Source organism: Peribacillus sp. AS_2 (assembly GCF_026891895.1).
Classification (GTDB): domain Bacteria; phylum Bacillota; class Bacilli; order Bacillales; family DSM-1321; genus Peribacillus; species Peribacillus frigoritolerans.
The window spans coordinates 1-57,671 of sequence record NZ_JAPTGA010000013.1; the positions used below are offsets into that span (position 1 = coordinate 1).

At 41.1% G+C, this 57,671-nt stretch carries 37 protein-coding genes, 1 pseudogene and 2 riboswitches (1 of these 40 running past the window's edge); of the genes and pseudogenes, 4 read left to right on the top strand and 34 right to left on the bottom strand.

What is annotated here, in order from left to right; translation table 11 throughout:
- Positions 1–273: 273 nt before the first annotated feature.
- The 14 genes from ptsG to OTG27_RS20470 all read right to left on the bottom strand — a co-directional run bounded on the left by ptsG (position 274) and on the right by OTG27_RS20470 (position 23,719).
- Positions 274–2,343, bottom strand: coding sequence for a glucose-specific PTS transporter subunit IIBC (gene ptsG, locus OTG27_RS20405; protein WP_268564952.1), 2,070 nt, complete (start codon positions 2,341–2,343; stop codon positions 274–276).
- A gap of 213 nt (positions 2,344–2,556) precedes the next feature.
- Positions 2,557–3,399 (bottom strand): glucose PTS transporter transcription antiterminator GlcT, encoded by an 843-nt coding sequence (gene glcT / locus OTG27_RS20410; RefSeq protein WP_034306152.1) that lies wholly within the window; start codon positions 3,397–3,399, stop codon positions 2,557–2,559.
- Positions 3,400–3,552: 153 nt separating this feature from the next.
- Positions 3,553–4,884 (bottom strand): NCS2 family permease, encoded by a 1,332-nt coding sequence (locus tag OTG27_RS20415; protein WP_268937925.1) that lies wholly within the window; start codon positions 4,882–4,884, stop codon positions 3,553–3,555.
- A gap of 104 nt (positions 4,885–4,988) precedes the next feature.
- Positions 4,989–5,090, bottom strand: a riboswitch (purine riboswitch).
- A gap of 225 nt (positions 5,091–5,315) precedes the next feature.
- A complete protein-coding gene (gene guaA, locus OTG27_RS20420; protein WP_034306157.1) occupies positions 5,316–6,872 on the bottom strand; it encodes a glutamine-hydrolyzing GMP synthase in 1,557 nt (518 codons plus the stop codon).
- Positions 6,873–7,013: 141 nt separating this feature from the next.
- A riboswitch (purine riboswitch) is annotated at positions 7,014–7,115 on the bottom strand.
- 36 nt (positions 7,116–7,151) lie between these two features.
- The gene (locus OTG27_RS20425) at positions 7,152–9,353 is read right to left on the bottom strand and encodes a DUF4129 domain-containing transglutaminase family protein (protein WP_268937926.1); all 2,202 of its coding nucleotides are present in this window, start codon (positions 9,351–9,353) and stop codon (positions 7,152–7,154) included.
- Positions 9,350–10,504 carry a DUF58 domain-containing protein gene (locus OTG27_RS20430; RefSeq protein WP_268937927.1) on the bottom strand — a complete coding sequence of 385 codons (1,155 nt, stop codon included), beginning with the start codon at positions 10,502–10,504 and terminating at the stop codon, positions 9,350–9,352. Before OTG27_RS20430 ends, OTG27_RS20425 begins: the two co-directional genes overlap by 4 nt.
- A 38-nt stretch (positions 10,505–10,542) precedes the next feature.
- Positions 10,543–11,499 (bottom strand): AAA family ATPase, encoded by a 957-nt coding sequence (locus tag OTG27_RS20435; RefSeq protein ID WP_268937928.1) that lies wholly within the window; start codon positions 11,497–11,499, stop codon positions 10,543–10,545.
- A gap of 818 nt (positions 11,500–12,317) precedes the next feature.
- Positions 12,318–12,800 carry a type VII secretion protein EssA gene (gene essA, locus OTG27_RS20440; protein WP_052137216.1) on the bottom strand — a complete coding sequence of 161 codons (483 nt, stop codon included), beginning with the start codon at positions 12,798–12,800 and terminating at the stop codon, positions 12,318–12,320.
- On the bottom strand, positions 12,787–15,714 hold the full coding sequence (esaA, locus tag OTG27_RS20445; RefSeq protein ID WP_268937929.1) for a type VII secretion protein EsaA: 2,928 nt from the start codon (positions 15,712–15,714) through the stop codon (positions 12,787–12,789). The genes essA and esaA overlap by 14 nt, the downstream gene beginning before the upstream one ends.
- Complete coding sequence (gene essC / locus OTG27_RS20450; protein ID WP_268937930.1) at positions 15,707–20,188, bottom strand: type VII secretion protein EssC; 4,482 nt, start codon at positions 20,186–20,188, stop codon at positions 15,707–15,709. Before essC ends, esaA begins: the two co-directional genes overlap by 8 nt.
- 30 nt (positions 20,189–20,218) lie before the next feature.
- Positions 20,219–21,562, bottom strand: coding sequence for a type VII secretion protein EssB (essB, locus tag OTG27_RS20455; RefSeq protein ID WP_268937931.1), 1,344 nt, complete (start codon positions 21,560–21,562; stop codon positions 20,219–20,221).
- Positions 21,563–21,632: 70 nt separating this feature from the next.
- The gene (yukD, locus tag OTG27_RS20460) at positions 21,633–21,872 is read right to left on the bottom strand and encodes an ESX secretion system protein YukD (RefSeq protein WP_053537134.1); all 240 of its coding nucleotides are present in this window, start codon (positions 21,870–21,872) and stop codon (positions 21,633–21,635) included.
- A 96-nt stretch (positions 21,873–21,968) separates the two neighbouring features.
- Positions 21,969–22,259, bottom strand: coding sequence for a WXG100 family type VII secretion target (locus OTG27_RS20465; RefSeq protein ID WP_034306171.1), 291 nt, complete (start codon positions 22,257–22,259; stop codon positions 21,969–21,971).
- A 545-nt stretch (positions 22,260–22,804) separates the two neighbouring features.
- Positions 22,805–23,719: a nucleoside hydrolase gene (locus OTG27_RS20470; RefSeq protein ID WP_268937987.1), complete on the bottom strand. Its 915-nt coding sequence runs from the start codon at positions 23,717–23,719 to the stop codon at positions 22,805–22,807.
- A gap of 311 nt (positions 23,720–24,030) precedes the next feature.
- Between OTG27_RS20470 and OTG27_RS20475 the strand changes: the two genes are divergently transcribed.
- Positions 24,031–24,213 carry a hypothetical protein gene (locus tag OTG27_RS20475; protein ID WP_268937932.1) on the top strand — a complete coding sequence of 61 codons (183 nt, stop codon included), beginning with the start codon at positions 24,031–24,033 and terminating at the stop codon, positions 24,211–24,213.
- 367 nt (positions 24,214–24,580) lie between these two features.
- Here OTG27_RS20475 and cuyA read toward each other — a convergent pair whose 3' ends face one another.
- The 15 genes and pseudogenes from cuyA to pbp4b form a co-directional block, all read right to left on the bottom strand.
- Positions 24,581–25,573, bottom strand: a complete 993-nt coding sequence (cuyA, locus tag OTG27_RS20480) for a D-cysteate sulfo-lyase (protein ID WP_268937933.1) — start codon at positions 25,571–25,573, stop codon at positions 24,581–24,583.
- Positions 25,574–25,669: 96 nt separating this feature from the next.
- Complete coding sequence (locus OTG27_RS20485) at positions 25,670–26,047, bottom strand: RidA family protein (protein ID WP_268937934.1); 378 nt, start codon at positions 26,045–26,047, stop codon at positions 25,670–25,672.
- Positions 26,048–26,142: 95 nt separating this feature from the next.
- Positions 26,143–27,621 (bottom strand): amino acid permease, encoded by a 1,479-nt coding sequence (locus tag OTG27_RS20490; RefSeq protein ID WP_268937935.1) that lies wholly within the window; start codon positions 27,619–27,621, stop codon positions 26,143–26,145.
- Between the two features lie 232 nt (positions 27,622–27,853).
- Positions 27,854–29,299, bottom strand: coding sequence for a sigma-54 interaction domain-containing protein (locus OTG27_RS20495; protein WP_057276069.1), 1,446 nt, complete (start codon positions 29,297–29,299; stop codon positions 27,854–27,856).
- A gap of 63 nt (positions 29,300–29,362) precedes the next feature.
- The gene (locus OTG27_RS20500; RefSeq protein ID WP_268937936.1) at positions 29,363–30,538 is read right to left on the bottom strand and encodes a MalY/PatB family protein; all 1,176 of its coding nucleotides are present in this window, start codon (positions 30,536–30,538) and stop codon (positions 29,363–29,365) included.
- A 240-nt stretch (positions 30,539–30,778) separates the two neighbouring features.
- Positions 30,779–32,191 carry an MBL fold metallo-hydrolase gene (locus OTG27_RS20505; RefSeq protein ID WP_268937937.1) on the bottom strand — a complete coding sequence of 471 codons (1,413 nt, stop codon included), beginning with the start codon at positions 32,189–32,191 and terminating at the stop codon, positions 30,779–30,781.
- Between the two features lie 59 nt (positions 32,192–32,250).
- Positions 32,251–33,450, bottom strand: coding sequence for an FAD/NAD(P)-binding oxidoreductase (locus OTG27_RS20510; RefSeq protein WP_268937988.1), 1,200 nt, complete (start codon positions 33,448–33,450; stop codon positions 32,251–32,253).
- Between the two features lie 437 nt (positions 33,451–33,887).
- The gene (locus OTG27_RS20515) at positions 33,888–34,232 is read right to left on the bottom strand and encodes a thioredoxin family protein (protein ID WP_057276072.1); all 345 of its coding nucleotides are present in this window, start codon (positions 34,230–34,232) and stop codon (positions 33,888–33,890) included.
- 50 nt (positions 34,233–34,282) lie between these two features.
- A pseudogene (locus OTG27_RS20520) lies at positions 34,283–34,411 on the bottom strand (thioredoxin-disulfide reductase); the annotation flags it as partial.
- 830 nt (positions 34,412–35,241) lie between these two features.
- Positions 35,242–36,969, bottom strand: a complete 1,728-nt coding sequence (locus tag OTG27_RS26550) for a glycine betaine ABC transporter substrate-binding protein (RefSeq protein ID WP_307730139.1) — start codon at positions 36,967–36,969, stop codon at positions 35,242–35,244.
- Positions 36,970–36,973: 4 nt separating this feature from the next.
- Positions 36,974–38,179 carry a quaternary amine ABC transporter ATP-binding protein gene (locus OTG27_RS20535; protein WP_098185611.1) on the bottom strand — a complete coding sequence of 402 codons (1,206 nt, stop codon included), beginning with the start codon at positions 38,177–38,179 and terminating at the stop codon, positions 36,974–36,976.
- A 991-nt stretch (positions 38,180–39,170) separates the two neighbouring features.
- Entirely contained in the window at positions 39,171–40,568 is a 1,398-nt protein-coding gene (locus OTG27_RS20540) for an amino acid permease (protein ID WP_239861355.1), read from the bottom strand.
- A gap of 325 nt (positions 40,569–40,893) precedes the next feature.
- A complete protein-coding gene (gene hutH / locus OTG27_RS20545) occupies positions 40,894–42,411 on the bottom strand; it encodes a histidine ammonia-lyase (RefSeq protein WP_034306584.1) in 1,518 nt (505 codons plus the stop codon).
- A 114-nt stretch (positions 42,412–42,525) separates the two neighbouring features.
- Positions 42,526–42,975, bottom strand: coding sequence for a histidine utilization transcription antiterminator HutP (gene hutP / locus OTG27_RS20550; protein ID WP_268937938.1), 450 nt, complete (start codon positions 42,973–42,975; stop codon positions 42,526–42,528).
- Positions 42,976–43,659: 684 nt separating this feature from the next.
- Complete coding sequence (gene pbp4b / locus OTG27_RS20555) at positions 43,660–45,033, bottom strand: penicillin binding protein PBP4B (RefSeq protein WP_268937990.1); 1,374 nt, start codon at positions 45,031–45,033, stop codon at positions 43,660–43,662.
- 682 nt (positions 45,034–45,715) lie between these two features.
- Here pbp4b and OTG27_RS20560 point away from each other — a divergent pair.
- The 3 genes from OTG27_RS20560 to OTG27_RS20570 are packed head-to-tail and all read left to right on the top strand — an operon-like array spanning position 45,716 to position 49,631.
- Complete coding sequence (locus OTG27_RS20560; RefSeq protein WP_268937939.1) at positions 45,716–47,290, top strand: spore germination protein; 1,575 nt, start codon at positions 45,716–45,718, stop codon at positions 47,288–47,290.
- Between the two features lie 27 nt (positions 47,291–47,317).
- Complete coding sequence (locus OTG27_RS20565) at positions 47,318–48,421, top strand: spore germination protein (RefSeq protein ID WP_268937940.1); 1,104 nt, start codon at positions 47,318–47,320, stop codon at positions 48,419–48,421.
- Positions 48,405–49,631, top strand: coding sequence for a Ger(x)C family spore germination protein (locus OTG27_RS20570; RefSeq protein ID WP_268937941.1), 1,227 nt, complete (start codon positions 48,405–48,407; stop codon positions 49,629–49,631). Before OTG27_RS20565 ends, OTG27_RS20570 begins: the two co-directional genes overlap by 17 nt.
- Positions 49,632–50,238: 607 nt before the next feature.
- On the opposite strand, the gene OTG27_RS20575 is transcribed toward OTG27_RS20570, so the two are convergent.
- From OTG27_RS20575 to OTG27_RS20595, 5 genes are all read right to left on the bottom strand, one after another.
- Complete coding sequence (locus OTG27_RS20575; protein ID WP_268937942.1) at positions 50,239–53,424, bottom strand: biotin/lipoyl-containing protein; 3,186 nt, start codon at positions 53,422–53,424, stop codon at positions 50,239–50,241.
- Between the two features lie 37 nt (positions 53,425–53,461).
- Entirely contained in the window at positions 53,462–54,154 is a 693-nt protein-coding gene (locus OTG27_RS20580; RefSeq protein ID WP_268937943.1) for a coiled-coil domain-containing protein, read from the bottom strand.
- A 1,498-nt stretch (positions 54,155–55,652) separates the two neighbouring features.
- Entirely contained in the window at positions 55,653–55,775 is a 123-nt protein-coding gene (locus tag OTG27_RS20585) for a hypothetical protein (protein WP_268937944.1), read from the bottom strand.
- A gap of 6 nt (positions 55,776–55,781) precedes the next feature.
- On the bottom strand, positions 55,782–57,185 hold the full coding sequence (gene gnd, locus OTG27_RS20590; RefSeq protein WP_268937945.1) for a decarboxylating NADP(+)-dependent phosphogluconate dehydrogenase: 1,404 nt from the start codon (positions 57,183–57,185) through the stop codon (positions 55,782–55,784).
- 77 nt (positions 57,186–57,262) lie between these two features.
- Positions 57,263–57,671, bottom strand: the 3' end of a protein-coding gene (locus OTG27_RS20595; protein ID WP_191930589.1) for a GntP family permease. 938 nt of this gene lie beyond the right edge of the window; the window shows 409 of its 1,347 coding nt (coding positions 939–1,347); the start codon falls outside the window, past its right edge — the gene reads right to left on this strand; the stop codon is at positions 57,263–57,265.

Sequence of the window (57,671 nt, forward strand, 5' to 3'; positions counted from 1 at the left end):
ATTTTCCATCGCTTCGTTTAGCGACTTTATTAGTATAACACCCTCCAAACACAAAGTCAACAACAAGTTATCATTCACTTGTTTGTCTTGTTTGTCTCAAGCGGTGTATTTAATATATTAGCACTTGCATATAGATAAGTCAATTTAATCTTTTAAAATTAACTTCTTTTTTTCACTGAACTACTTTCTTTCTAGAAGCCGGTCCATGCCAAAGTATCATCAAAAAACAGGAGGGCAGCTGATTATAGCCACCCTCCCGTTATTTATTAATGATTATTTATTGATGGAGATTACGTCCGCTTCTTCCCTATCTACATTTCCGGCCTTTTCAATCTTGACGCTTTCACCTTCGGAAAGGTTAGTAAAGACGATTGGCGTAATGATAGAGCTAGCATTGTTTTTGACATACTCTATATCAACTTTAAGCAATGGCTGCCCGCTTGTCACTTTATCTCCTTGAGCGACGAGCGCTTCGAAACCTTTGCCTTCCAACTTAACTGTATCGATCCCGACATGAATCAAGATTTCACGTCCAGCTTCGGAAACGATACCTATTGCATGTTTAGTCGGGAATAAATTAACGATCGTACCGTCCACAGGAGAAACAACCAACCCTTCCTCGGGTACAATTGCAAATCCATCGCCCATCATTTTTTCAGCAAAAACTGCATCAGGCACTTCCGTGATCGGTTTTAATTCCCCTTTAATAGGAGAAACAAAGCGCTCGGAAACTTCATCCGTCCGTAAAGGTTTCGGGACGACATCCTCGATTTGCTTTTCCACACCTACTTCAGGAGACGTTTCTACTTTACGAGGCCGTTTTCCATCAATGATATCTTTCATTTGCCCCTTGATCGTTTCTGAACGAGGTCCGAAGATAGCCTGGATGTTATTGCCCACTTCCAGAACTCCAGCGGCACCAAGTTTCTTCAGCCTATTTTTATCAACGTTACCGATGTCATTGACCGATACACGAAGACGGGTAATGCAAGCATCCAAGTGAGAAATATTTTCTTTTCCGCCCATGGCATCCAAAATATCCCCTGGAAGACTTCCAGCTGTACTTGCAGATCCTTCCGCTTCCTCATCCTCTTCCACTTCACGACCAGGAGTTTTAAGGTTAAACTTCCTTATCGCAAATCGGAATCCAAAGTAATAGATAACCGCAAGGACTAAACCAACCGGAATAACAATCCATGCATTGGTTTGCGGATTGATTAAACCAAACAGTACGTAATCGATCAAACCACCCGAGAACGTCATCCCGATTTTCACGTCCAGTAAATGCATGGTCATGAATGATAGACCGGCAAACAGACAGTGAATCCCGAATAGTATCGGTGCAACAAATAAGAATGCAAATTCAAGTGGCTCAGTAATCCCAGTCAAGAATGATGTAAGTGCTGCAGAAGCCATCAATCCCCCGACTATTTTCTTTCTTTCCGGTCTTGCTTCATGGTAAATGGCCAAAGCTGCAGCTGGTAACCCGAACATCATGAATGGATATTTACCAGTCATGAAGGTACCGGCCGTTAAATTCTGTACGCCATCTTTAATTTGTGCCATGAAGATGGCCTGGTCTCCTCTGACTGGCGTTCCCCCTCCTTGAGGGATATAGCTGCCAAATTCAAACCAGAATGGAGAATAGAAGATATGGTGCAATCCAAAAGGAATCAGCGCACGTTCTACAACCCCAAACACGAAAGCTCCAAGTGTCAGGTTAGCACCCAACATATTTTCTGAAAATGAATTTAACCCCGATTGAATAGTCGGCCAAATCAAAATCATCAGCAACCCAAGAATAACTGCGCTTGCAGCTGTTACAATGGGTACAAAACGTTTACCTGCAAAGAATCCTAAATAAGAAGGCAGTTCAATTTCATAAAACTTATTATACATAACAGCAGCCATGACACCGACGATAATACCGCCGAACACACCTGTTCCCAACGTCGGGATTCCCAGAACATTGGTATACACCGCACTATTGTTCTCAATGTCGGCAGCGTCAATGCCAAGAACAGTTCCCATCGTTACATTCATAATCAAGAAACCGATAATCGCCGCAAGGCCGGCAACACCATCTCCACCAGCTAACCCTATTGCGACCCCCACAGCAAACAACAAGGGAAGATTCCCAAAAATAATATTTCCGGCATTCTCCATTACCGATGCGACCATTTCCACTCCGCCACTCGCAAGAAACGGGGCGATATCCAATAAAGTTTCGTTTTGCAATGCATTACCAAACGCAAGCAAAATTCCGGCCGCTGGTAAAATGGCTACAGGAAGCATCAAAGCTTTACCGATTTTTTGCAAAACACCAAACAACTTCTTAAACATAGGTTTTCCTCCTCTTTACTGTTTTTCCATGCTAATAAAACGGTTACATTTACGATGGTATTCATCTTCCCACGCATCAGAATTCAAATACAAAAAAGGCATAAGCAAAGATAGGATTGAAATGAAAATTCAGGTATATAATACCCTCTTTCATAACAATCATTCTCCTCACTTATGCCTGATCGAATCAGTAACACGTAAGTTAATGTATGTTTATTTAATTTTCTTTTGTAATCGTTGGATATGCATCGTTAGATAGACAGCTTCCGCATCACAAACCGGTTTGCCTAATTTCTGCTGCATAATTTTTATTAGCTTCCAAGAGATATTGTAACACAAAGGATATTCTTCTTTCAATAGCATTGCTATTTTTTCAGGTTCTTCTACTTTTTCCCCAGCAAGCACCCTGTCTATCATGAATCTTAAATGACGGACCAAACGTGAATAGTCTATGCTATCCTTATTAATTTTCACATTGAGCTGTTCTTCAACAACTTGGATAAGGTGATAGATTAACTGCGAATGCTGATTGACTTCCGATAAGTCTTTATTTGATATTGCGCTATGAATATGAAGCGTAATAAAACCGATTTCCCCTTGGGGCAGACCTATGCCTGTCTTATCTTGAATTAATTCTACTACATCGACAGCAATATCATGTTCAAAAGGATAAAGGGTTATCGTTTCTTTCAAGAATGGGTTTTTGATAGTCATTCCTTGTGAAACACGCTGAAGGGCGAACAATAAATGATCTGTTAAACCGACATGTATATGTTCATTTAACTTTCCAGTAACCCGGTCATTAATGAGATGAATGGATTCTATAATGGCTGCTTGAAGATTTTGATCGATTTGCGGCAAGAGTTTTTTGTAACTTTCCTGTTCCTTAACATTTTTCAGGACAAACGTTTTCTCCGCTAGTTCCGGACTCAACTCTTCGCCTTTCTTTCGGTTGAAGCCTAAGCCCTTTCCAATAGTAACGACTTCTCCATACGACGGATGCGTGGCAATCACCACATTATTGTTCAAAACCTTTTCAACGATAAAACCATTCATTTTTCTCCCTCTTTTTTTCTCAAAGTCATCCCTATGCCCCATACAGGATAAAGTACTTAATACTTAGTACTTTTACTATACACGATATGAGCTTTCTCTTACAACATGAAAGAAGAGCCCCGAAATCAGGACTCTCCTTACTTACTTGCATTATTACTTCAAGAAAATGAAATATAGCAGGAAGACAACTCCAAGCCCCCACATGATCGGATGAACCTCTTTTGCTCTTCCTTTCATCGACATAGTGATTGGATAGAAGATGAATCCGCAAGCGATACCTGTCGCAATTGAATATGTCATAGGCATCATGATGACCGTAAAGAAGGCCGGAACCGCAATTTCGAACTTTTGCCAGTCAATATTTTTAAGTGATGATGCCATTAATACTCCGACTATAACCAATGCCGGGGCAGTCACAGCAGATGTCACCACTGATAGAAGCGGGAAGAAGAAAAGGGATAGGACAAACAGCAACCCTGTCACTACAGCCGCAAATCCGCTTCGGGCACCAGCAGCAACACCCGATGTGGACTCTACATAAGATGTCGTGGTGGATGTACCAAGAATTGCACCTGAAACGATGGATAATGAATCAGCAAGCAACCCTTTACCCACTCTAGGAAGAACATTATCCTTCATCAATCCAGCTTGTTGTGCGACAGCCACCAGCGTACCGGCTGTATCAAAGAATGCTACGAACAAGAAGGTCAGTATCACGATTAACATTTGACCAGTGAAGAGATCACCGGGATTTCCAAAGGCATCGAACGCAACCCCGAATGTAGGCGCTATGCTAGGAACGGCACCGATTATTTTGTCCGGCACCGGAACTTGTCCAAAGAGCATTCCTGCAATGGCTGTAATGACCATTCCTATGAACACACCGCTTTTGACGCCTCTCGTCATCAAAATGACGGTTACGACAATACCAAACACAGCCAATAAAGTATTTCCTGATGTCAAATCGCCCAGTCCGACAAGAACACTGTCATCATTCGTGATGATACCAGCATTCTGAAACCCTACAAAAGTAATGAATAAACCGATACCGGCTCCAACTGCGTATTTCAATTCGACTGGAATTGCATTAATGATTTTTTCACGTATTCCCGATAAGGAAAGTAAAACGAAGATAATACCTGAAATCAATACTCCTGTTAAAGCCGTCTGCCAAGGAATTCCAAAGCCAAGTACAACGGTAAAAGCGAAGAAAGCATTCAATCCCATACCCGGCGCGAGCGAGATTGGATATCTGGCTATGAGTCCCATTAATATCGAGCCGATTGCGGCTGACAATGCGGTTGCGGCAAAAACCGCTCCGTAGTCCATTCTTAATTCATCCGGATAGTCCTCGATGCTTTGTAAAGTCAGCATTACAGGGTTTACAACCAGGATATATGCCATTGAAAGGAAAGTAGTTAGTCCACCAAGTATTTCACGGCGATAATTAGTTCCCAGCTCGTTAAACCGAAAATAACTTTTCATTATGAGTCTCCCCCATCATAAAATCGTGCCAACAGAAAATGCCCCATTCGTTTATGAACGGGGCTTGACTGCGGTCATGTAAAGAAGTGGCGGTTTATTTAAACACGCCAATCCTTCCACATCGTAGTCAAGCCGTTCACGGCAGCTTGGTAGAAACTTTTGGGCCATATCCCCAATATTATACGACAATTATGTTTTTTTATTATTATAGGTATAGTGTATCAGTCACTAAAATAATCGTCAATATACCAAACGAATATTTTTTATGTAATTTTAGGCAATGTTCGCGTTTCGCTATTTATTCCTTAATTATCATGGCTATATCTTCGCCAACATACGTAAAATGTAAGTAATCTACATAATCAAATACTATTTCAACAAAAAAAATCAGTGAAGGTTAATTCCTTCACTGATTTGATGGTTTCAATCTACTATTCCCACTCGATCGTTGCAGGCGGCTTAGACGTAATGTCATAAACGACGCGGTTTACATGGTTTACTTCATTAACGATTCTCGTTGAGATGATTTCAAGTACATCCCATGGGATTCTTGCCCAATCGGATGTCATTCCGTCAATGGACGTAACCGCACGGATTCCAATTGTATAGTCATACGTACGTGCATCGCCCATTACCCCTACGCTACGAATGTTAGGAAGCACCGTAAAGTACTGCCAAATTTCGCGTTCCAAACCATTTTTTCTAATTTCTTCACGTAAAATATGGTCAGACTCACGAACGATTTCAAGTTTTTCATCTGAAATTTCACCTAATACACGAATACCTAAACCTGGACCAGGGAATGGTTGACGCCAAACGATTTCGTCCGGAATGCCCATTTCACTTCCAAGTGCACGCACTTCATCCTTGAATAGAGTGTTCAAAGGCTCAATCAATTTAAATTGCATATCTTCCGGCAGACCGCCAACATTGTGATGCGATTTAATTGTTTGTGCAGTGGCCGTACCACTTTCAATAATGTCTGTGTAAAGTGTACCCTGTGCAAGGAAATCAATTCCTTCGAGCTTCGTTGCTTCGTCATCGAATACGTAGATGAACTCGTTACCGATGATTTTCCGTTTTTGTTCCGGATCTGAGACGCCAGCAAGCTTCGATAGGAAACGTTCTTTTGCATCGACCTTGATTACGTTCATATTGAAACCTTCCCTGAATGTTTCCATTACACCTTCGGCTTCCCCTTTACGAAGTAATCCATGATCAACGAAAATACATGTCAGCTGATCGCCAATCGCTTTATGGATCAATACAGCAACAACGGATGAATCCACCCCGCCGCTCAATGCGCATAACACTTTTTTATCTCCGACCGTTTGGCGGATTTTCTCCATCTCGATTTCAATGAAGTTCTCCATTGACCAGTCACCTTTACAGCCACAAACGCCGAATACGAAATTTTTCAGAATGTCATTACCGTATACGGAATGACGGACTTCTGGATGGAATTGCACGGCATACAATTTACGTGACTCGTCACTCATAGCCGAAATTGGGCAAGACGGGTTCGTCCCGTCAATTTGGAAACCTTCAGGCGTTTCCACCACTAAATCACCATGGCTCATCCAGACGATTTGTTCTTTTGGCAGGTCGCTGAATAACTTTGACTCGTTTTGGATGGCAAGTGTTGCTTTTCCGTATTCACGGTTCTTCGCTGGTTCCACCTTACCGCCAAAATGTTTGGTCATAAGCTGCATGCCATAACAAATACCGAAAATCGGAAGACCCATTTCGAATATGCGTTCATCACAACCAAATGCATTTGCATCATAAACACTGTTCGGGCCCCCTGAGAAGATGATTCCCGTCGGGTTCATTTTCTCAATTTCTTCTACAGTAATTGTATGAGGATGAAGCTCACTGTACACACCAAATTCACGGATACGACGAGTGATCAATTGATTATATTGGCTTCCGAAATCAAGTACTACGATCATTTCCTGGTTTTTTTGCAATTCTGTTTTCCCCGGCACAAACGTCACCTCTATCAATGTAATTCACTCATAAAATCGAGTGATAATTCTTATAAAAAATATTATCATAAAAAAAGAAAAACTAAAAACCCACCCTCAAAAATACAGAAAAAGTACAGACGAAGGCAGATTTTCAGCTTTCCTGTTAAAATCCGCCTTCATAGTCAAATCATTTACGGTGATTCGGTAGAAACTTTCGATCCATATTATCGAGGATATATGAAGGATATATTAGTTTAAGTTAGTTTTTGTTATTGTATCAATATAATAAAAACCTGGTCAAGAGCTAGTTTTTCTCATTAAGCTTTCCCAACCCTTTTGAAAGTGTTTCCATTCCCCATCTTCCGCGTCTCCACGATATATCATTAACTCGTATCCAGCTGTCAATTCACTCATCTCATCTGTAGCGTACACTGCATCCACATAGGCGGCGTACTCCCTTAAGGTTTGCCCCTCTGGCCGAACTATACCAGCCCGTTTTAATTGTTTCAATAATATTAAATAAGCTGTAGAGAAATGAGCATCGGTTTTCTTTCTATAACGAAGAATCTGCAGAAGAGGAATCCACTTCCTTCTGAGGAAATAACCGATAGAAGCAAAAATCAATCCACCTGATAATGTGATTGCAGACCATTTTAAGAACTCTACCATGTTCCCAAAACCCGTTTTCACGGAGGATTGAGTTTCCCTATCTGGTGTATCCTGGCGTTCCCTGGCCTCTTTCTTTGTTTGCTCTTCATTAGTCGGGGTTTCTTCAGGGTTCTTGATTGCTTCCTGTTTCAATTCCGAATCGTAAAATTCAACTTCCCCATTGAAACCCTTTGTCGGCTCGAAGGGAATCCAGCCTATCCCTGAAAAATAAACCTCGACCCAGGAATGTGCATTATTATTGGTCACCTTATAAACGGATTCGCCATCAAGGATTGATTTTTCCCCTTCGGTATAGCCCTTTACCCATCTTGCAGGTATATTGGCGGCTCTTAGTAATACGACCATGGCAGTTGAAAAATTATCGCAATACCCTATCTGTGTCTCGAATAAAAATTGATCGACATAATCTTGATTGCTCTCTGGATACGGAATATCGTCCTTGGAATAAATGAATTCAGCTCCGTCAAAATAATCCTCAATGGCTTTTGCTTTATCGTACCAATTCGTTTCATTGCTTGTAAGCCGGGAGGCCAATTCAAATATCCGGTTTGGCAATCCCTCTGGAAGCTGAGTGTTTTTTTCCATTAATAAATCCATGGAATCGTCGGGTTCCGTCACCTTCCTTAACTCAGCTATATCAAAACTTGGCATATCATAAACCAGTTCATACTCTTTCATGGAAAGTCGTTCGCCATTACCCTGTTCGGAAATAAATTTGTCCATCTCCTGATGATATTTGAAATCCTGCCCGTTTTTGCCCTCGATCTTTTTTACATACCCGGACTGCGGATGAAGGATATGTGAATATGATTCCGTCATGGATACTTTAGCGGTCATTTCTTCAGTCCTCACCAATTCAGGAACGTCGTAAATATCTAACGTTGCCATATCCTGCCCGTTGGAAAAAGTGTGAAATTCCGTTTCCGGTATGGAAACCCACCCTTTACCGGTATAAATATTCTTGTTCTCGACTTTCCAGTAATGTCCTGCAGGAGCATTATTATAAAAAACGATGGAACTATCCGGCTCTATCGAACCGCCAAGATCCGAATCGTCTTCATCATATCCGACACTTTTACGCTTCGAATCACCGTCTTCTTTCACAGCTTTATCAGAATAGGAAGTAATATAAGGCACCGGGTCCGGCCACTGCGGGGAAAGCTTTGGGGCGGCGAAACCGACAAGGACACTTACCAATATCATGCCGGTCAGCATCAAGATCCACTTATTGATGGAAGCAATCGGAAAATTAATCCTCCCCTGTATCGTTAGCCGCAGCAGGGAAAGCAAGCCGAGCATCAAAAACCCGATGATGATGATTCTTATCATTGCACTATCCCCCGCATAAGGAGTGAATGTGTCGAGTACAGATATAAAAATCACCGTTAACATAAAAAAGAAAAAGATGCTTTGCCTCACCATCACCCAGTAATGGATCAAATATGTCACAAGCCAAAGAAGGATAAAAAATAGAAACGTTCGAAATGGATTTGTGATCAACTCCCAATTCCCATCATATATAAAACCAAGATTGCCCTTAAAATCCGCTAGAAACCCTTTCATCCATGACAATTGGTATAAAGCCTCTTTTGAATGGAGGAACTGTAATGAAATCATTATATATGCACTAATGAGAATAAATCGGATCGACCAATGTATGCGGAAATAATGCAGCAGCAGGGAGTAGAGCAAAAATAAGATAAAAATGATGAGATTACCTGTATCGGTGAGTCTATCGACAGGCCTCAACCATTCAGTAATCAACAACAGACCAAATACATACATGAGGACGTGCATGAACTTTTCCAATTTTTCGGTGGTGACATTCATTTCGCCATCACCACCGATCTGTCAAACTTTAGTTGGCCATGTTCAAAAAAGCTAACCTTTATCCCCCTCGAAACAGCAGCAGAGCTTGACAGCCTTTCCTCATCAGTAAGATCTGCCTGTTTCTTCACGCATAACATCAATCCCTGATTAGGTCGGAAAGCACTCAATATGTCCACCTTTTCATAGGTTAAGTCTGAAACGATGAATATCACAGCAGCGTTTGCCGGAAGAATTCCCTTCCGGAAATTTTCGTTCAATGCGTTTACAACACCCGGCTTTTCTTTAGCAAGCCGGTTAAAAATCTTTCGTTTCTGTTTGTTGCCTGCTGCTGCCGGTATGATTAACCTCGATCCCCTACTCACATACCCAATTTCCATGCCCTTCTTTAACATGGCATGGGCAAGGGAAGCCGCCATTTCAATGGATTCTTCGAATAAATCCGACGGCTTTTCATCAAGCATGATGAATACATCCCGGTTTTTCTGCACCTCGAATTCCTTCGTCATGATTTCACTCGTCCTGGCAGTCGCCTTCCAGTTAATCCAAGACAATTGATCGCCTGGCTGATATTCCCTTACACCGGAGACCACTGAATGTTCCCGTTGTGTTTTCTTTGTTGAGACCACTGCCCCCTGATTGAACACTCGATCAAGATCACTGTAGGCAAGCTCGTGATAACGAGGAAAAACGGTTATTTTCAAAGGGGAGCTATAAATCGCTTCTTTTTCGACCAGCCCGATAAAGTCCCCAATCCAAAAGCGGATCGATTGAAACGAATGCTCTCCCCGCTGCAAGTTTTCCAAGGTATATGACATGCTGAAGGTACACTTGAATCCCGGAAAGATTATTATTTTCCTTTGTAGTCCCCTATCTTCCATCTCCTGAGGCAATTCCTCCTCTACCACCATAAATAATAGGGGCAGCCAGTTTTTACGCGTAAACGTCAATGCTATCTCAACGGATTCACCAGCCTGGCATTCCCTTTTATTGACCTTTCTCTCAACGGTAAAATCATGCAGCGGATAAAACAGCAGGATCAAAGCGTACACAGAAAACGGCAAAAATGAATAAAAAGTGAACCAACTGACAAAACCGCCTTGAAACATCGCATAGCAAAAGGAAACGGTCATGAGTAATACAAGTCCGATCACACTCATATTTCCCCTTAGAATGTTGATGAATCTTCGCATTAGGTTACAGCCCGCTTCACAGGCACTTTTGTTGTCGCGACAATTTCATGTATCACCATTCCAGCATCGAAGCCCTCATAATTCGCTTCCGGCTTCAAAATAAGCCGATGGGAAAATACGAATGGCACTAAATATTGAACATCGTCAGGCAGGACATAGTCCCTGCCCTGGATCAGCGCGTAAGCCTGGGCTGCCTTCATCAATGCTATCGATCCACGAGGGCTCACCCCTAAATAGACCCCTTCATGTGAACGTGTTTGATTCGCCAATTCAACAATGTATCGTTTTATTGTGTCATCCACTATCACTGCTTTTACCGCAGCCTGTAATTCTATCAATTCATCCAAGGTGATGACGGATTCCAATTCCTCTAGCGGTGCCGTGTATTGAGCCCTATGAAGAACCTCTATCTCTTCTTCCATACCTGGATAGCCCATTTTCATTTTTAATAGGAATCTATCCAATTGAGCCTCCGGCAGCGGATATGTTCCCTCGTACTCGATTGGATTTTGTGTCGCCATTACGAAAAAGGGCTTCTCCAATCCTCTTGTGACACCATCAATCGTCACACTTGCCTCTTCCATCGCTTCAAGCAATGCAGACTGGGTTTTCGGCGAGGTCCGGTTTATTTCATCGGCTAAAATAATATGGCCCATTATCGGACCTGGCCTAAAGATGAATTCTTGTTCCTTAGGATTGAAGATCGAAACGCCAGTAACATCCGAAGGAAGTAAATCGGGCGTGAATTGAATTCGCTTGAAGCTTGCTCCTATTGATTTTGCCAATGCCCTTACCATGACTGTCTTTCCCACACCCGGAACATCCTCCAATAAGACATGTCCTCCGGAAAGGAGTGCTACCATGCTTAGTTCTGCTATATCCCGTTTTCCGATAATCACCTTTTCGATATTCCCTAGAACCATTTCCAGTTTTTGATTGACCTGCTTATAAATCATTCTCTACCTCCCGGGATTCACATTATCACTATTATTTCATGTCTTCTCTATATCACGCATTTTACATTAAGACCCAATTGAACCTTACATTGTAAGTTTACTAGATAACCGGAAAACCATAAACGAATTTGTTCTAAAAATATTATAGTGGCTTACTGAAAAAGGCAGGGTTAACTGTTTACTAAGTGAATATACCAATGATGACGTCCATCTGTTTAATGAAAATGTCCTGTCACGCCATGGACCAAGGATTGGGGAAGCTGTTGAATTCGCAGACTGTTCAACCTGACTTGTTCAAATAACTGATAGGAAGCGCCAATAAATCGGCACATCACAGTTTGTAGACAAAAGGGTTTCGGAATTAAAAAAATTCCGAAACCCTTTTGAAACTCCAATTTTGGCAGTTAAGAGAATTGGGCCGGGAAAAACGCGTTTAGGAAGACCCCGCAGGAGCAAGCCGAGGGCAGACCGCCCGCGAAAAGCGAGTGCCTGGAGCGGAGATCACCGTCCAAATTGTACAAGCCATAAATAAACGGCAGGCAAACTCCAATAGATCGTCCACCTTTTCATAATTTCCCGCTCCTGTCACCAGGGCAATGAAGCCACGCCCTTCCGATCTGTATATTCTTAGTAAACTTCTTTTCTATCTTGTTTATGCTAAAATTAATCCAATCCACTCCTAAGATATAAGAGGTACTGATCATGTATAAAAAATTCTTCATTTTGATCTTCGCAGCCGCCCTACTTTTAGGGCTTATTAAAACCGTTATGGATATGTAGTGAAAACAGCCCGATTCCTGAGGGGAATCGGGCTGTTTTCATTTTCGTTTAACCTCTCCATTCAGCTTCCCCATTTTCGGGATAAGGATAAAAAACAAACAAACGACCAAAAGTGCCAAAACGATGCCGAGCAATATCGTCAGGTCAAAATTAAGCGAAGGCTCTGTTTCTTCTTCGTTTCTCGTTGGAATGCGGACCTCCGAGAATAATCCAAGCTGTTCTGATTTTGAAGCGATGGTATTATTTTGATTCTCCATTACAGGAGACTGAAACAGTGAGTCCTTCACCGAGTCAATGGCATCATATTTCCCTCTTTCAAAAGTGAGGTCCTTTTGTTCTTCAGGCAGTTTCCGCTTTTGTTCCAACAATCCTTCTTCATGGAAATACTCCGTTTGAATATCAATATCGTTTTCTTGATATTCATTGGGCTCCACCATCGGTTCCTCTTCCGCCCCGCCATGAGGTGCATGGCTAAAAAACAGGATGAGCAAGACAGGCATTACGTATTTATTCCACTTCATGGGCCATTGCTCTTCTTTCTGCAAGACGCTTCACTATATATGGAATGACCGTTGCGATAAGCGTCAGTACAATCAAGATGATACTAGCCGGAATGAATGCCGACTGATTACCGAATTGAATGGACATGTATACGTCCGCAACAGGGTGGTCTACATTGAAATTAGGCATGATTAAATCCAATAATGGAATGGTAAAGAAACTGATCAAACCAATCACCAGGATAGCACCGACAAACGGCCCAATCGAGAAGGCAAGTCTGGTAAACGCTGAACAGAAGAATAAAAGCAGGACGGTGAAGACGGTCCATTTAATCTCCTGCATATCTCCCAGTGGATAGATCTTCAAGCCATACATGCTGATGATTAAACCTACGATCAGATTCAATAAGGTAAACAAGGCTGCATGGACCATCATTGGAATGGCTTCATAATGATGCAGGAAGAAACCGATCAATATCCCAGAAATGAGTATGATCACCAACATGACGATCGGTGGGATATTAACCTTTTCCTGATGAAGGACTTCCCCGCTGATTTGTACGGGATTCGCTAAATATTCGTACACATACCCGTTCTCCTGATCATCGACTAAAGTGTTGTTCAAGACGCTATATACGTCCGTCTTGATTTTTTCGGTTGAGTCTACATTTTGGGACCAATTATCATTAAGCTGATCGGCCCTTTCCTGTACGGACCCCACTTTCGCTTGCAGGTCTGCTGTATCCTTCGTGACCGTTTCCTGTCTTTCCGCTACAGAATTTACAAGCTCGGAAATGAAGCCGACAGTTGTTGCCGTATTGTCTTGAAGTGATACAAACATTTCTCCATCAAGGTTAACGGGCGGTTCTGCCTCCATCTCAGGAACTTCCATATCATCCGACAAATTGGCAGACACTTCTTGAGCCTTGCCGGTAATTGCCGCCAATTCAGCTAAAGTGGCTTTCTGCCCCGTTTCGACGTTAGCATCATATTCTTTCATATACCCCATAATGGATTCCGAGAACATCCCGAAGTTCTCATTGACTCCTGCTAAACTGGCTTTAACGAGTTTCGCTTCTTCATCTACATTTCCGGAAACCCCATTTTTCAAGTTTTCCAATTCTTTTATATTGGCTGCAAATATCTTATCTACATTTGCTTCGGTGACTCTTTCAGCCAATTCACCATAAGATGAGAGTGAACCGTAATAGGCAAGGAGGGTAGTTGAATCCCGATTGGTGATAGGATTCTCGAAGGCCTTCACAAGCACCGCTCGCCTTTCCCCCCCCACTTTTTCCAGAAGTGACTGTTCGAGAGTCTTGATTTCTGCGATGGCCTCTTCGATTGTCATACTCTGGATGTCCTGTAATTTTTGAATATCTTCCTGTGACTTTTTCCATTGGTCACCTAAATCCTTATAATTCGTGCCGAGTTCATTATAATCAGCTTGTAATTCCGTAAACTGCGCCAGCAGGTCATTATATGAATCTACCAGTGTATTAAACTCCGTTATCACTTGGTTATAATTCCCCGTTCTGCCGCTTACCGTTCCGCTGAGATTATTGATTTCCGTTTGGAGTTCCGCTGTAAGGATGTTGACTTGTTCAGCAGCTCCTTCACTTCCTTCTGCCGGCACCAAACTTTCAAGTGCCGTGTTGATCCCATTGATTTGATCCAGCAGTACCTGGAGGGACAGTTCATCAATCGGGTCCTTCTTGTCAGGTGCAGCAGCTGATTCACCTTTTCCCGTTTCCGTTTCAATATCCTCTATAGTCGTCGTTCCTTCACCTATATCCTCCCCATCACCAGAGCTGCTTGCAAGATTTCCTCTTTGCATAAGCAAGGTTGACTGAAGGTTATCAAGACCCGCCTCTTCCGATTGTTTCAATTGTTCAATCGAGCTTTGTTGATCTTGGGTGATTTTCGTAATTTGTTCTACTTGTTTATCTTTCATGCTTGTTGAAAATTGTTCCAATTCATTACTGCTGGAATCAAGTTTCTGCTGCATGATTCCAACATTTTCTCTAATGCCTTGATCATTTAAGCTGTATTTCGTATTCATCCCTTGCTGAATCTCTGGTATAGATTGATTCCCCTCATTCAGCACCTTGTCGTATGACTGCACACTCTTCATGACAAGCTGCTGATTTTGCGCAGAGGCCTTCTCAAAAAGGATACTTTGAGCTTTTTGATATTCCTCAAAAGAAACAACATCTTTCACAAATGAAGCCATTTGAGTCTTCGTGTTCCCTATTTCATCCATTGTTTCAGTACTTGTTTTGCCAGCATCTTTCGTCTCGGCAAAAACTCCTTCAAGCATGTCCTTATGCTGCTTGATTTCGCCTGCAAGACTTTCCGAGCTTGGAGTATAGAACTCATACATCGTGTTTTGAAAAGCGATTTCTTTAGCAAGGACATTATCGAACTTCTTACGGATGTCCTCGACCGATTGGGAAACATAGCTCCAATACTGTGTTGAAATATGCTTATTCATTTTGCTCTTTGTTTTCTCTAATTCCTTTTGTACCTTTTCCATGTTTTCTGCATTCAAACTGGGTTGTACCTTGTATTTTATCCCCGCCTTGACAGGCTGTTCATCATCGAACGTATAAATATTCTCTGAAAAATCGGATGGAAAATATATGACTGCATCGTACTTTTCATTTGCAAGTCCACTTTCCGCCGTACTTCTATTTACCACAAACCACTCATATTCAGAATCCTTGTCCAGTGTAGTAACAAGCTCTGAGCCCATGTAAATGGGGTTATTGTTAAATTCTGTCCCATTATCTTCATTTACAATGGCGATTTCACGAGAAGCCGTTTCTGTCTTTTTCATTGGATTTTGGCCAATATAAGAAAAAAACAAGATTGGCAGCGCTAAGATCACCAGTATTTTACCGATTAACAGCATCGGTTTTATTTTTTCAGACACTTTCTTGCACTCTCCTTCTTTCTTCACTTAGCGGAATTTGGATTTTGCTCTCCTGGCCATTCAGCACAAAGTATCCGTAACCCGGCTGTATTTCTTCTTCTTTTCTGGAATAGGAGAGGGTGTACAAGCTTTGGTCCGATTTTTTAAGAAGCAAAACAGCCTGTCTGACTTGTTTCAGTTCGGTTGTCAACGAATCATACCCCTTCGTGAAGTCGTTGGCATTTCCAGCGACAATCATACTAAACCCGAGATGGCTGTATTGTTTCATCAAACTGCTGATCCTATCCTGAATCCTGCCGTCTATCGTTTGCTGGATCCTTGAAATGCTATCTATGACAAATATGACCGGTGGGAATTCCAGTTGCTTCATCGGTTTCAATTCCAATGCCGCAAGATAACTTCGCTCACGTTCTTCAAATATTCCAGTGATATGATCAAGCCATTCGGTTATCCGCTCTTTTGTTTCCACATAGCTCACCTTCTCCTCAAAAGCATAAGAAGATAGGCCGCGATCCACTCCGTCAAATAATCCAATTTCGCCGACCGCCTGTGTAAGCAACGATTCCAGCAGCACTTTAAGGACATTCGTTTTCCCTTTACGTGACTGTCCTACGACAAGCAGGAATGGATTGGCATTCAACTCCACGAATACAGGTGTAACGCTTTCCTCTGAAAGCCCGATTGGAATGGAATCCTTCTTAATGGTTTGTGAGCAGTAACTCTTGAAGCTGCTGGAATCAAGACGTGCCGGTAGCATCCGAATCGCCGGCGGTTTGTCCATTTCCTTATATTTAACCTTATGTTCTGCCACAGCTTGTTTCATTTCTTCCAAAACGGCTATATCATCCGCTCCATCGGCTGGTAAGTAAATCTGGGTGAGGTAGGTTTGGTCCTTTTTCACCAACGCCCTGCCAGGAACAGGTTCATTTTCATAAGGGGTTCTCCCCAAAACTGAATATTTTTCCGAACTGTCCATTAAGTAATGGACGACCTTCGTCTTAAGGCTATTCATTAACGGCTGGCGAATCGCATTGATTCTCGTTGCCGTTAAAATCATGAAGATTCCAAGTGATTGTCCATCACGTGCAAACTGAACGAATTGGGCTTCCTGATCCTGCATCTCATCCTTCACTATGTCAAAATTGTCGACCACGATATAAATAATCGGCAATTTATCTTCCACCAATGCATTATAAAGCTTTATGTTACTAAGCTCCTTTTCTGAAAAAAGCTGCTTACGCCTTTCCATTTCCGCCTTCATGAATAACATGAATTTTTCGATTTTCCTTAACTCATCAAACCTAAAGTATTCCCCAGTATGAGGCAGCTGGCGCATTGGGAGTAAAGCGCTATTCCCGAAGTCGAAAATATAATAATGCAGTTCTTCAGGACTGAATTGATCTGCAAAACTAAAGAGAAGTGTCAAAACGGTGGTTGACTTGCCGTACCCGGAAGAACCAAAAACCCCTATATTCCCATCATCAATCCAGTTATAGACATAATTGGTCTGGCTTTGCAATTCGGGCTCATCCTTCATTCCCAGGTGGAATTGATTCATCGTCAGGCTTCTTTCAGGGTTTCTTGATAAACGATCTGAAAGAGGCGGCAGCCATGGGCTTGCCAACTTCTTAATCTCCATTTCTTCCTGTATCGCCACAATTCGATCCGCCACGGCTTCAATTTCACTAATCTTTTCTTTCCTCATATTAGTGACCTGTTCCGATACATTTGAGATTTGAACAAGACCGAGGTCTGTGACAAGTGCCACTTCATCCTCAGATCCAACCGTATCCTCTAAATATGGGGCACCGCTCCACGCAGACTGGAACAATTCATAAACCTCGTTATTTCCAACCTGCAAATATCCCCGTCCAGTGACAGTAATATTTGCTGCATCGCTATTTTTAAGAATTTCCTTACTATCACTGGCATCCTGCACTTTCAAGGAAATTTTAAAACGGGCATTGCTCCAAATCTGGTTATCAATTACACCGCCCGGCTTTTGTGTAGCAAGAATTAAATGAACTCCTAAGCTCCGTCCAATTCGCGCTGTACTCACTAATTCGCGGATGAAATCGGGTTCTTCATTTTTAAGTTCCGCAAACTCATCTGATATCAAAAATAGGTGCGGTAACGGTTCATCCACTTTGCCTTTTTTGTATAGGTCCGTGTAATCGTTGATATGATTGACTTCGTATCGATCAAACATGCGCTGGCGCTTCTTCAATTCACTATTGATGGATGCTAGTGCCCTGGCACTGAAGTTCTTGCTTCCCTCAATATTCGTAATGACCCCCAGCAGATGCGGAATCTGCCTGAATGGCTGTGCCATTCCCCCGCCTTTATAATCTATAAGCAAAAAGGCAACTTCATGCGGATGATAATGAACGGCTAATGATAGGATGTAGGTTTGCAGTAATTCACTTTTCCCCGATCCTGTCGTTCCGGCAACCAATCCATGGGGGCCATGCGCCTTTTCATGCAAGTTCAATTCAACCCTATCCGTTTTCCCTTTCAATCCAATCGGAACTGCCAAGGATTTGGAAGACTGATTGGTCCGCCAGTTTTGGCTGATAGGCAGCTCTTCCACTTCACGAGCTTGCAATAATTCAAGGAATGAAACCGTTTCTGGTATGGAGTTGTTCATGCCTTTTTGATGGTCTAATGAACGGAGCGTACGTGCATAACGCTCATTTCCTTCTTTTGAATGTGCATCAAGTTTAAATGGAGTATGAACGGCCTTCGTTTGCTGGATGAGAATCTCACCCTCAAAATCATTGATGTACTTCACAAGCGTATGGACATTTTCCGTCAAACTTTCTTTTGCATCCGCTGCAAAAATCGTCGAGATACCTAAATCGTCCGTTTTACCTTCTAAATATTCCAATATGACATTTTCAGCTATTAAATTACGATCCGTGACAATAAAGACAAAGTGGGGAGTGAATCGCACTTTCCCTTTGTTCTCATCCAAATCTCTTTCCCTCAATAGCTGATAAATCGAGGTAAGGAGCTGGTCACGTGATTGCTCATTATATATAAATCCTTTTGCATAGGCATGCGGCAATTGAAAATGAGGGAGCCATTTCATCCATTCCCATTCCTGATAATCCTTTTCCGGAAAGATGGCGACAAATCGAACATCATGATAACTATGAAAAAAGGCTAGTTGCCCAATCAATTGCTGCAGCTCTCGTTTAACAATCGATTCCTTTCCGACCAGGCCCATCGATCCGCTTGATAAATCGATCGATAACGGAAGATCTTCCAGATTTTTGTATACATCCACAAGTTCCTGCGACTGCTCAAGTAAATCATCTATATCCCGATTGGACATATCGCTGCTATTTACCGACACTTGATAACTTGAGGGTATGGTTGCCGTTCCGATTTTAAAGTGCAGGGCATCTTCACTTTCAAGAGTTCGTTCCCATATACGATCGCTAATACTATCAGTTAGAAGCTTCATCCTTTCAAAGGAGGGGTAATGATAGAACAGCACATTCTTTTGTTTTTCAGACAGCTCTTGCAGTTCTTCCCTTTTCTGCTCTAGATACCTGGTATATACACGTTGGCGTTTTTCTTCTCTGAATTTTTGCTTCTTTTTGTCTTTAAAGTATTGTACCGTCGAGGTAACTAAAGTCGTCGTGAACATCACAATCGATATGATGATGAAAATGCCCCGCGGCTGAATGACCGTGATGACCCCCATGACGATCAGCATCATTAAAGGCGGCATAAGGATTAACCATAACCCTCTATTATTATCTTCCGCTTCTTGGCTCGGAAAAGAAATCGTCACTTTCTCATCCGGCAATTCGTAGATCATCCTTGGTGTCCGGCGATACTGTGGATAATTTTTTTTCATTTCAGAGATTGGCTTCTTCATTTTAGCTAATGATGTTTCATGACTTTCGGCGCTATGAATCATCAATAAGTCGCCTTCAATCAACCTCAGCACCATATGCGGCCAGCAAACCAGATCACCATTTTGAATGGGAACAGGCTTCGTTACCCTTTCACCGTTCAGGAATATCCTGCCATTTCCCGCTAGCATGAGGTGCCACTGCCCTTTATGCAGCACAAGGGAAAAGTCATTGCCGGAAACGGGTCCATCTTTACGGACGGTCGCTCCCGCCTTGGCCGATAAAGTGATTTCTTTCAAGTTGCCTATATAATAGAGGCTTTCTTCCAATTCCCCTGACGTATAAAAAATCTCGACCGTTTCTTCTCCTTCTTGAAAGGTGAAGCTATGGAATGGCTTTACATCGCCAAGCTTCTTGTCCTCTCTAAACACCTCATATTCATCAAGTCCCTCATTTTTTTTCAGCTTGATAGGACCTTGTTCAAAAGGAATGGAATAAACGGTGATCGTATCCTGTTTTGATGGCCCAATCGAAATTGGACCGTTATGATTATCCTTGATCGTAAAGGATTGGTAGGTCCCACTAGAATAAATCCATAATAAACTCATTAAATCTCACCTCCGCAAAAGGCCCATTGCTCACTCTTTGCTTTTCTCTTTTTCTTCAGTTGATTTTTTGGAGGAATCCTTACTTTCTTCTTTTCCCCCAGATGCAGGTTCGTTTTCCGCTTCTTCTTTTACAGCAGGTTTTGCTTCCTCTGCGCCTTTATCCTCTATATTCGAGTCTGTTGCAGCAGGGTTCTGATCTTGCTGTTCCTCCATTTGCTTATCCAATTCCTTTTTTTCCTTTTCATATTGGGATAGCTCGGTATCAACTTCTTTAATTTGCGTTTCCTTTTCTTCCCCAGATAGGCTATCGTCCAACTTAATCTGTTCTTTCTGGTTTACCAGCCCGTACATAATCAATTCGCGATCCTCCATGATTCTCGCCAAATCGATCGCTTCCTCGCTCATGCCCCTGCCTATATAAATCCAATATAGGAGATACTGACTATCCGTTTGCAACGAGATTGCATTTTCCACATTTTTCCTAGCCACCCCCTCCAACGGTTCATAAGTGACGTAGGACTTCGCCAGTTCATATTGGACGACATATGGCATCTTTTTCGGATCGTAGTTTTCCAAACGGTCAATGACTTCACTGTATTTTTGTTTTAAGAAGCTTTCACCGCTTTCTACATATGCATCCTGCTTAGGTTGGGAGAAGAATAGTGTGTAAATCGCAAACAATAGCAGTGGCACTAGAACGATCACCGTACCCCAAAGTGTATAACGGCCCGTTTTCCATTTCTTTTCAGGAATATGTACAAATGCTTTTTCTTCCTTCTCTAAAGCTTCTATCCGGTTTTGAATGACCGTGGAAAGTTCATCCCAAGTCCCCGATGACAATATACTTTGTGATTCGTTCGATAGTTTCAGTGTTTTATGGTAAAGCAGATACTCTTCGAATGTATGCTGCCCATCCACAAGCGCCGAAATCGTTGCCTTCGTTTCTTTAAATAACTCATCTTGATTATGCTCATTAGGAGGCAAACTGTCTTTTACCCCATAATGCAGGAAATATGGGGTCAAGCTTGAATCAAAAACGATATTTTCCGGACAAACGACTAGTTGCAGGCGATTCAATTCATGATTCCTTATTTTCTTTTGGATTTGATAAGACGATAACCATTTACTCAATGGATTTTTATCTTTAGCTTTGGAAAAAACAAAAAAAGAGGCTGGTGGATTTACTCTGATCTTCACCTCGTCCTCTGTCACTTCTATATGTTTCTGGAGAGCATCATCCGCTTCATGAATAAGCTGTAATTCCAGTGGGTCCTGCATCGGTAGTTTTGCCCGTTGGAAAACGAACGAATGCCCCTTATCATCCTTCATCATTGCAGCTTCTGTTTTTTTCTCCAGATATGGTTTCTCATCCATTTTATGTAACTCCTTTACCCCTGCTAAAGGGCTTTAGACTTTTTTCCTATAAAGAGTCCACACCTATCCATTAGAGGATCTCAAGGCGGTCCCCCGTCGTAATTCCGCTATCAAGCAGGGTTTCATAACCTGAACATACGAACTCTTTATTCTGGACCCGCACCCAATAGCCTTCTTTAGGCGCACTGGCAATATCTTTTACCTGCCATATTATCTCCACAACCTTCTTGATGGAGCGGTAATTTGACACTTGCAAATCAAATACTTCCCCTGTATACCTGTTTAAATCGATCGTTAGTTGAATATATATGGAATCCACCTCTTTTAAAGCAAAAAAGCACCACGATTCTTCAAAAAGAGTCGCGGCGCTTTTTCCTAGAAATTCTTTTTCTCATTTACCTAATGATTATCCGCGAATTTGACTAGCAATCTGATTATCTGTGTCTTCAAGGATTTGAGCTGATTTATTCAATTGTTGGGAAACTTCATTCAACAAGCGAGCCATATCCATGAATGAAGGCTTTAATTCTTCGTACTGACCTACGAAAGCCTCACTGGAAGAACCTTCCCAAATACCAGTTAAATGATCTCTCATTCTATCTAAACGACCAATCATATCCGTTACTTGTTGGCTCTCATTATCATATTGTCTAGCTACATCTTTCAGTTCCGAAGGTGTTACGCGAATTTGTGACATAGAAAAAATCCTCCTTTTATCTTATATAGTACATTTTAATAGAACCATACATTTTCTGCCATATAAATAAGCGCAAAGTCGAAAAATGGTAAATTATAATTATGCAAAAAAACCTAAATATGGCATTATAAAAGTCTATGTACCTGTTTTCCCAAACCTTTAATCCCATTTTTTAATTATTTTTTAATATTTTACTTTTTTGTGGTAAAAAAAGTACCTTATACCCAGTATTTCTGAACCATTATCCATTAATATGGTTTTCACCATGATATTAGTGACTTTCGACTTTCTTTTCTACGAAATTAATCAAACGTTTGATTAAAGTCTGAAAAACAATTTTTATGATTGATTGAATATAAACCATTTACAAAACATAATGAATGGAGGACCTTTTTTACCATGCTACTTTCAACTTTATTTTGACAGGTATCCTTGTCATATATATAGCGAGAATCGATATATCCAACAGAAACTGGCCAGCTCTTGCCAATGATTTTTTTGGAATATCCTTCATGCTACATTCATGATTCAATTACGTTGCTTAATCATATAACCCGTTCCAAAAAGTGTTTCAAAAACCGCTCACTTTCCACATTCGTACAGACACGGATTCTAGGTCCGCCATCCTTTTGACCGATTGTCCTGCCTGCTTCTTCACCCTCGGTCACCACCTTGACGTTCATCCATTCTGTCCTGACAAAACTTGAATCAATCGCAACCCCGACTGCAAGTGGATCATGAAGGGCGCAACCACCCAAACCTGGATGGGAGTTTTCATATGCTTTCATATAATAATCGGTCATTTCCGCTAAAAATTCGGCGCTTTCCTTACCAGTGGCACGCCAATCATCAAGCTCCGATTTCAGTAGGTATGTTTGCAGCGTCACATCAAGCCCCACTAGGGTGATCGGCATTCCTGAAGTCAATACCTGATGTGCCGCTTCAGGATCTGATATTATGTTCGCTTCAGCATAAGGGGTTACATTTCCTGGTACATTTACGGCACCGCCCATAATTACGACCTCTTTTACAAGCGACATGATCATCGGCGCTTTATTGATCGCCAATGCGATGTTAGTCAGTGGTCCAACTGCAATGATCGTAATTTCATGCGGTCGGCTTTGCACTTGATCGATAATGAAATCTGCTGCATTTCCTTGTGATACTTTGATGGTTGGTTTAAACCGAAGGGTATTTCCTAACCCGTCTTCCCCATGAACATGCTTGGGATACCGCTTCTTCCTTCCGCGTACCAAAGTTTGGTCAGCACCTTCATATACCGGTATGCGCCTATTTAATTTCTCCAAGACGGCAAGTGTATTACGGGTCGAATCAACAACGGGCACGTTACCAAAGCAAGTGGTGAAGCCGAGCACTTCCAATTCAGGGGAATTTAAAGCATATGCCATCGCCATGGCATCATCTATCCCCGTATCTACATCAAATATGATTGGTTTCAATATTTCCACACCTTCCAAAATCACTTTTTGCTTTATCAACTCATTGCTTCTCTTATCTCTTCCTTATGTATAAAGAAACACTGTTATCCAACTGAATTTTAACATTCAACGATAGCCCAGTTCCACAGAAATTTAGGAATACTCATAATTCACAAACAAATGACAAGTACAGTCGGTACTTGTATCTACCAGTAAAAAAAGTTGACCGCCCATAAATATCAATGATATAAAAAGTGAAAAGAAGAAGTTGTGCCACGAACTAGTTATGAATACATGCGTTACGAATTTATGATATCCAAGGCGGAAAAAGGATGAAAATGTTTAAGTTGATTGAAGATGTTCCATCTGCGTATAAAAAAGGGACAAAATTCTTTTTAATATCGTATTCTGAATTCATTGGCGTGAAAAGTTATGTATTACTGGCAGAAGATTTAAAAGGAAAGATCGAAGTAACGGAAGAGGAATTGAGGAGTAAATTCGTTACCATCCATTGATTTAAAAAGCTCCATTTAGTTAAGCTGGAAGCTGCTTAGCCAAATGGAGCTTTTCCTTTCCAAGCTGCTGGGATTGAACCAGCGACTGAAAAAAATGAATATGCGGAAGGAAAGGACATGTACATTATGGTGAATGTTTTCTTAAAAACTATGATTCTAATGAGCCGGAAATTTTCATCATATTCTATCCCACAGCAGGAGAAAGCATTGTTAAAGTCCATGAAGTTCATTCATATCCTATTTGGTATGGCTTCATGGGGCTGATTCATATATCTCTTTCAAATAAATGCATCTTAGAATCAGAAGCTCCTTTGCTTCTATTTTATTGTTTTTTTGATTCACACTATCGCCATATAATAATCAAATTTCAATTAAAGAGAGAAGTATTGGCGTATAACGATGAAGCTCCACCAGAGTGAACAAATAGAATGTTATCCTCAGGCTTAAAGGTGCCTTTTTGTATTAAATCGATGAGTCCCGCTGCCGCTTTTCCCGTATATACCGGATCCAGCAAAATCCCTTCCGTTCTTGCCATAAGCTTGACGGCTTCCACCATTTCAGGTGTAGGCATAGCATAACCCGGACCGACATACTCATCAAAGCACGTAACAGCCTCACGAGGAATTGAATTTGGAATGCCGATGTGTGCTAAAGTTTCTTTAACTAACTGATAAACTTTCTCTTCTTGTTCAGCTTTTCCTCTGCTTACGTTTATTCCAATTACTGATATTCCACTTTGGTTTCCATGAAATCCGGCCGCCAAACCAGCATGCATTCCTCCGCTTCCGCTTACACAAATAACAGCTTTCAAATCAATTCCTTGGTCAAGGGACTGTGCCAAGATCTCCTGTGCGCAAGCCACATATCCCGTTGCACCAATGACATTCGATCCCCCAACCGGAATGATGTAAGGACTATGTCCATTCTCTGTTACCTCTTTAGCTATTTTCTGCATTTCTTGCATTAAGTCAGCTCCATTAGGCACGACTTTGATTTGTTCGGCGCCCAATAAATGATAGAGAAAATAGTTACCGTTAAAATCTGGTTCAGAATTCGAAAGACCCTCTTCCAACACAAGTATGCACTTCATTTTCTCTTTAACCGCTGCCGCTAATGTTAAACGGCAATGATTGGATTGAATGCCTCCACATGTAATTAACGTATCCGCGCCTTTTTCCAAAGCATTTGCAACAAGGAACTCTAGTTTTCTTGTTTTATTTCCCCCAGCCGTCAGACCAAGTAAATCATCTCGTTTAAGATAAATAGAAGGGCCACCAAGAACTTCGGAAAAATGATGTAATTTCTCAATGGGTGTATCTGTTGGTGTATATCGCTGTCTAGGAAATTGTGCTAAATTCATATTAAAACTCCTCAGATATTTTCTGTTTAAGACTGGCCATATTTACATTAAAGAAAGTAGAATATCAATCTGCCTTCCCTTTTCAATTATATATAATTAAATAATAGCCAACGCTTCTATTTCAATAAAAGCATCTTTAGGTAAACGAGCAACTTCAATCGCACTTCTTGCTGGATAATTATCAGAGAAAAACTCTCCATATACCTGATTCATCACGGCAAAGTGATTCATATCGCTTAAAAAAACCGTTGTTTTTATTACCTGCTGTAAGCTTGATCCCGCCGCTTCTAAAACCTTCTTAAGATTCTCCAATGACATCCTTGTTTGCTCCTCTATATTATCAGGCATTTCTCCTGTTTTAGGATCAATTGGGAGCTGCCCTGAAGTGTACATTATATTTCCTGCCTTAATACCTTGTGAATAAGGACCGATAGCCTTTGGGGCTTCTTTTGTTATGATTGCTTCTATTATCATATAAACCACCTCTTTTTTTTGTAATACTATAAAAACGGAATAGAATTAAATTCCCCTTTGAATAAAACGCTTACATTCATCATAAGCCTTCCCTCTTATTCTTTGCGCTCAAAATCACACTCCATCAGAGGAACTATTTTTGTTTTCTTAATGATTTTATAACCAAGCCAGAGAAGCAAGAAAATTGGAAGACCTATATACGTGGCGATAATTTCTGCCCAGCTAATTTGATCTCCATAAAAAAGAGTCTGCCCAAAAATGAAAACCACAAAAAATAACAGCGTGATAACCGGGCCCAGCGGGTACCATTTGGCTTTAAACGGCAATTCATTTAGGTCTCTGCCTTGGGCTACATAGGCCTTACGGAAGCGGTAATGACTAACGGCAATCCCGAACCATTTGATAAATCCGGTAAGGGCTGAAGCATTTACCAACCAAATAAAAACTGAACCATTTCCAAAAAGTGAAGCCAAAAAAGAGGCAAGTCCTATAAAAGCAGTTGTACACAGGGCCCACATGGGAATTCCCTTCCTGTTAAGCCGTGCAAAGATTCGTGGTGCCTTTCCTTCTTTCGCCAGTGCCCATAGCATACGTGAAGAAGCATACATTGCTGAATTTGCTGCTGATAAAACAGATGTAAGAAGCACTGCATTCATGACGGAAGCTGCAAATGCCAGCCCAGCTCTCTGAAGAACAAGCGTGAAGGGGCTGATAGATACATTTTGAACGCCGGATTTAAGCAGGTTTGAATCCGTATAAGGGATAATCAAACCGATAACAAAAATCGTCAACACGTAGAAAATAAGGATTCGCCAGAAGATTGACCGAATGGCTTTCGGTACGTTTTTCGATGGATTTTCAGTTTCACCGGCTGCCGTCGCAATCACCTCAGTTCCCTGGAATGCAAAGCCCGCGATGAGCACAACACTAAAGATAGATACAAGCCCGCCATGGAAAGGAGCATCTCCTTGAGTAAAGTTACTGAACCCGACCGTATGTCCTCCCATAATTCCAAAAATCATGGCAACCCCAATAATGAGAAATACGATGATCGAGATGACCTTAATACCAGCAAACCAGTATTCACTTTCCCCATATGCCTTGACTGATAAAACATTTAAGATTAGCAACAAACCCAGAAAAAGTGCGCTCCACAAGATAGAAGGTGAGTCCGGAAACCAATACTTCATAATAAGAGTAGAGGCCACCAAATCTGCAGGAACCGTTATTGCGGTTGTATACCAATAGTTCCAACCTAACGCAAAGCCTAACGCAGGATCAATATACTTTGATGCATAGATGTCAAAAGCCCCCGGGACCGGTAAGAAGGCCGATAGCTCTCCTAAACTATTCATGACAAAATAGACCATGATTCCTACCAGAATATATGCAGCAAGCGCTCCTCCCGGCCCCGCAGTGCTAATCGTCGATCCGCTGGATACAAACAATCCAGTTCCAATAGCGCCACCTATAGCCATCATCGTTAAATGTCTGGATTGCAGCTTCCTTTGTAATGATCCTTTTGAATTTCGCTCTTCTAGGGTGTTATTTATCTCTGCTTCTAATTTCCCCATAGTGTATCCCCCTTTTTACTCATAGTTCAAATACTTTGTATGGAAGGCTCATCTGGCTGTTCTTTTGAATAATCTATTTATGATTATTTAGAGAACTTTCAGTAAATTATTAAAATTCCTCTACCTTCTGCTTTTGTCCTCACAAAAAACTCAGGCGAGAAATTGATATGAGCACTCTCTCTTTCATTTCAAGTAACTTTAAATGAGTAAAATAGAAATCTTTTAAACGAAGTTAACATAATTGGTATTTTTCCAACTTGCGATAAAGAGTAGACAGGCTAATCTTTAGTTCCCGGGCAATTTGTTCTTTATCATTTCGATATTTTTCAGTCAGAAAATAGTTCTGGATAACTTCTTTTTCATATTCAGAAATCATTTCTTCCAAACTTAACCCTCTACAATCGGCAGAGAGATGATCATGTTGAAAGAGATAGTCAGGTAAATCATGGAATTCGACGATATCTGATTCAGCCATATTGACCATATATTCTACGGCGTTTTCCAACTGGCGTATATTCCCCGGCCAATCATAACGTATAAGCCATTGCTCCAGCATGGGGTCAAGTCTAAGTGGATACCTTTGCATGACCTTACAATGTTTATGAATGAAATGTTCGAGATACAAAGTGATATCATCACGCCGTTCTCTCAAAGGTTTGGTATGGAGAGGGAGGACATTGAGACGATAATATAAATCTTCGCGAAAGGTACCGTTTCGCACCATTTCCTCTAAGTTTCGGTGAGTGGCTGCAATTACCCGTACATTAATCTCGATTGCTTTTTTTCCACCGATTCTTTCAATCTCTCTTTCTTGTAAAACCCGTAATAACTTTGGCTGCAAGAAAAGCGGCATATCACCAATTTCATCAAGAAAAATGGTTCCTTTGTGCGCTAATTCAAATTTCCCCATTTTCCCATTCCGATTCGAGCCGGTAAATGATCCGCCCTCGTAACCAAACAACTCACTTTCCAACAAGCTCTCAGGTATGGCTGCGCAATTTACTGCCACAAATGAATGCATTCGGCGCTTGCTTTCAAAATGAATCGCTTTGGCTAATAATTCCTTTCCCGTACCGCTATCTCCCCTTATCAAAACAGTGGATGGGCTGTTTATAATCCGTCTAGCTTTTTTAATAACATCTTGAAGCCCGGAATCTTTCCCAAGAATGTTTTCAAAAGAAATAGCTTTTTGGGGGATCGGTATCTCTTCTTGAATTTTGCAACCCGGTTCTTTATCAGGGTCCAGCATTGCTAATTTATTGACTAACAATGTACTAACATTGCGTAGAAACTGGATCAGATTCTCTGATTCTATAATCATTTTCTCCTTTTGTTCATGGGAAAAACCAATCATGCCGATGACGCCAACTGGTTTGTCTTGCTTTACAATAGGAAACCCGATGGTAGCGAGTTCTTTGCATTGATTTACGAATTTACAACTCCTACACTGCGACTCATCTTTTTTCACATCGTAAACCACTCCAGGCTCCCCTGTTTCCAATATCATTCTGAAAAAGGAGCCTTCCGGAGCCGTTTTGCCAATGAGATCTTTATAGTAGCCAGTTCCGCTAATACGAACGCCCTTTTCATCAAGCACGGTTATATCCAGACCAAGGATTCCTGCTGTGTTCTCAGCGTAATCTTGAATAAACTGCTGCATGCCGATAAAGCCTGCCATATTATCCTCCTCTGCTATTGCGCTTTATGAAATAATAAAATAAATTTATTATAAAATAAATTTCTACGCTTTGCACAAAGAGGAGACAGCTTTTTCTATGCCACCCAGAGCATTTTTCAACATCGAACGTGGACAAGCAATATTGAGCCGCATAAACCCTTCACCTTCCCTACCGAAAATCTGCCCTCCATTCATTGCAACCCTTGCTCGGCGCAACATAAATTGATCCATTTCTTCAACTCCCAATTCCCGGCAATCAAGCCATACAAGATATGAGCCTTCAGGCTGGATGACTTTGATTTGCGGGATGTTTTTGCTGAAGTAATTCAGAGTGAACTCCAAATTCTCCTGCAAATATCCAAGAAGCTGATCCAGCCATTCTTCTCCGTGCCGGTAAGCAGCCTCTAACGCAACAACGCCAAATATGTTCGGCGAACCAATAGATAATGTATTCAGTTCTCGATCATACCTATCGCGCAGTTGCTGATTTGGAATAATGATACTTGACGTCTGTACACCCATCAGGTTAAAAGTTTTGCTTGGCGCAATACAGGTAAGAGAATGGTTCGCAAACTCTTCTGATATAGAGGCAAAAGGAATGTGAGTATGTGTCTTATAAACAAAGTCAAAATGAATTTCATCTGCGACAACGAGAATGTTATGCTTCATACAAATCTGTCCCAATCTCGTCAATTCTTCTTTGCTCCATACCCTTCCGATCGGGTTATGAGGACTACACAGAATCAACATTTTTACCGATGAATCTATCTTTGCCTCTAGATCTTCGAAATCTATGGAATAACGCCCATTTTCAAGCTTAAGCGGGTTGTTTACAATTTCACGGCCGTTCGCTTGGACTACACGAGCAAAATGATGGTATACAGGAGGTTGGATAACTATTTTGTCCCCTGTCTGCGTGAAGGACTGAATCGCCAACGATAGGGCTGGAATCACTCCTGGGCTGTGGGTAATCCATTCTTTCTCAATGGACCATCGATGTCTTCTTTTCAGCCAACCAACAATGGATTCCATGTACGAGTCCGGTCTAAGCGTGTAGCCATAAACACCGTGCTCCACACGTTGTTTTAATGCTTCGATGATAGGTTGTGGAGACTGAAAATCCATATCGGCCACCCACATCGGTATAACATCCTTTACGCCAAAATGATTTTCAAGATCATCCCACTTTTCGCAGTCAGTGTTCAGTCGACGGATTTCTTGGTCAAAATTATATTTCATCGAGTATCTCTCCTTCTCATGTTTGCTTGTGTACCTTGCCTCTTTATATATGCAACTGTCATGCCAACCCATTTCCCTTATAAAATCTCCTTATTTTCTTAGAAGATCTTGTTTGATTACCCTAAACACGTGATCTTTTTTTAAAACCCTTTCATCCCAAGTAATAGCACTTTTGCAATCTTAGGAAATATTTTCCCATGGATGATAAAATCAAAAGATTTCATTAAGATTTCTGGTGGGTCACAATTTCTTCCGTTTTCGCCATTCCTCATAACCGCCTACAAGGCTTTGTACTTCTTTAAAACCATGAACTTGCAAAAGGCTTGCAGCGATGGCCGACCTTCCTCCGGTTTTGCAATAAACCAAAATGGGTTTATCATGTGGAAGTTTAGGTGCCTGTTCTTGCAAATGGCCAAGCATGACATGATTAGCTTGTGGAAAATGGCCTTCCTGCCATTCGGCCATGCTTCGGACATCTAGCACATAGATGCTTTCTGTTTGAATTGCGTCATCTATCATGTCCATTGTCACTTCTTCATATTTCATAACATGTGAATCAGTTTCGCCAGCCTGCTCAATGATATATGGGTCCAATGTTGCAATGACGCGATCCAACCCAATGGACTGGAGATCTTTTACAATATCTGCAACATCATCATTGCTTGCCAAAAGATATATAGGCAAGTCATAATCCAACAGCCACCCCGCCCACGTTACAAATGATTTGTTATATGGAATATTAATTGAGCCTCGTATATGCTTGGTGGCAAATTCACTGGCCGGACGCGTATCCAAGACTATTCCCTGTTCCGTCCACTCCTGCACAATATCTATTGAAACCTCCATATGATGTGGTGCTGCTATCTTTCGGATTTGTTGCGCTCCATCTTTATTCAACCGCTTCATCATTGAAAAATAAGGGGGTGCCTCAGGCTGCCCAGCCAACAGCGCTTCAACAAAGAGATTTTCATCATTATATTGCAGTGCCCAATTTGTCCGTTTTTCATAGCCGATGGTTGACGACGGGATCGCACCTAGCGCTTTACCACAGGCACTGCCCGCTCCATGCCCTGGCCATACTTGCAAATAATCTGGAAAGTTTTTAAATTGTTGCAATGACCGAAACATCATGCGTGCCATTTTTTCTGAGGAACCATGTACCCCTACGGCTTTTTCTAATAAATCGGGACGCCCCACATCACCCACAAATACAAAATCTCCGGTAAGTATGCCGAGCGGATCCTTGGTAGATGCCCCCCCATCTGCTACGAGCAGCGATATATGCTCAGGTGTGTGTCCTGGTGTGTGTACCACCTCAAAATGGATATTTCCAATTTCAAATACATCTCCATTTCTCAGAAAGCGGTGGTCATACCCAGTTGCGTACTCATATTTCCAGTCCGGCCTTCCTTCATCAGACAAATACAATGTCGTTTCAAGCCTGGAAGCCAGCTCCAGCGAACCAGACAAAAAATCGGCATGGATGTGTGTTTCCGTTACGCCCACGATCCTCACACCATGTGCTCTTGCCGTTTTTATATAAGGTTCTATATTACGTGACGGATCGACAATTATCGCTTCACCGGTAGCCTGACACCCCACAAGGTATGAAGCTTGAGCCAGTTTCTCATCATAAAAATACTTCAATAGCATAAATCCTTCTCCTTTCAAGCACCTCGGATACTTAGGTTGTGTTATGGCTGTCAACGTTTTTACATCTTTCCTTTAAGCATTCCGTTCCAATACATAATGGGAAGCAAGTTTTTCTTTAATAAATACATACTGAACCTCTCACGGGATTGATCGATTGGAAAGGTTTCTTGCGGCTGTAAATCATAATTGAACTCAGCCAGTATAAGCCGCCCATATCCGGTAACAAGCGGACATGATGTATAGCCGTCATATTTATGAACCATAAGTTTGGCACGCATCCGATGAAGCAAATTTTTCACAAGCACTGGCGCTTGTTTACGAATCGCAGCCCCTGTTTTCGATGTAGGCAGGTTTGTGCAATCACCTATGCCAAATATATTGTCATAGTGTTGATGCTGAAGTGTATATTTGTCCACATTCAGCCACCCATTACTAGCTGCGAGCGAACTATTCTTGATAAAATCAGGAGCGCTCATCGGTGGTACCACATGTATCATGTCATAATGCATATTCACGCGCTCTTTCGTGTTCAGGTTTTCAAATGTCGCTCGCTTATTCTCACCATCAATTTCAATAAGGTGATGCATAAAATATGTCTCTATTTCTTTTCGTTCTATTATCTTATTTAGTGCCTGTTCATATTTTTTCACATTGAATATGGATGGGCTACCTGAAACAAAAATAACCGAAGATTGCTCGCGAACTCCTGATTTTCTGAAATGGTCTTCTGCCATATACATAATTTTTTGAGGAGCCCCACCGCATTTTACCGGCGTGTTCGGGTTGGTGAAAATGGAAGTCCCCCCTTTGAAGTTTCTGATCGCCTCCCAAGTGCCATCAACATAATCATAAGAGTAATTACTACATACACCATTCTTTCCAATACTCTCTTTTAAACCTTTGATTTTATGCCAGTCAATTTGAATCCCGGCTGCGACAACTAGATATTCGTAGTGCAGTTTCTTTCCGGATGCTGTTACAACAGCATTTTCATCGGGCTCAAAAGTGGTTATCGCATCCTGAACCCACACGGCTCCGCTCGGAATAACGGATGCTTCCTCCCTTTGTGTCACAGTTTTGTCAGCTTCGCCAGCTCCCACAAGTGTCCATAATGGCTGATAATAATGTTTTGTCGCAGGCTCAATGATGGCAACGTTTCCACTCAGAGTGCGAGATTCACGCAGGAGACGGGCTGCAACCGTAATTCCGGCACTGCCCCCTCCTACAATCAAAATTTTGTAATGTGTCTCATTCTTCATATTTGCCATTCTAATCTCCTCATCTCAATTTTATATAGTAGCTCACCAATCTGATACTTCAGCATTTATGATTAGCATATAAATGGAGACCAACATAACAACACGGAAAATACATAATGGAGCTTACGCTGCTGTTTGCTTAAGAGCACTGCCAGCCAAGTTCTGACTGTTCCGCCGACAACTCCCCCTCCAACAAATGCGAGCATAATCCCCTAAAGCAAAAAAGTTATATTAAAAGTTATATATTCTTCTCTTCTATCCCTACACGCTGTATAGTTCCTATGCAAAAAATAAGTTGATAAAACCGGTGATTTTGAATTTATCGCCAATAAATATTGAGTAACTACTCAATATTTATTGGCTTCAGATTAATGCTGGTCTCTGATTAATGTTACAAAGTAGAGCAGCTCTAATTGAGTTTCAGTATTAGTAAATGATTATCTTTTTAATTTTCCACTTTCCTCCACGATTTGATTGAGAAACTGTTCAACCTCTTCCTGGCTTTTTCCGACTTTACTTACAAAGCGATTAAGTTCCTTCCCTTCTTGAAAAGCAATAAAGCTTGGGATTCCAAACACATCTAGCTTCTCTAATAGTTCCGGAAAATGGTCTCGATTTACTGCGATCATATCTATCTTTTCTTTATACGCTTCTTCTACAATCGGCATGAATAAATTGGTATTCTGACAGTCTGGGCACCATTCAACATAAAATTTGGCAACAACTGGTTTTGTTGATAAAATCGCCTCGTCAAACTCTTGCTTAGTTTTGATCTCTTTCATTATTACAATCCTCCCTATATTTAGTTCTTAATGTTATACGATTGTCTCCACTACTTGATCGCTCTTGCATCAAGATATCTTTCGCAATCCAGAGCAGCCATACAACCACTTCCTGCAGCAGTAATTGCTTGGCCGTATTTATGATCCCCGCAGGTAAATACACCAGGAATATTTGTTTGTACCAGGATTCACTCGGTAATTGATCCACATCCGCCGAGCAAACAAAGTACGAATCCGACAATAGTTCCTGAAACAATGGAGAGGAGTACTTGAATAGTCCATTCTCTCTCCTGAGACTCTTACCAACAAAGCTGAATAGTTGGCTATTCAGCTCTCCCTCCTTTCTTGATTTACTCTTATTTATATAAGCAAAAACCATGCCAACTAATTTCTCCTGTAAAACCGCTTGTTTTGCACACTCAACACTTTATAAATTCTCAATTTTGCCACCTTTCATCTTAAAAAGACTATCTCATCAAGCTTGATGACTTCTTAGGAATGGGAACTACTTTTGCACCTGTAATAAAATCAACTTGTATAAAATGGTTCTTTAACATATCGTTTAACAAGAATTTTCATTTTCGCTTCGGTTAACTGAAATAGAATACATAAACAATGTTAATGTGTTACTTCTGATGAAAGAAAAAAATCGCCTTCAATTTATTTAGGCGATTTAACGTTACTGGTATTATAGAAATTAAAACTGGATGTATATACTGCCGTCCTTCAGTTCAGTCCTAAGCCAGGCTCAAAAGAGAGCTGGATAGGTCTTACATGAACAGAATTTGTGGCTAACTTCTGACGCGCTTACATATATCACGTTGATCTTCAATAAGCTTTATTGGACACCTGCCTTTTGCGTATCACTCTTTAAACCAAATCGCTCATGAAGCTGACGATATGACTAACCCTCATCAAACTTTAAACGTTTGACTTCTCGCATTAAAATTCCCTCCCAGGTAAAATAAAAAAAGCGGGAATTTCATTTCTGAAATTCCCGCTTTTTTCTTTATTTCAAGTCTTCAATCGAATCAATATCGACGTAATCCGGTACGACCAGACCAAGTTTTGTTCCTTTTAAGTTTGGTCCAAGGTCAACCATGTCATCTTTATACTTATTATAGTATTCAAGATGTGTTCCCGGAAGCCATGCAGCCACCATGGCGTCCGCACTTCCGTTTGCAACGCCAGCAAACATTGGCCCCACTTCAACCTGGCTTAATGTTACATCATAGCCATTCTGCTCCAGTACCTTGCTAATCACATTTGTACTGGCAATTTCAGTGTCCCAGGCAACATAAACCAGTTTGATCTTTTCACCATTTCCTGATTGTGCTCCTTGGGTCCATTTGGACACCTTTTCCTGATTTTTCTTTATCCATTCTTCTGCTGCTTCTGAAGGAGACATCCCATCAGCAACCTTGACCATTACATCTTCCATATCTTTTGTTTCCCAGTAGAATTGATCTAGAATTTTATAGGCACCTGGCGCATCCTGTTCAAGTCCTTTTCTGGCAATGGAATTGATGTTTTCAGCCTTGCCGAAGGATCCATTCGGATCTTCGAGATATTTCAAGTCATATGTCGAGAACATCCAATGCGGTGACCAGCCAGTAACGACGATTGGTTCTTTTTTATCAATTGCTTTTTTCAATTCTGCAACCATCGCTGCCGATGACCCTTCAACCACGTTCCAATCATCCAGCTTATAATCATCTATAGCCGATTTAGTCAGCTTCATTATTCCTGCTCCAGGTTCAATTCCGATGATTTCAAAATTGGCTTTGGCAGCAAAACTGTTTTCATCCCCATTTTCTGCTTTTTCTTTTGTAAAAGTACCGAATAGCGCAGTACCCACAACTAGTAAGGCCAATATTGTAAAAATGATTTTCCTGCTAACGATATGCTCGTAAGCTGGTTTACGAAGGTTTTGCGTGATACGATCAAGTATGATTGCAATGATTACGATGGATAATCCTGCTTCAAATCCTTGCCCTACATTAATTTGGCTGACTGCCCTGTAGACATCCGCCCCAAGTCCGGGTGCTCCAACCAATGAAGCTGTAACTACCATGGATAGTGCCAGCATGATGCTTTGGTTAACTCCTGCCATAATCGTTGGAGTAGCCAACGGTATTTGTACCTTGAATAACTTTTGGCTGGTGGTTGAACCAAAAGCATCCGATGCTTCGATCAAATCATTAGGCACTTCCTGAATCCCAAGATTGGTCATACGGATTGTCGGAGCAATCGCGAAAATGAATGACGCGATGATTCCAGGCACTACCCCTATTCCAAAGAATAAAATCGAAGGAATCAAATAAACGAAGGCAGGCATCGTTTGCATGAAATCCAAGATTGGGGTAACGATATTGCGCACGGTTTTATTTTGGGCACACCATATTCCGATTGGTATCCCAATCAATATGGTAAGGAATCCTGACAAAATAACGATCGCCAGTGTTTGGATGCTTGATTCCCAATAACCAAGATTATCAATCAATAGTAAGCTGATTAATGTAAATAACCCCAATGTCCATTTGCTTGTATAGGTAACCAGAAGGGTCAGGACGATGATTAAAATGATCGAAGGTCCTGCACTCATTACATCGACCAGGATATCCAGTAGTCCCTCGATCACATTCGTAATAAGTGTAAATAATCCAGCAAATACAATGGTAATCCAATCCACTAAAGAATCGACCCATGCCCCTAGTGGGATTTTCGGCATATTCATTGAATTATTCACTCTCCATTTCATTCAAGGAATCTTTATTTCCGGCCAAAGCACCGATGACGGCACCGCGAAGAAGAATTCCTTTAATTCTGTTCTGATCATCGATCACTGAGATCGGCAAGCTTGAAGTCGCCATCACATCCATGAGGTTTCCAAGTAATTCATCCTCTTTTACAGTTGGGATATCAGTTGTCATCACTTCAGAAATCGATTGATCATTGCTCATTGCCTGACGTGCCTGTTCAGCAGTCACGGCCCCCAATAACTTCTGCTTCCTATCCACAACGAAAATGCTTGAATACCCTTGTTTGCGCATGATTTCCAAGGCAACCCTCGGGCCTCTGTCCACCGCAATCTTCTCTGGGCGTATCATCACATGAGACGCTGTCAATACTTTTGACAGATCAACATCTTCCACAAACTTCTCGACGAATTCATTGGCTGGATTCATCATGATTTGTTCAGGGGTACCCAATTGAATGACGCTTCCATCTTTCATAAGGGCAATTCTATCCCCGATTCTTAATGCTTCATCAAGATCATGGGTAATGAAAATGATCGTTTTTTTGTACTGATCTTGGATTTGAATCAGTTCATCCTGCATATCCTTACGAATCAATGGATCAAGGGCACTGAAGGCTTCATCCATCAGCAGGATATCCGTATCACTGGCGAGTGCCCGGGCTAACCCAACCCTCTGCTGCATACCGCCGCTAAGCTGTGATGGCAGCTGATTTTCGTAGCCTTTCAATCCAACGGCCTCAAGGGCCTTCATCGCATTTTCATGACGTTTCGCTGGATCTACTTTTTGAATTTCGAGCCCAAATTCAGCGTTTTCCAATATCGTTTTATGCGGGAATAAAGCAAAGTTCTGAAATACCATGCTTATTTTCTTTTGTCTGACTTCCCTTAACCGGGCAGCGTTCATCTTCACGATATCTTCGTCATCAATTAAGATTTCACCCAAAGTGGGATCGATCAAACGATTGAACATGCGGATCAAAGTTGATTTCCCGCTTCCGGATAGGCCCATGATGACAAAAATCTCGCCAGGATAAATCTCGAAATTAACATTATTCACTCCGACTGTTTGTCCCGTTTCTTTTAAGATTTCCTTTTTCGATTTGCCTTGCTTCAATAAGTCTGTTGCTGCTTTTGGAGATTTGCCAAAAATTTTCGAGACATTTCTGACTTCTACATACGGCTTCATCAAGTCACCTCATTCTAATAGTTGCCCATATGATATTCAGTTTTGCTGAATTCCCCCGTTTTATGCGATTGATGATTATTAATGCACAAGTATCTTGAAATAACCGAAATTCTACCCCTTCAAAAAAGCGGAAGTGACACTTTTTTAGTGGCACAGGGTGTACGTGTATAGAAAAATAATCTATATTTATTATTTCCAAGAAGCCATTCTTTACTTGGATTATATTTTGTGTGATAAATTGAGCATTTCAAGTAGAAAAAAAGAGGTGCAATCACAACTGAGGAAACTAGCAGGCACAACATATACCAACTGTAATATAAACGATTTCCACTTAGAGTTTTGTCCTGATGATGGACTTACGACTACCCTCTAAAGTACTTCATTTCCTTTACCAGGTGGAATGATACTTGCAGTGCAGTATAACACCAAAACGCATAGAAATATGATTATGGGATTCCCAATAGTCTATTTTAAAGCTTTGCAGGGAAAAGAGGTGCAATACAACTGAGGAAACTAACAGGCACACAGCATATACCAACTGAAATATTATGGTTTTTTATTTTAGGGTTTTGTTCAGTCCCAACACTTGGAATGAACCTGTATCCCTAAAGTACCTCATTACCTTAACAAAGAATGAATATAAGTTCAAATGATGCGGGACGGAATTCTTGCCTAAAAAGCCCATTTACGCCATCGATTTTAAAGGTAACGGAAGACACCAAAAACCTTGTTATACCAACACTTCGGCTTCCTATAATCATAAACTCCCAACATCGGCCACAATTTTTTTTCAGTTTTTTTAATTCTAAAATCATCCAAAAAGTAGGAAAGGTGATTTTCCGCTTAAAAATCACATGGCAAGATTGGGATTTCACACATTTTTTTAATGGTTATGTTTTATGCAGCCATATAAGGAAATGTGTCACATATACAGAAAAAAACCTTGAAACAACAATTCCATTTCAAGGCTGATGCATTTTATCAATACATACTAATTGGCATTCCTATGTTCATCAAAATCGATTTTGCATTCCTCTAGCGGAACTACTTTTGTTTTCTTAATGAACTTATAACCAAGCCACATTATCAAAAAGAATGGGATGCCAAGATAGGCAGCGATCACACTGGCCCAGTTAATGTCATCGCCAATGAAGGCCTGATAGTTTTGCGCCAATAATACGAAGAAACAAAGTGCAAAGGAAAATATCGGGCCGAAAGGAAACAACTTGGATTTATAGGGAAGATCATCCAGTGAATACCCTTGAGCAATATAAGCTTTTCTAAAGCGGTAATGGCTTGCCGCTATACCGAGCCAAAATATAAATCCAGTGACACCAACAGCATTCATAAGCCAAATATAAATGACTCCATCACCGAAAATGGAAGCAAAAAAGGCCAACATCCCTACAAGTGAAGTGACAACCAATCCCCAAATGGGAACGCCGCGTTTGTTAAGTTTGCCAAAAATACGCGGTGCCAGCCCTTCTTTTGCCATGGAGTATAACATCCGGCTTGTCACGTAAAGACTCGAATTACCTGCGGATAATACGGCTGTCAAAATGATGGCATTCATCACGGAAGCAGCGAATGCCAGTCCCACTTTTTCAAACACCATCGTAAATGGGCTAACCATGATTGTGTGTCCCTGCAGACTGCCATTCGTATAAGGAACGATCAATCCGATAACCAATATGGCCAGGATATAAAAGAGGAAGATTCTCCAAAAAATGCTGCGAACTGCACGTGGTACATTTTTTGCCGGGTCTTCACTTTCACCGGCTGCAACGCCGACTATTTCTGTTCCTTGAAAAGAAAATCCAGCAGCAATGAAAATGCCCAATGTTGCCAAAAAACCACCGGCAAACGGAGCGTCACCAACTGTGAAGTTTTTAAAACCAATCGCCTCTCCGTTCATGATCCCGAATATCATCAATATTCCGACAACTATGAAAATGATGATGGTCGCCACTTTGATGAGGGAGAACCAATACTCCCCTTCGCCATACCCTTTAACGGATACGTAATTCAATAAGAATATCAAAACTAAAAACAATGAACTCCATAAAAAAGACGAGCTGTCAGGAAACCAAAACTTCATAACCATCGTTGCGGCAGATAGTTCCGCAGCAAGAGTCATTGCCCAAGTGAACCAATAGTTCCAACCAAGCGCAAACCCTAATGCCGGGTCGATGAAACGCGAAGCATAGGTACTGAAGGCTCCGCTGACCGGCATAAATGATGCCAGTTCTCCAAGGCTTGTCATAATAAAGTAAACCATTATGCCAATTACGGTGTAAGCGACCAAAGCACCGCCAGGCCCCGCAGAGTGAATGGCTGGCCCGCTTCCGAGAAACAGCCCTGTTCCAATTGCACCGCCCAGCGAAATCATCGTAAGGTGGCGTGCTTTTAGCTTCCTTTGTAAAGTATTTGAAGGCTGGTTTTTTTCATTTATGACAGGTGGTTGCAATTGCCGATTTTCCAAATTAGATTCCCCTCCAAAAATGCATGTTTAATCTAGCACGAATAGGTAAAGTCGATCATTCCATCAATAGTCATTTCCTGCATTTATTACTATTTCAAGGTCATTTTCTCTAATGCTTAGACCTTTTTTGGATTTCTGGGATCTTTGTAGCATTTACATAAGGGTGTTAGGCTTAAAGCCCAAGTCAAAGGGCTATAAGCCTAACGTTCATTCGGATATTCCGAGCTTCATATTATGTTGTAGGTAAACTCCTATGAATAAATGAATTCCAGTCAATTTGCAGTAACCAGCTTGCCGTTGCTTCAATATCCTTTGAAAAGATACGATCTTGTGTAATGCTTGGAATGAGCTTTCTTGCTTCCGTATAAAACTCTTTTGTAAACGGGGCCATCTTCTCTATTCCACGGTATTCAACCGCTTGTAAGGCACAAATGAGCTCAATCGCCAATACGCGGCGAACGTTTTGGATGATTTGATGTGCGTGCCGGGAGCCAATCGTTCCCATACTTACATGGTCTTCCTGGTTCGCTGAAGATGGAATGGAATCAACACTTGCAGGATGTGCGAGTGTTTTATTCTCAGAGACTAGGGAAGCCGCACAATATTGCATGATCATCGCTCCAGACTGCAAGCCAGGTGAAGGGCTCAAGAATGGCGGTAAATCATTCAGCTGAGGATTGACGAGTCGCTCAATCCGGCGCTCTGAAATATTTGCAAGCTCGGCAACAGCGATTTTCATGAAGTCCATCGCAAATGCAATCGGCTGTCCATGGAAGTTCCCTCCTGAAATAACCTTTTCCCCATCGTCAAAAATAAGCGGATTATCCGTCGCTGCATTCATTTCAATTTCCAATTTTTCTTTTACATAATCAAGAGTTTGCCATGATGCCCCATGCACTTGCGGGATGCAGCGAAGGGAATAAGCATCCTGAACCCGCAGTTCTCCTTGCTTGGTGATGAGCTGGCTGCCGCTGATCATGCGGCTAATCCGTTCAGCGACCTCTGTTTGCTGGCGGTAACCCCGTGCTAGATGAACATCCGGATCAAAGGCATCTTCAATGCCGCGTAATCCCTCTAAAGTCAGTGAAGCAATCGCTTCAGTTTGATGGGCCAGCTGTTCGGCTTCAATGTAATTTACGAGGCCCATCCCCGTCATGGCCTGTGTTCCGTTAATTAATGCAAGACCTTCTTTTGCTTTAAGTGTCACTGGAAGAATGCCTTCTTTCGATAAAGCTGCGATGGCCTCCATTCGCTCTCCTTTATAAAACACTTCCCCTTCTCCCATCAATACTAGCGCCAAATGCGAAAGCGGCGCCAAGTCCCCGCTTGCCCCAAGAGAACCTTGCTGAGGGATGACCGGATGGATATGAGCATTCAAAAGATCGATCAAACGTTCAATGACGATAGGACGGACGCCGGAGAACCCTTTTAATAGCGCGTTGGCACGGAGAAGGACCATTGCTCTTGAAACCACCTCTGGAAATGGTTCCCCGACTCCGCACGCATGGGAATGAATCAAATTCCACTGTAGCTGCTCAGCGTCCTCTGCATCAATCAAAACATCGCTGAACTTTCCAAAACCTGTTGTGATGCCATAGACGACTTTCTTTTGTTTCACGATATTTTCAACCGCTTCGCGGCTTTTTTCCACTTTCTTTACACTCTCGGCTGAAGCAGAGACAAATGCTTCTCCATACAATACTTTTTTCGCTTCTTCAATCGTTAAAGTTTGGCCCGTTAACATAATCATTTCCTGCACCCCTATTCTTTTTTTAAACAAACAAAAGGAGGCCATATTGACAGACTTATCCAGTCTATCAATACAGCCCCCTATTTCACTAAATAACTATAGGCTTTTAATTATTTAAATGTGGTTAATTCCCAAACCGACGGCTTCATGTTCAAATCCCCGAACCGGTGCTCCAATCGTTCCATACACGGCGACAGCAATCCATTCACCTTCGGCCCCGTTTTTAAACGGCCTGCCCCGAACGATTGCAAACCGAAGGCCCGCAGTCCTCAAAAGACCGCCAAGCTCGACTTGGCCGCGTGTCACTCCTTGGAGTGCTTCGATGATCGCATGATACAGCGCATGCATTTCACGATACATATCGGGATTGACCAATCCAAGTCTTTTCGCAGATGTCTCAATGGCCGCAACTATTTTCTGCAGCTCCATTGAACCGACTTTACCTTTTCCATAAAGCCAATCCATCCGCTTAAGTACATTCGTCAATATGACTTCTTCCTCTTCGTCCGCAAATGCGTACATGATTGCATGGCGCCCAATTCTTCTGTCGAATTCCTTTGTCATGCAGGTACCTCTTTTACAATTTTCTAAATACACTAATAACTAAATATTATTGTAAGCGGATACAGGCTGTTCGGTCAATATATTTTTTTAAATAGTTCTTTTAGGGGGATGATTCATCACTCCCGAAAGCAGTCGAACAACCATGGCAATAACGCCCATACAAAGGTCCAATTCGTCCCCCAGATCGTCCCGGATAACTAGATTAATGCCTTCATGAAATTGTTCGGTTCCAAGAATTAGTGACAATTAAACATGCCGATCGCATCATCGTTGTACAAAATGGGGAAATCATCGAACAAGGTGCCCATGATATGATAATTTGCTCCATCAAGACGGAGCATATAAAAACCTATCCTTGCCCAAACTGTATAGAATAAAGCTTCAAGACATTCTGATAGAACAAGAAAAAAGGCCCCCCGACATTAATGGGAGGTCTTAAACTTTGGCTCTTTTCGTAAAGATTGTTGTTTTTAAACGAAACTATTTAAGGTTGATTGGAGCGGAAGTGCGAGACTCCTGCGGGAGCAGCGGGACAGGTGAGACCCCACAGGCGTTTACGCCGAGGAGGCTCACCGCACGCCCCGCGGAAAGCGAGCATCTGGAGGGGAAATCAACCACAACTCACTACCTGGTAAATAGCAACAAAGTATGTGAAAACAGCCTAAACTTTATGGAGATATCCGTTTATTCATTCGTTTCCAATGCTTCATAAATCGCAGTTACAACACTTCCATAGCTTCCTGTTTTGAAGAGGTCGCCAAAAAACTGATTGGAATTGGCTACAGGATTGACGAGCGGAGAGTGCTTTTTATTAGTTAGTAAAACGATCCCTAAATCTATTTCCGGATCAATGATCGTGACCGTCCCGGTCCATCCAGTGTGACCATAGGCACTGTCGCTTGCAAGAGGACTGAACATCCACTCCATGCTAGCATCGCCATTTCGTCTCCAACCAAGACCATATGTAGGATTCATCTCGGAAGGTGCGACGAATTCATCGATTGTTTCTTGATCAAACAACGTATGTTTACCGTATCCCCCGCCATTCAGCATCACCTGCAGAAGGACGGCCATATCTTTCGTATTGGAGAAAAGGCCGGCATGCCCTGAAACGCCCCCCATCGAATAAAAGGCTTTTTCATCATGCACTTCCCCTTGAAGTGTGTATGTACGAATGTTAGGGAAATCTATCACGCCATCCCGGGTGTTGCCAAGCAATTCGGTTGCGGCAAAATCCCTTGGCTTAAAGCCCTTTCGCAGAGGATTGAACTTAGTATTTTTCAAACCAAGCGGCTTGTACAATTCATTTTCAACATAGACATCAAGCTGCTGACCCGTTACATCTTCAACAATGGCACCAAGCAGCATATAATCCACATCACTGTAAACATTCTGTGTTCCAGGTACATATGTGAGCGGTGTCTTGGAAATGAACTCGATGGTTTTATCCCGCTCCTGGGAATAAAGTTCTTTGGAAACCTTTGGATTATGGTATTGCGGGTCGGGTCTAAACCCCGCAGTATGATGTAGAACATCAATAACCCTCAGATTATCCTTTCCTTTGATCACATCCTCCTCCGTGTCTTTGAATTCAGGAATGTATTGCTGCACTCTTGCCTGGATATTCAGCTTGCCTTCGCTGACTAATTTCTGAATGGCAAAATTGGTTGCATACATCTTCGTGTTTGAAGCAAGGTCAAATAACGTGTCATTTTCCATTTTTTGAAACTTCTTAAGAGTTGTATGTTCATTAAACTTCTGTTTGTACCCGTAGCTTTCATTTTTAACGATCTTTCCGTCCTTTATGACAATCAAGGCAGCACCGGGGAAACCGGCCGCCACTTCCATTTCAATGAGCTGATCCACTTTTTCCAGCTTTTCAGACGAAAATCCCGCTTCTTCCGGTTTATTTACTTTCTTTAATATTGGATACTGACTGGCAGTCTCCTTACTCACAGCGGCTTCATGATTTGAGTTTTCATTAGCAAAAGACACGGAAGGTGCTAATAAGGAAAGTGCCAGAATTGAACTCAGTGTGCAGCTTGTCCATATATTCATCATTTTCCACTCCTTTGAAATCACTTTTAAAAATAAAGAACAACTTAACCGAAAGCTAATATTCTCATTCATTCCGTCCTTTTTACACCAGGCTTTACAATTTGATAATATGTTCCGGGTTGTGATTTGGATCTCTTATTTCAAGTTGGTTAATGCAGAAATTTCCCAAAATCGGGTGATATTTACAAATAATTCTCAATTTTCAGTATATGTTATTTCGAACATCATTTCAATTTGATCTTGATATTTTTAAAATTATATTTCAAATCTTGAGCTTAAGTCATCCCCCGTTCTAAGAAGTAAAGCCTATGTTCATTAAAGCTCACTACTATAATCAATGAGTCATTCGGACAAGTCCCAGACATCGATTTGGCCTCTTCCTTCTCCTCAATTATATTCAAAATCAATTTTTTCACATAGTACATACGAAGTATAAAGTATGTAAATACGGCTAATTGCTTTTAACTTCATTGCATAAGAAACGTGGAAGATATTAATACTATTTGAGAATTAAAGGAATTTTAGCGGCTACTTGAAACAAGTATAGGGTGATGAAAATGTGGAAAACTATTGTTTCCTACCTTCCAGAATGGCAGGTTTTTATACAAGCTTTTATTGTGTTTGTTATTCCGTATTTAATCTCCAAATTGTTTAATCGGCTTCGCAACTCAAAGGATGAGTGATGAAAATGAAAGAGTGGATATCAAAGATCGGTAAAAAAGGAAAAGGTACCGATAAAGACAAACAAGAGGCAAATACCTCCCAAGATTCAACTGATCAGTTTACAGATAATTTTAATTTAAATCTAGAAATGGTTAAGCAAGAAATTGGACATAATTGGGATGTTCATTTTCGAGAATTTAATATCGGCCGTACCGGTATTCGGTCAATTATCATTTATGCAGATGGATTATCAGATAAAGAAATCATTGATAAACATATCATGACATCATTGATGGTTGACTTTTCAGCAGAATATAAACAAGACCTTCCTTACATCAAAGGAAGCATTTCAAAAGAATTCATAAAAAATGAAGTGTTATCTATCAGTGAGGTAGAAGAAGTTGGTTCCATTAAAGGGTTAGCATCAAAAGTATTAACAGGTTCTACCGCGCTTTTAATTGATGGATTAGTGGATGCCCTAATCCTTGGTACAACAAAAATAAAAACAAGGACTGTTGAAGAGCCGGTGTCAGAGGCATTAGTCAGAGGTCCACGGATCGGTTTCACTGAATCTTTAGTTGATAATACGTCTTTTTTAAGAAGTAGTGGTGAAATTGAAAATTTATCGTTAGTACAATTCCAAGTAGGTAAGCAGTCAAGAAAAGACTTAGTTGTCGCTTACATTAAAGATATTGTTGATCCCGAATTAGTTCAAGAGGTAGAAAATCGAATTAAGAAAATTGATATTGATAATGTGCCGGAATCTGGTTATGTAGAGCAACTCATCGAGGATAATTACCTTAGTCCTTTTCCTCAGGTACAGAATACAGAGCGTCCTGATCGCGTGATTGCTGCTTTGATGGAAGGCCGGGTGGCCATCTTATTGGATGGGACGCCATTCGCTTTGATCGTTCCAGTTACATTAAGCATGATGTTACAATCACCAGAAGATTATTATGAAAGATGGATTCCTGGCACATTCATACGTTTACTCCGTTATCTCACAGTTGTTTTGGCTCTTTTTACACCGTCTTTATATATAGCTTTCATCTCATTTCATTCAGGGTTGATTCCGACCAAACTGGCCGTCTCCATTATAGGAACCAGGTCCGGGGTTCCGTTTCCTGCACTTATCGAAGCATTATTCATGGAAATATCCATCGAAATTCTGAGGGAAGCAGGACTGCGATTGCCTAAGCCAATTGGTCCGGCAATGGGTATCGTCGGCGGTTTAATCATTGGGGAAGCTGCTGTACAGGCAGGGATCGTTAGCCCTGTTTTGGTGATTGTAGTAGCGTTAACTGCTATATCATCTTTTTCCATTCCGCACTATAGTATTGGGATTACATTACGGATTCTGCGTTTTCCAGCTATGATTTGTGCTGCCACATTTGGATTATACGGGGTCATTCTCTTTTTTCTTTTAATGACCAGCCATTTAGTGAAATTAAAAAGCTTTGGTGTACCTTATATGAGTCCAGCCGTTCCTTATCGTTTAAGTGAATGGAAAGACCTGATGGTTCGCATGCCGCTTATGATGATGAAGCGCCGTCCAAAGATGATGCATACAAAAAATCCCATACGTAAAGGATAACCTATCGGTGAAAGGGTGATTAAAAGAATGATTCTCAATCCGAAAGACCAAATCACGACTCCTCAAACAGCTGTCATTATCATCAACTTTATACTCGGTACAGGATTACTCACCCTACCCCGTTCAGCTACGGAGAAGGTGCATACACCAGATGTATGGATAAGCGTTATAATAGGCGGGATCATCGCGATAATCGCAGGGGTGATCATGGTCAAATTAAGCCAACAGTTTCCCGATAAGACCTTTTATCAATACATCAATGAAATTGCAGGAAAATGGGTGGGGAGTTTACTCAGTTTAGTTATAATCTGTTATTTCCTTACGACATCCGGATTTCAGATCCGCTCAATGGCTGAAGTTATAAGGTATTTACTTCTGGAGGGTACCCCTACATGGGCAATTATTATGATTTTCATGTGGGTAGGTCTTTATCTCATCATCGGTGGCATTAACCCGATAGCCCGTCTTTTTGAAATTATATTACCTTTGACGGTTATCCTTTTTTTGGTAGTTGCCTTTATGAGCATCAAAATATTTGAGATTGATAATCTGCGTCCGGTATTAGGAGAAGGAATCACTCCTGTACTAAAAGGAGTAAAAACAACGGCTCTCGCTTTTTCAGGTCCTGAAATCATATTACTGCTTCTTCCGTTTATGAATCAGCCCAAAAAAGCAGTAAAAGCCATGCTTGTTGGAGTTTCCATTCCATTGATTTTTTACGTGATAACGGTCGTCATGGTTATCGGAGCATTGTCTATTGATGGAGTGGTCTTGAGAACATGGCCAACTCTTGATCTGATACGGAGTTTTGAAATCTCCGGTTTGATCTTTGAACGGTTTGAATCTTTTTTGCTCGTGGTATGGATCATGCAAATATTCGCCACATTTACCATAACCTACTTCGCAGCCGCTTTAGGGCTAGCTCAACTTTCAAAAAAGAGCATTCACCCATTCATGTTTGGCTTACTTCCGGTTCTATACATCATTGCCATGGTTCCGAAAAATATGAATGACCTATTTAAACTAGGGGATTTCGTCGGCAATGTCGCAATGTTTTTATTTGGTTTACTTCCGCTTCTCCTGCTTATCATCTCAAGAATAAAGGGAGGAAAATATGAAACAACCACATAACAATATACGTCCCCTCTTCATTTCCCTCTCCGTTCTTTTGTTCTTAACCCTTACAGGATGCTGGAGCAGTCATGAAATTGAAGAGCAAAGTTTAGGTGTAGGTATGGCATTCGATAAAGCCAAGAAGACACCCATCGAAAAAGAGATAAATGAACAAGGGGGGGGATATTTGAAAAAAGACCTGATTACTGCAACCTATCAGCTTATCACTCCACAAGTAGCAAGTTCAACAACGAAACAAGCCGGCCCACAAAAAAAATCTTATATTAATGTTTCTCAAACGGGAGATTCCATTCTTCAAATGACTCGTGAATTATCATTGAGAAGTGAACAACCCTTAACCGCTCACCATATGAAAGTGATTGTTATCAGTGAAAAGCTTGCAAAATTGTATGGTTTGGAACAAATACTTGATCTTAACTTTCGTGATAATGATTTTAGACCAAGCTGTCTTTTGCTCATCAGTAAAGGAAAAGCGAGCAACACACTGGAAACAAAGACAGCAGGGGAAATTCCAGCGTTTCGTTTGGTTGGTATTGGAGAGAATGCCTATCGAACAGCGAGGATTTTGCCTCCTATGTCGCTTATTAAGGTAGAAAGTAAGATTAAATCAGGATCTAGTTTTCTGTTGCAAAATGTACTATCAGTGAATGGGGAAGTCAAATTTGCCGGGGCTGCCGTAATCAATGGAAAGACACACAAAATGACTGGTACTTTGAATGAGGAGGAACTGGAGGGCGTCACATGGATAACAGGTAAGGGAAAAGGCGGTGTATTGAAAAGCTTTGATGAAGAGACTGGTCAGCTGATTGTGTATGAGGTAGAGTCCATAAAAAGCAGCATTATACCTAAAGTTAAAGGAAACAACATCTCTTTTGATGTAAAAATTGAATCAGTGGGAAGGCTGTCTGAGAATTGGGTGATTTCAGGAAATACTTTCAAAAATGAATTTCTCAAAAAGGCAGAAAAATCCTCTGAAAAAGAAGTGGAACGCTTGGTGAGAAATGTAGTAGAAAAAATGCAAAAAGAATACCAAGTGGACGTTGCCGGCTTTGGAAATCGATTGAGAATTGAGCACCCCAAAGTATGGAAGAAAGTCAAAAAGGATTGGGGCCAAACATTTAGCGAAACTCCAATCAACTACGATGTAAAGTTAACAATTAATGATTATGGCACATCAGGAGGATTAAAAGGTAAAACCTCAGAATAACAACTAGAGTATCTAGCATTAAACGTTGAAAGTGAAAACTTCTTCCATTGCAAGCACCACGGGAAGCTATTAAACAGTGACCATGGAAATACAATATCCGATGAGCATGAAAAGGCCTCCTACAGTAAACTGTGGGAGGCCCTTAACTTAAAAGTGAGTTATTTTCCACTCAAGGCGCCTTTTTCATAAAACCTTAACCGATGCAACAGGTGAAGACATCTTCTATTTATATAACACTCAGATAAAACATAGCACCTCTAATCTTGATATGTTCAATTGAATCAATCAACCCACAAATGCCCATACAATTGAATTATCTGTTGTGTGTCACGAAAATATTTTTTGTTTAGGCTCTTTTCGTAAAGATTGTTGTTTTTAAAACAAAACTATTTAAGGTTGATTGGAGCGCAAGTGCGAGACTCCTGCGGGAGCAGCGGGACAGGTGAGACCCCACAGGCGTTTACGCCGAGGAGGCTCACCGCCCGCCCCGCGGAAAGCGAGCATCTGGAGGGGAAATCAACCTCACCGTTTTACTTGGTAAATAGCAACAAAGTATGCGAAAACAGCCTTTGTTTAAGATATCTTCCTGAATTCACCAACAAAAAGATTAACTTAAATCCACTTTAGTAATTTCACTTAGATAATTCCCACTTATAATCGAGCCTTCATCTGCAACAACATATTCGATGACAGTCGGGCTTATGGTCCGAATATAAACAAATGCTGAATCATCTACATGCTTTATTCGAAGCTTTTTCCTCTGTGCCTGCTTAATATCAAGCTGGTTGGTACTAGCTTCCGGCAGGCTTGTGTAATAAATCTCAAAGTCTTCTTCTGATGCATCAATGAAAAGATGCCATTTGTTATACTCTTCTTCTTGATCAATCATTGTTTTTAATTTCCCTTTTCTCCCGATGCCAAGAAAATACTTGAACTTTGATTCCCCATTCACCATATCGCAGTCAATAACTTTTATACTTCCGCCTTTTCTGCTTTGTACAAGCCCAAAGGCAACGCCTGTTTTTCCTGTAGGGGCTGTTATTATATCCCGGTTAACCACTCTGTTTCTCTCTTCTTGCTTTAAATAAGCGCCTTCTGTCCCTAGTGGCGGGAGAATCTCAAAAAGGGCACCAGACACTTCCCCCCAGTTTTGAGTGTTCTGCACTTCCCTTTCAATCCATTTATTAAATAGATTCATGACGACCGGGGATTTACTTGAATTACCCGCAAGCAGTATATTCACTTTATTAATTTTGCTGTGTTCTGACCGGGCAAAAGCGCGCCGTAGAGACTCAAAGAAATTTTTAATGCCTTTGTCGATTCTTTCCTCAATCAACTGTTCCATTTCATCTTGATCGATCAATAGTTCCACATTGAGTTTTGCGCGGCCGGCTTTGTCAAATAAATCTGCCCGGATCATACCTTTTCCAAACTGTTCTTCATACCGTTCATGTCTTTCCCAAAGCGGCCTTAATTTTTCCACCAATTGTTTCGTATTTAAATAGGATTCTTGTGACTCATTAATCAATGTTTCACTTCCGGGAAATTTCACACATTCCGCTGGGAGGGTAAAAGGAATGTTTAACTCACGCATTGTTCTTTGGTTGTTTTTAAACACTTGGAACGCCAAAAGCTCCAGCATGTTCTCACCGCCTAAATACCGGTCCCCGCCCGCTGCAAAATGTTCAATGACATAATCATATCTGCTTTCTTTCAAGCCCGCTTCGCGCCAAATCCCAAAATCAAAATCTGTCGTTCCTCCACCAAAATCAAACACACCGTAGTACGTTTTTTCATCCTCTTCCGGTTCAAATCCGTATTCCTGTAACGCACAAACGGCATAGGCAGCAGGTTCACTCGCCCCAGCGGTGACACGAAACTTTTTCATTAATTCTTCATCCTGCTGAATCGGCATAGGAAGCGTCTTTTTTAACCCGCGTTCAAAACACGTTAGAATTTTTTCCCTTACCTCTTTTTCATACGTCACCGGGAAAGATAAGGTGTAATCGAGGTAAATTCCATTGTTCTGGTTATTGATATACAAACCGAGGTAATAGGCGTACAACTCGATTGGGTTGATTTCCTGATCGGTTAAGTCCAAAAAGGAACGCAGTACAACGGCATATCCCCTCTTGTCTTTTAATCGGAGTTCGTTATTCTTTTCTCCAGCCCACTGCTTTAGATTATTCAATATGGAATAATAATGGTCACTCTTTCCATTCATCAAGTTGTTAAGTGCATTGTGGGAAACCGTCACATCCTGCCACCTTGTATCTGGTCTTCCTTCTTTTTCTTGATATAGCTCCAGGAAATGTTCTAAATCAATAAATTCAATCACGGTTGGATTTTCATAATGCCAGTCTTGTACTTCCGTGTTTAGGTAGCCAACCCCAATACGCATGGGAAGAGTAACATCACTTTCTTCTTGATGAACGACAACTGTACTTTTCGTTCCAAAATCAATGCCGACTATGCCGTCCTCCCTAATATCCATTTTAGGGTTCCTGGCCATTATTTCTTCGTTCAGTTTTATCGTTAAAGGTTTTTCATCAGAGGTGACAGGCCATAAATCCCAATGTCCCCGGTTTGGATCTGTTAACATCTTTTCATCATATGTATCAATATCAGCCCTTACTTTTTCAGAGTTTAAAAGCTTCTCATAAAAAGTGTTGGAATCGATAGCGATCGATGGCAATTCTTTAAGAAAACTTTCATGATCTAATTCCTTTAATTGATACAATTCCAGCAAATAATCATACTCCTTCTGGCGTTCTGCGCTTAATCCGCTTGGAACTAACCGGTTTTCCAGCCAAAGATGGAGAGCCTTTCGGTCATTGATTTCAAAAGCATTTTCCCCATTTAAACGGAGGACGGGAACGAAAAATCCTTTTCCCAGCAAATTGTTTTTTTGATTTACTACATCGTAGCTTTGAATGTCGTACCCGTTGGATTTAAACGCTATCGATTTAGAAGAGTTAGCCGTTTGATTGGCAAATATCCTTGAAATGGAAGGATTTTTATTCGCGGAATAATCGTCTAAAGTTAATATTCTCTTATATACAGGGTGATCGGTTGTATTGAAACTTTTCGCAGCCTCTTCCCGTGTCATGGCATCACCTTTAAAACCGGAAACGTCCAGATGCTTTTTATAGTCAAAATCCTCGTCCATTAATTCATAGTATTTTCTATAAGGAAATACCGCTGCGATGTTGTGATCATATATAATATTCCCATCATTCATGTAAACCCATCTGGAACGGAGCATTTTTTTAATGTCTTGAAAGAAGCTCGCCTCATCCTTGAAGAAGGTTTCTTCTGCACTCTGATATAAATGGCTGATTAACGATCTCACTTCTTTATAAGTCATTGAAATGGCAGAGACCGGAACGGTTTGGGAATCCGTTGAGAATGGAACCTGCTCTTCGTTCTTATTCATTAAGTATATGGAACTGTCTATGTTATTTTTTTCGGCTAAGCTTGTTACGTTCTCAATCGGCTCTTTATCTTCCATCGTTTCTTGTTTTTCAACTTCTTTTAATAATTCTTCAGAAATTGCATCACCAGAATCCAAATAACATATCAGGTCACCAATCTTGACTATAGTATCCTCCGCTACGTTCAATTCTTTAAGGGTACCTTCTTTTTCTGAAAAGAGGTCAAATTCGATGCCCTCACAGCTGAATTTGGCTAAGCTTTCGCCGACCGTAATATAATCGCCTGGCTGTTTATACCATTGCACAAGAAGGATTTTTTCAATGCCTTCTTCAATCTCTGGGATAATAATCGATGTCATTGTATTTCTCCTTTACTATCATTCTCTGTTTCGCCTGCTAGATTCTCACAACGGATTTTTTAATGGTTTTACCATTAATGCTTATATATCCTGGCAGCAGGACTTCCATGATGTTCCCGGATATTTTGCTATTTAAGGCCCTTATGTATAAGTCCTCCCTGAAGACCTCATTCATTTTCACTTCCTGTATTTTATATAAAGGGGTATCGTATGTTTTACTGTACTCTTGAAAGAAATACAGAAAAAGGGCGAGCAAAGTCTCTCTTTCCTGCTCCCGTCCTTCCATAATCTCGTTTTTGATAAAATCCCACAAAGATGAAATGTTTTCATATTGCACGCCACAGACTATAAATTCCTGCACGGAACCACCCTTGAAGATTCCTTTCAAGGAACTTTTAGTGGTTTCGGATAATTGTTGAACAGCTTCGTAAAGTTCTTCTGCTTCCCGATAGTCCGCTCTTCTCTTTTGCAATTCATTATAATAGGATTCCATTTTCTCATTCAGATGGTGGATCATTATTTGGCACTCACTAATTTCTGCTTTTTTCGAGGCAAGCTCTTGTTGAAGTTTTGCTATTTCATTTTCTTTTTCTTTCAGCAGCTCCTTATGCTCCCCCAATTGACTATACGAGCCCGCTTCTGCTATTGCTTGTATCTTTTCAATGACTCTTTCGTCTTGTAGGGAAACCATTAATGCCTCAATAAAACCATCATCCCATTCCTTATTCATCTTTACACTCCTTTCAAAAGTGTTAACCAACCATACTCGCTCTGTATATGCATGAAAAAGTTTTCCTTTTTTTGCCATAGAAAAATCCCCTCCCAGATAGACTGTTAGGAGAATACAACCATAACTTATATTCCAGGATATCAGTAGTGAGATTACTTATTTCTTATCAAAAATACGTATATAACGTATTAAAGATGTATGAATAATATGATGCTTACTTTCACTTTTCACTATTAAATACTCACAGTGTTCCATCCTTTTTAAGACTTCTTGTAAAACATCCTCTTTTTTACTACTCAATCCTTTTTTTATTTTCTCCCACTTAACATCAGCGTCAAGAGTATAACAAACATAGAATTCCTTTAACAGGTTAATCTTCCCCTTAAATGCTTAGTTTCTTTAACTGTTTTTATTATTTATATCTAATCCGAATTCATATTTTTCCTCAATCCGATATACTACCTTATGAGTACCACTTAATAATATTCGGTATGATCATGTTGTTTAAGTGGGTTGAAATGACTAGGGTCAACCTCCGGATTACTTGATAAGAAAAGGCCTCCCCTCAGTAAACTGTGGGAGGCCTCAGACTGTAGACAAACTCGATGAAAATCGAGTTTGTCTACAGTTGCTTGTACAAATTTAGACGTTGATTGGAACGTAGGCACTCGCTTTCGCGGGCGGTCAGCCCTCGGCGCACTTGCGCCTGTGGGGTCTCCCATGGACTCGCTATTCCCGCAGGAGTCTCGCACACCCGCTCCAATCAACTATGTTTAAAAATTTGGATAGAACTCCTTTTGCCTACAGTCTTTTTTGTTTTAAAATAGATCTATTAAAACTTGAGGTGATGAGGATGCTTTCGAAACATCATTCTATTCAACGAGATCAACTTGAAATGATTACATATGCTCCCCATTCATCTTTCAATAAAAACCCGAACAAAAAAAGCCCTTCTCGTTTGAGATGGCCTTTCGTTATGCTGTTCCAGCACACTCGCTTAACTATTAAATCGCACATCTTGATGCTAGTGGATTCTTGATGGTTCGCATGCATGTTTGTATGGGAGCTTAAACAAATTATCCATAACAGCATTAACACAATCTTCACAATAATAATTGACGAACTCTCTACCTTGTTCAAAAATTGGTGTCATCGTATCTATGTCAGCCCATTTAAAACAGTAAATACACATTTGCCTCATGATATATCACTCCTTTTCCACGCGGAAATAATTTGGTAATATCCAAAAGAAGAATATGTGCCACTTGCTGACATTATTCAAGAAAGGTTTGCGAACCCCGGCTGTAAAATTAAGGTGTCAGGGGAATTAAATGCTTTAAACCGATACATTTATATACCACTTAACCTGAGTATTAAACCTCCCCCAAAAATATTATTCATTGCCCCTCAATCTTTTCCACCAAGACTTTTTCCATTTTGAAGTTCACCCATGGTTCAAAATAACGCAATCAATCTTTTTTCCCTCACTAAAATTCCTTTATCCACTAGCTGCACCTTTTGTTAAATAAGAAAAAAGAGTTGCCAAAGCAACTCTTTTTTGAAGTAAAATACCTGTTTCAACTACATGAATGGTATTACAAATGACTATTTCTTTTGTCACTTTCCATCACTGCCAGTTCGTGTGGAAAACCCCTGCTAAATCACGTCGTTCATAGGTATGCGCACCAAAATAATCACGTTGTGCTTGCAAAAGGTTAGCATTTGAGATTCCTGTTCGATAACTATCGTAATAAGTAAGTGAAGAGCCTAAACATGGAAACGAGATGCCGGAATTTATTCCCTCACAGACTACCTTTCGCAATCCCACCTGGTACTTTGCAGCCTTTTCAGCGAAATATGGTGAAATCAATAAATTGGCCAGATTTGGCTGCTCTTGATAGGCTTCGCTAATGACGTTTAAAAATTCTGCCCGAATGATGCAGCCGCCGCGGAAAATAAGCGCAATATCCTTCAAAGGCAAATCCCAGCCGTTAAGTTCAGAACTCATTTTATATTGAGTGAAACCTTGCGCGTATGCACAAACCTTTCCCATATATAATGCTTGCCTAATATAGTCAATCCACTCATTTTTATCTAATTTTTGCTGAACGTTCTCAGGCCCTGTTAGAATGTTTTCCGCATGAACCCGTTCTTCTTTTAGAGCGGAAATGTAGCGCGCAAACAAAGACTCTGTAATGATCGATGCTGGTATTCCGTTATCAATCGCTTGCATGCTGGTCCATTTTCCTGTGCCTTTTTGTCCTGCTTTATCGAGAATCACATCAATCAATGGTAAGCCCGTTACTTCATCTTTTTTCCTTAAGATTTCGGCCGTGATTTCGATTAAATAACTTTTCAGTTCGCCTTGATTCCATGTTTCAAAGATGTCAGCAATTTCATTAACCTCTAAATGCAATTTTTCTCTTAAAAATGTATATGCTTCGGCGATTAATTGCATATCTGCATACTCAATCCCGTTATGTACCATTTTCACAAAATGACCTGCCCCTTTTGGACCGATATAGGTACAGCAAGGAGCATCATTTACTTTAGCTGCGATTTTTGTCAGGATTGGAGCTACTTTTTCATAGGCGTCTTTATCTCCTCCTGGCATGATTGAAGGTCCTTTTAACGCACCGACTTCCCCGCCGGAAATACCAATTCCTACATAACTGAATCCTTTAGATTTCAATTCATCATATCTGCGTTCAGTATCTTCGTAATGGGAGTTACCGCCGTCCATGATAATATCGCCCGATTCAAGATGAGGAAGTAATGAAGTGATCACCGAGTCGATCGCTTTACCCGCAGTCACCATCAGAAAAATCTTTCTTGGCGTTTCCAGTGACTGAACGAAATCTTGGATTTCGTAATACGGATGGATTGACTGACCGTCCAATTCAGCAACAAGCTGATCGGTTAAATCTCTTGTGTAATTATAGACAGCTACTTTTTCTCCTTTATTAGCCATATTTAACGCGATATTACTGCCCATTACCCCTAAACCAATGACACCAATTGTATTGAACATTATTTCTGCTCCTTCTTATGTAAGAATAATAGGCAGTAAATCCCTGCCATAAGTCGGGGATTTACTGCCGGGAAAGCCTATACAAATAAGCTTAGTAATAGAATGAATCCTAATCCAGCCACTGATATGATCGTCTCAAGCAAAGTCCATGTTGCGAATGTTTCTTTCATGCTTAAGCCAAAATACTCTTTAAACATCCAGAAACCAGCATCGTTAACGTGTGAAGCGATTAAACTTCCCGCTCCTGTAGCAAGTACGACCAGAGCAAGGTTAACGTCCGTCTGACCTAACATCGGAATAACCAAACCAGCTGTCGTCAAGGCAGCAACTGTAGCAGATCCCAATGAAATACGCAGGATTGCCGCGATGATCCAGGCAAGCAGGATTGGTGATAATGATGTTCCTTTGAATAATTCAGCTACATAGTCACCTACACCGCCATCGATCAATACTTGTTTGAAGGCTCCGCCGCCCCCAATGATCAAG

What these genes read in the sequence shown, in the direction of transcription:
- OTG27_RS20475 (WP_268937932.1), top strand. Translation starts at nt 24,031, where the DNA reads ATGAAAATGTTTAAGTTGATTGAAGATGTTCCATCTGCGTATAAAAAA.
- OTG27_RS20580 (WP_268937943.1), bottom strand. Translation starts at nt 54,154, where the DNA reads ATGAATAAGGAATGGGATGATGGTTTTATTGAGGCATTAATGGTTTCC.
- pbp4b (WP_268937990.1), bottom strand. Translation starts at nt 45,033, where the DNA reads ATGAATATATGGACAAGCTGCACACTGAGTTCAATTCTGGCACTTTCC.
- gnd (WP_268937945.1), bottom strand. Translation starts at nt 57,185, where the DNA reads ATGTTCAATACAATTGGTGTCATTGGTTTAGGGGTAATGGGCAGTAAT.
- glcT (WP_034306152.1), bottom strand. Translation starts at nt 3,399, where the DNA reads ATGAATGGTTTTATCGTTGAAAAGGTTTTGAACAATAATGTGGTGATT.
- OTG27_RS20560 (WP_268937939.1), top strand. Translation starts at nt 45,716, where the DNA reads ATGAAAATGAAAGAGTGGATATCAAAGATCGGTAAAAAAGGAAAAGGT.
- OTG27_RS20495 (WP_057276069.1), bottom strand. Translation starts at nt 29,299, where the DNA reads ATGGCAGGCTTTATCGGCATGCAGCAGTTTATTCAAGATTACGCTGAG.
- OTG27_RS20435 (WP_268937928.1), bottom strand. Translation starts at nt 11,499, where the DNA reads ATGATTTATAAGCAGGTCAATCAAAAACTGGAAATGGTTCTAGGGAAT.
- essA (WP_052137216.1), bottom strand. Translation starts at nt 12,800, where the DNA reads ATGAAGTGGAATAAATACGTAATGCCTGTCTTGCTCATCCTGTTTTTT.
- hutP (WP_268937938.1), bottom strand. Translation starts at nt 42,975, where the DNA reads ATGACAAAGGAATTCGACAGAAGAATTGGGCGCCATGCAATCATGTAC.
- OTG27_RS20505 (WP_268937937.1), bottom strand. Translation starts at nt 32,191, where the DNA reads ATGCTATTGAAGTATTTTTATGATGAGAAACTGGCTCAAGCTTCATAC.
- OTG27_RS20485 (WP_268937934.1), bottom strand. Translation starts at nt 26,047, where the DNA reads ATGATAATAGAAGCAATCATAACAAAAGAAGCCCCAAAGGCTATCGGT.
- OTG27_RS20510 (WP_268937988.1), bottom strand. Translation starts at nt 33,450, where the DNA reads ATGAAGAATGAGACACATTACAAAATTTTGATTGTAGGAGGGGGCAGT.
- OTG27_RS26550 (WP_307730139.1), bottom strand. Translation starts at nt 36,969, where the DNA reads ATGAATATGCCGAAAATCCCACTAGGGGCATGGGTCGATTCTTTAGTG.
- OTG27_RS20565 (WP_268937940.1), top strand. Translation starts at nt 47,318, where the DNA reads ATGATTCTCAATCCGAAAGACCAAATCACGACTCCTCAAACAGCTGTC.
- OTG27_RS20490 (WP_268937935.1), bottom strand. Translation starts at nt 27,621, where the DNA reads ATGGGGAAATTAGAAGCAGAGATAAATAACACCCTAGAAGAGCGAAAT.
- hutH (WP_034306584.1), bottom strand. Translation starts at nt 42,411, where the DNA reads ATGATTATGTTAACGGGCCAAACTTTAACGATTGAAGAAGCGAAAAAA.
- essC (WP_268937930.1), bottom strand. Translation starts at nt 20,188, where the DNA reads ATGAGTTTATTATGGATTTATTCTAGTGGGACCTACCAATCCTTTACG.
- OTG27_RS20535 (WP_098185611.1), bottom strand. Translation starts at nt 38,179, where the DNA reads ATGAAGCCGTATGTAGAAGTCAGAAATGTCTCGAAAATTTTTGGCAAA.
- OTG27_RS20575 (WP_268937942.1), bottom strand. Translation starts at nt 53,424, where the DNA reads ATGACATCGATTATTATCCCAGAGATTGAAGAAGGCATTGAAAAAATC.
- OTG27_RS20425 (WP_268937926.1), bottom strand. Translation starts at nt 9,353, where the DNA reads ATGAATGTCACCACCGAAAAATTGGAAAAGTTCATGCACGTCCTCATG.
- essB (WP_268937931.1), bottom strand. Translation starts at nt 21,562, where the DNA reads ATGGATGAGAAACCATATCTGGAGAAAAAAACAGAAGCTGCAATGATG.
- ptsG (WP_268564952.1), bottom strand. Translation starts at nt 2,343, where the DNA reads ATGTTTAAGAAGTTGTTTGGTGTTTTGCAAAAAATCGGTAAAGCTTTG.
- OTG27_RS20540 (WP_239861355.1), bottom strand. Translation starts at nt 40,568, where the DNA reads ATGATTTCGCTGGGCGGTGCAATTGGAACAGGGCTGTTTCTCGGAAGC.
- OTG27_RS20515 (WP_057276072.1), bottom strand. Translation starts at nt 34,232, where the DNA reads ATGAAAGAGATCAAAACTAAGCAAGAGTTTGACGAGGCGATTTTATCA.
- cuyA (WP_268937933.1), bottom strand. Translation starts at nt 25,573, where the DNA reads ATGAATTTAGCACAATTTCCTAGACAGCGATATACACCAACAGATACA.
- OTG27_RS20570 (WP_268937941.1), top strand. Translation starts at nt 48,405, where the DNA reads ATGAAACAACCACATAACAATATACGTCCCCTCTTCATTTCCCTCTCC.
- OTG27_RS20465 (WP_034306171.1), bottom strand. Translation starts at nt 22,259, where the DNA reads ATGTCACAAATTCGCGTAACACCTTCGGAACTGAAAGATGTAGCTAGA.
- OTG27_RS20500 (WP_268937936.1), bottom strand. Translation starts at nt 30,538, where the DNA reads ATGAAATATAATTTTGACCAAGAAATCCGTCGACTGAACACTGACTGC.
- OTG27_RS20415 (WP_268937925.1), bottom strand. Translation starts at nt 4,884, where the DNA reads ATGAAAAGTTATTTTCGGTTTAACGAGCTGGGAACTAATTATCGCCGT.